46 protein-coding genes and 1 pseudogene are annotated in these 55,112 nt (G+C 37.6%); 33 read left to right on the top strand and 14 right to left on the bottom strand.

The features are described from left to right. Positions 1-555: 555 nt before the first annotated feature. The 5 genes and pseudogenes from ABD005_RS17530 to ABD005_RS18205 all read right to left on the bottom strand — a co-directional run. Positions 556-3,609, bottom strand: coding sequence for a PqiB family protein (locus ABD005_RS17530; RefSeq protein ID WP_343819024.1), 3,054 nt, complete (start codon positions 3,607-3,609; stop codon positions 556-558). Further along, the gene (locus ABD005_RS17525; RefSeq protein ID WP_252739045.1) at positions 3,590-4,135 is read right to left on the bottom strand and encodes a paraquat-inducible protein A; all 546 of its coding nucleotides are present in this window, start codon (positions 4,133-4,135) and stop codon (positions 3,590-3,592) included. Before ABD005_RS17525 ends, ABD005_RS17530 begins: the two co-directional genes overlap by 20 nt. 93 nt (positions 4,136-4,228) lie before the next feature. Beyond that, positions 4,229-4,879: a paraquat-inducible protein A gene (locus tag ABD005_RS17520; RefSeq protein ID WP_343819022.1), complete on the bottom strand. Its 651-nt coding sequence runs from the start codon at positions 4,877-4,879 to the stop codon at positions 4,229-4,231. Positions 4,880-4,978: 99 nt separating this feature from the next. Next, a complete protein-coding gene (locus ABD005_RS18210; protein ID WP_425544915.1) occupies positions 4,979-5,548 on the bottom strand; it encodes a c-type cytochrome in 570 nt (189 codons plus the stop codon). A 99-nt stretch (positions 5,549-5,647) separates the two neighbouring features. Further along, a pseudogene (locus tag ABD005_RS18205) lies at positions 5,648-5,923 on the bottom strand (c-type cytochrome); the annotation flags it as partial. Positions 5,924-6,181: 258 nt separating this feature from the next. On the opposite strand from ABD005_RS18205, the gene yihA reads away from it, so the two are divergent. From yihA to ubiB, 4 genes are all read left to right on the top strand, one after another. After that, positions 6,182-6,829, top strand: coding sequence for a ribosome biogenesis GTP-binding protein YihA/YsxC (gene yihA, locus ABD005_RS17510; protein ID WP_215981628.1), 648 nt, complete (start codon positions 6,182-6,184; stop codon positions 6,827-6,829). Positions 6,830-7,810: 981 nt separating this feature from the next. After that, positions 7,811-8,626, top strand: coding sequence for a bifunctional demethylmenaquinone methyltransferase/2-methoxy-6-polyprenyl-1,4-benzoquinol methylase UbiE (gene ubiE, locus ABD005_RS17505; protein ID WP_215981627.1), 816 nt, complete (start codon positions 7,811-7,813; stop codon positions 8,624-8,626). A gap of 11 nt (positions 8,627-8,637) precedes the next feature. Next, positions 8,638-9,318 (top strand): ubiquinone biosynthesis accessory factor UbiJ, encoded by a 681-nt coding sequence (locus tag ABD005_RS17500; RefSeq protein ID WP_343819020.1) that lies wholly within the window; start codon positions 8,638-8,640, stop codon positions 9,316-9,318. Between the two features lie 24 nt (positions 9,319-9,342). Beyond that, the gene (ubiB, locus tag ABD005_RS17495) at positions 9,343-10,911 is read left to right on the top strand and encodes a ubiquinone biosynthesis regulatory protein kinase UbiB (protein WP_343819019.1); all 1,569 of its coding nucleotides are present in this window, start codon (positions 9,343-9,345) and stop codon (positions 10,909-10,911) included. 204 nt (positions 10,912-11,115) lie between these two features. On the opposite strand, the gene ABD005_RS17490 is transcribed toward ubiB, so the two are convergent. Beyond that, on the bottom strand, positions 11,116-11,997 hold the full coding sequence (locus tag ABD005_RS17490) for a LysR family transcriptional regulator (protein ID WP_343819018.1): 882 nt from the start codon (positions 11,995-11,997) through the stop codon (positions 11,116-11,118). A 155-nt stretch (positions 11,998-12,152) separates the two neighbouring features. On the opposite strand from ABD005_RS17490, the gene ABD005_RS17485 reads away from it, so the two are divergent. Continuing rightward, positions 12,153-13,337 carry an MFS transporter gene (locus tag ABD005_RS17485; RefSeq protein ID WP_343819017.1) on the top strand — a complete coding sequence of 395 codons (1,185 nt, stop codon included), beginning with the start codon at positions 12,153-12,155 and terminating at the stop codon, positions 13,335-13,337. Between the two features lie 229 nt (positions 13,338-13,566). Here ABD005_RS17485 and rep read toward each other — a convergent pair whose 3' ends face one another. Next, a complete protein-coding gene (rep, locus tag ABD005_RS17480) occupies positions 13,567-15,582 on the bottom strand; it encodes a DNA helicase Rep (protein ID WP_215981620.1) in 2,016 nt (671 codons plus the stop codon). A 116-nt stretch (positions 15,583-15,698) separates the two neighbouring features. Here rep and ubiK point away from each other — a divergent pair, with 116 nt between their 5' ends. The 9 genes from ubiK (at position 15,699) to ABD005_RS17435 (ending at position 26,934) form a co-directional block, all read left to right on the top strand. Beyond that, the gene (gene ubiK, locus ABD005_RS17475; RefSeq protein ID WP_343819015.1) at positions 15,699-15,965 is read left to right on the top strand and encodes a ubiquinone biosynthesis accessory factor UbiK; all 267 of its coding nucleotides are present in this window, start codon (positions 15,699-15,701) and stop codon (positions 15,963-15,965) included. A 68-nt stretch (positions 15,966-16,033) separates the two neighbouring features. Next, a complete protein-coding gene (locus ABD005_RS17470; RefSeq protein WP_343819013.1) occupies positions 16,034-17,452 on the top strand; it encodes a phosphohexomutase domain-containing protein in 1,419 nt (472 codons plus the stop codon). Positions 17,453-17,462: 10 nt separating this feature from the next. After that, a complete protein-coding gene (locus ABD005_RS17465) occupies positions 17,463-18,548 on the top strand; it encodes a GNAT family N-acetyltransferase (protein ID WP_343819012.1) in 1,086 nt (361 codons plus the stop codon). 64 nt (positions 18,549-18,612) lie between these two features. After that, positions 18,613-18,870 (top strand): acyl carrier protein, encoded by a 258-nt coding sequence (locus tag ABD005_RS17460; protein ID WP_215981616.1) that lies wholly within the window; start codon positions 18,613-18,615, stop codon positions 18,868-18,870. A gap of 26 nt (positions 18,871-18,896) precedes the next feature. Next, positions 18,897-19,748: an alpha/beta hydrolase family protein gene (locus ABD005_RS17455; RefSeq protein ID WP_343819011.1), complete on the top strand. Its 852-nt coding sequence runs from the start codon at positions 18,897-18,899 to the stop codon at positions 19,746-19,748. Then, on the top strand, positions 19,742-20,581 hold the full coding sequence (locus tag ABD005_RS17450; RefSeq protein WP_343819009.1) for a hydrolase 1, exosortase A system-associated: 840 nt from the start codon (positions 19,742-19,744) through the stop codon (positions 20,579-20,581). Before ABD005_RS17455 ends, ABD005_RS17450 begins: the two co-directional genes overlap by 7 nt. 98 nt (positions 20,582-20,679) lie before the next feature. Next, positions 20,680-22,962, top strand: coding sequence for a non-hydrolyzing UDP-N-acetylglucosamine 2-epimerase (gene wecB, locus ABD005_RS17445; RefSeq protein WP_343819008.1), 2,283 nt, complete (start codon positions 20,680-20,682; stop codon positions 22,960-22,962). A 121-nt stretch (positions 22,963-23,083) separates the two neighbouring features. Continuing rightward, the gene (prsT, locus tag ABD005_RS17440; protein WP_343819006.1) at positions 23,084-25,840 is read left to right on the top strand and encodes an XrtA/PEP-CTERM system TPR-repeat protein PrsT; all 2,757 of its coding nucleotides are present in this window, start codon (positions 23,084-23,086) and stop codon (positions 25,838-25,840) included. Between the two features lie 326 nt (positions 25,841-26,166). Continuing rightward, entirely contained in the window at positions 26,167-26,934 is a 768-nt protein-coding gene (locus tag ABD005_RS17435; protein ID WP_343819004.1) for a PEP-CTERM sorting domain-containing protein, read from the top strand. A gap of 102 nt (positions 26,935-27,036) precedes the next feature. Here the strand turns inward: ABD005_RS17435 and ABD005_RS17430 are convergent, their stop codons facing one another. Continuing rightward, positions 27,037-27,336 carry a c-type cytochrome gene (locus tag ABD005_RS17430; RefSeq protein WP_215981610.1) on the bottom strand — a complete coding sequence of 100 codons (300 nt, stop codon included), beginning with the start codon at positions 27,334-27,336 and terminating at the stop codon, positions 27,037-27,039. A 286-nt stretch (positions 27,337-27,622) separates the two neighbouring features. On the opposite strand from ABD005_RS17430, the gene ABD005_RS17425 reads away from it, so the two are divergent. From ABD005_RS17425 to ABD005_RS17405, 5 genes are all read left to right on the top strand, one after another. Then, positions 27,623-27,937, top strand: a complete 315-nt coding sequence (locus ABD005_RS17425; RefSeq protein WP_343819003.1) for a DUF3630 family protein — start codon at positions 27,623-27,625, stop codon at positions 27,935-27,937. Between the two features lie 44 nt (positions 27,938-27,981). Next, positions 27,982-28,452: a 2-thiouracil desulfurase family protein gene (locus tag ABD005_RS17420; RefSeq protein ID WP_343819001.1), complete on the top strand. Its 471-nt coding sequence runs from the start codon at positions 27,982-27,984 to the stop codon at positions 28,450-28,452. 92 nt (positions 28,453-28,544) lie between these two features. Then, positions 28,545-31,364, top strand: coding sequence for a hypothetical protein (locus ABD005_RS17415; protein WP_343818999.1), 2,820 nt, complete (start codon positions 28,545-28,547; stop codon positions 31,362-31,364). Between the two features lie 33 nt (positions 31,365-31,397). Further along, entirely contained in the window at positions 31,398-31,586 is a 189-nt protein-coding gene (locus ABD005_RS17410) for a DUF1289 domain-containing protein (RefSeq protein ID WP_343818998.1), read from the top strand. 148 nt (positions 31,587-31,734) lie between these two features. Continuing rightward, the gene (locus ABD005_RS17405) at positions 31,735-32,259 is read left to right on the top strand and encodes a hypothetical protein (protein WP_343818996.1); all 525 of its coding nucleotides are present in this window, start codon (positions 31,735-31,737) and stop codon (positions 32,257-32,259) included. A 99-nt stretch (positions 32,260-32,358) separates the two neighbouring features. Here ABD005_RS17405 and queG read toward each other — a convergent pair whose 3' ends face one another. Beyond that, a complete protein-coding gene (queG, locus tag ABD005_RS17400; protein WP_343818994.1) occupies positions 32,359-33,561 on the bottom strand; it encodes a tRNA epoxyqueuosine(34) reductase QueG in 1,203 nt (400 codons plus the stop codon). A 320-nt stretch (positions 33,562-33,881) separates the two neighbouring features. On the opposite strand from queG, the gene tsaE reads away from it, so the two are divergent. The 12 genes from tsaE to ABD005_RS17340 all read left to right on the top strand — a co-directional run bounded on the left by tsaE (position 33,882) and on the right by ABD005_RS17340 (position 47,222). Then, positions 33,882-34,379 (top strand): tRNA (adenosine(37)-N6)-threonylcarbamoyltransferase complex ATPase subunit type 1 TsaE, encoded by a 498-nt coding sequence (gene tsaE / locus ABD005_RS17395; protein WP_215981604.1) that lies wholly within the window; start codon positions 33,882-33,884, stop codon positions 34,377-34,379. 16 nt (positions 34,380-34,395) lie between these two features. After that, entirely contained in the window at positions 34,396-35,721 is a 1,326-nt protein-coding gene (locus ABD005_RS17390) for an N-acetylmuramoyl-L-alanine amidase (protein WP_215981654.1), read from the top strand. A 24-nt stretch (positions 35,722-35,745) separates the two neighbouring features. Then, entirely contained in the window at positions 35,746-37,803 is a 2,058-nt protein-coding gene (mutL, locus tag ABD005_RS17385) for a DNA mismatch repair endonuclease MutL (protein WP_343818992.1), read from the top strand. Positions 37,804-37,921: 118 nt separating this feature from the next. Continuing rightward, positions 37,922-38,845 (top strand): tRNA (adenosine(37)-N6)-dimethylallyltransferase MiaA, encoded by a 924-nt coding sequence (miaA, locus tag ABD005_RS17380; RefSeq protein WP_215981653.1) that lies wholly within the window; start codon positions 37,922-37,924, stop codon positions 38,843-38,845. 144 nt (positions 38,846-38,989) lie between these two features. After that, positions 38,990-39,244, top strand: coding sequence for an RNA chaperone Hfq (gene hfq / locus ABD005_RS17375; protein ID WP_215981602.1), 255 nt, complete (start codon positions 38,990-38,992; stop codon positions 39,242-39,244). Between the two features lie 51 nt (positions 39,245-39,295). Next, entirely contained in the window at positions 39,296-40,582 is a 1,287-nt protein-coding gene (hflX, locus tag ABD005_RS17370) for a ribosome rescue GTPase HflX (protein WP_343818990.1), read from the top strand. Between the two features lie 55 nt (positions 40,583-40,637). After that, positions 40,638-41,780 carry an FtsH protease activity modulator HflK gene (hflK, locus tag ABD005_RS17365; protein ID WP_215981600.1) on the top strand — a complete coding sequence of 381 codons (1,143 nt, stop codon included), beginning with the start codon at positions 40,638-40,640 and terminating at the stop codon, positions 41,778-41,780. 3 nt (positions 41,781-41,783) lie between these two features. After that, a complete protein-coding gene (hflC, locus tag ABD005_RS17360; protein WP_215981599.1) occupies positions 41,784-42,668 on the top strand; it encodes a protease modulator HflC in 885 nt (294 codons plus the stop codon). Positions 42,669-42,753: 85 nt separating this feature from the next. Then, positions 42,754-43,353 carry a hypothetical protein gene (locus ABD005_RS17355; protein WP_343818987.1) on the top strand — a complete coding sequence of 200 codons (600 nt, stop codon included), beginning with the start codon at positions 42,754-42,756 and terminating at the stop codon, positions 43,351-43,353. A gap of 140 nt (positions 43,354-43,493) precedes the next feature. Then, positions 43,494-44,789 (top strand): adenylosuccinate synthase, encoded by a 1,296-nt coding sequence (locus ABD005_RS17350; protein WP_215981597.1) that lies wholly within the window; start codon positions 43,494-43,496, stop codon positions 44,787-44,789. A gap of 647 nt (positions 44,790-45,436) precedes the next feature. Beyond that, the gene (locus tag ABD005_RS17345; protein WP_215981596.1) at positions 45,437-46,678 is read left to right on the top strand and encodes a malic enzyme-like NAD(P)-binding protein; all 1,242 of its coding nucleotides are present in this window, start codon (positions 45,437-45,439) and stop codon (positions 46,676-46,678) included. 136 nt (positions 46,679-46,814) lie between these two features. Next, the gene (locus tag ABD005_RS17340) at positions 46,815-47,222 is read left to right on the top strand and encodes a hypothetical protein (RefSeq protein WP_343818985.1); all 408 of its coding nucleotides are present in this window, start codon (positions 46,815-46,817) and stop codon (positions 47,220-47,222) included. A gap of 33 nt (positions 47,223-47,255) precedes the next feature. Here ABD005_RS17340 and ABD005_RS17335 read toward each other — a convergent pair whose 3' ends face one another. From ABD005_RS17335 to ABD005_RS17325, 3 genes are all read right to left on the bottom strand, one after another. Next, on the bottom strand, positions 47,256-47,750 hold the full coding sequence (locus ABD005_RS17335; protein WP_343818984.1) for a SixA phosphatase family protein: 495 nt from the start codon (positions 47,748-47,750) through the stop codon (positions 47,256-47,258). 96 nt (positions 47,751-47,846) lie between these two features. Then, complete coding sequence (gene sthA / locus ABD005_RS17330; RefSeq protein ID WP_215981593.1) at positions 47,847-49,277, bottom strand: Si-specific NAD(P)(+) transhydrogenase; 1,431 nt, start codon at positions 49,275-49,277, stop codon at positions 47,847-47,849. 85 nt (positions 49,278-49,362) lie between these two features. Continuing rightward, positions 49,363-50,481, bottom strand: coding sequence for an acyl-CoA desaturase (locus tag ABD005_RS17325; protein ID WP_343818982.1), 1,119 nt, complete (start codon positions 50,479-50,481; stop codon positions 49,363-49,365). A 252-nt stretch (positions 50,482-50,733) separates the two neighbouring features. Here ABD005_RS17325 and fabR point away from each other — a divergent pair, with 252 nt between their 5' ends. Next, on the top strand, positions 50,734-51,360 hold the full coding sequence (gene fabR, locus ABD005_RS17320) for an HTH-type transcriptional repressor FabR (protein WP_215981591.1): 627 nt from the start codon (positions 50,734-50,736) through the stop codon (positions 51,358-51,360). Between the two features lie 43 nt (positions 51,361-51,403). Here the strand turns inward: fabR and trmA are convergent, their stop codons facing one another. Beyond that, positions 51,404-52,498, bottom strand: a complete 1,095-nt coding sequence (gene trmA, locus ABD005_RS17315) for a tRNA (uridine(54)-C5)-methyltransferase TrmA (RefSeq protein WP_343818980.1) — start codon at positions 52,496-52,498, stop codon at positions 51,404-51,406. A gap of 214 nt (positions 52,499-52,712) precedes the next feature. On the opposite strand from trmA, the gene ABD005_RS17310 reads away from it, so the two are divergent. Beyond that, positions 52,713-53,963 carry a DUF5610 domain-containing protein gene (locus ABD005_RS17310; RefSeq protein ID WP_343818979.1) on the top strand — a complete coding sequence of 417 codons (1,251 nt, stop codon included), beginning with the start codon at positions 52,713-52,715 and terminating at the stop codon, positions 53,961-53,963. 138 nt (positions 53,964-54,101) lie between these two features. Here ABD005_RS17310 and ABD005_RS17305 read toward each other — a convergent pair whose 3' ends face one another. Next, positions 54,102-54,566 (bottom strand): RNA recognition motif domain-containing protein, encoded by a 465-nt coding sequence (locus tag ABD005_RS17305; protein ID WP_215981588.1) that lies wholly within the window; start codon positions 54,564-54,566, stop codon positions 54,102-54,104. Positions 54,567-55,112: the final 546 nt, after the last annotated feature.

Below are 55,112 nucleotides of genomic sequence, written 5' to 3'. Positions count from 1 at the left end.
AAGTGTGGTCTGTAATGCTTGTTCAATATTCACAAAAAAAATCCGTAGTTAGTTTCCTAACTACGGATTTTGCATGATCGTTTGGATCGGTCAACCGATCATTCTCTTAACTGATCGGCATTGGGCTTAAATGCCCCATTTTTTTATTAAAATTTTCATGTGTGATTCAATGCGTAATGCAACACATGGCTAATTGCTCAATATATACAGGTATAACACGAGTAGTATCAAAAAAGTTTACTTTTAGACGCTGTAAATAACCTGAGCTCGGCTTAACAAATGTTTCTCTAGCAACTACTTTTCCTAACTTCTTCGTTAAATTTACTTGCAATAGGCCAGCTATTGACGCGAAATTTGCCTTGAATTAAGAAAAACTATCAAGCTAGAGACTCAGAAAAGTAATTTTTCTTATATTTCAATTTGTTAAATATCTCTTAAACCGAGTTCAGGTTAAATAATATGACAAGGACAGCGTTTCTCTACTAGCTAACTAACCTGATGCTCTCCAATATAGCAATATTTAATGTTTAGCCAGTAAAAAAATGTTCGAAGACGCTAAGGAGCCAAAGGCATTAATGGAATTTTAGTTTGCCATGATAACCATTCATTCTCGGGTTCTTGGTGTAAAATGAAAACAGGTAACTCATCATTATTACTCTGGCTTTGAGGAGTCGCAAAGGCAATACCTCCCGCAATTAATGTTTCAATTGATTCTGAGTCAATAGAAACACCAGAAAATAAACCCGCCTCTACGCTTAGCCCGCTTGCATTCCAAAATTTACTGGTATCGTTCACTAATGGAGCGTAGCGCTCTGCAATATTAATAAATACGTCAACACTATCGGCGTTATCAGACAAACCAATGCCAATGACCTTACCGACGGTAACTTGTCGATAAAGTACAGGGTTACCAATACGTACTGAGCCTAAACGTTTGCTGGTTAGTTTTACATTTAAGCCGTAAGGTAATGCGGTAACTGTTGGTGGTAAAGCGAGCGCATTAAAATGCTTTTGACTTTCATTGTCTGTATTAATGTTTGGCAATAACGCAATAAAAGCGCCATCGAGTAAAGCGCCGACATTTTTTGAACCCACTAGACCAAGCTCGGGCTCTACTTTCCAAAATTGCGTGCCTTGTTTGGCATATTGGCTACCGAGGTCATTTAATAAAACTTGTGCAATGACGCCTTGGTGATTTGGTTGAAAGCTTAAGCGTTCAATAACGCCAACTTCTTGTTCTTGATAAATAACTTTGCTATTTACTTTTAATCCGCTAGCGTCATCAAAATGAATGCTAATATTCAAGCCTGCGCTTTTAGCTTGTTCGATGTGCTTGAACAACTTGAACTGTGTTAGCTCATCAACTTGCACTTCACCTTTTTCACTTTGGCTTGGGTTATAAAAGCTTAGACCACCACGTAAAATACTATCGATAGATTCAGTTTTCACAACAAAGTCACTAATACCACCAGATACGGTTAAACCACTAGCGTTATAAAAACGACTATTTTGCTGGATGAGTTGCTGGTGTTCTTCATCAATACTCAGGTTGATATGAATTTTATCACTTGTTTTGTCTAGGCAGACATTATCAACTTGGCCAACAACAACGCCTCTATAGCTTACTGCGCTACCTGGGGTTGCAACGCTAGCGTGGTCGGCGATTAACGTTAGCTGTAAGCCTTGTGCGCTGGCATGCTTAGCAGGCGGATTAGTAAGTAGGTTAAATGCTGATGCATTATCGCCTTGACCGACATTAAAGGTAATATAAGTTCCACCTAGCAAAGCGTTAGTATCGGTGGCGCCCGATAAGCTTAAATTAGGCTTAACTAACCAAAATTGTGATTGGGCTTTCAAAATATAATCATATTCAGGCAACAAGCCCACTTGTAACTGTTTGTTGTTGCCATGATAGTCAATATTATGAATGGCACCAACCTCAACACCACGATATAAAATACGTGTATTAACATCTACTTCAGTGGATATTTTGGTTGTTAAGGTAAAGTTGGCTCGGTGTTTAGCTAACTTGTCGTTAGTAAATAACTTAAATTTATCACCATTATTTACTTGAGAGCTGTTGCTGTTAGTAGCTGTTTCTTGCTCATTGTTAGTAAATGAAATACCACCCGTTAATATACTTTGTAAAGACTGGGCTTGTATATTTACGCCTTGTAAACTGGCTTTTATTTGTAAACCTGAATTATTATAAAAATGACTAGTATTGGTAACGTAATGACTATGCTCAGGTTGTATATGAATATGAATTAAGTGCTTTGCCGGAGCTAAGGTTTCAATTGCTTGCACATTACCGACAACTTGTTGCTTATAATAAACTTCACTACCGACTTGTAGCGAGTTTCTGTCTATTGCATTAAGCATTAAATGCAAACCTGGCTCACTATATTTGTAAGGTGGTTGGCTATTGAATACACTAAACTTATTAGTGGGCTTGCCAGCAAGTGAAGGCCTTATACTTACGTAAGCCCCGGTCAGTAACGTTTTTGCATTAGACACACCTGTTAGACCTAGCTGTGGTGCAACAATATAAAATTGTGATTGCTCTGTTAAGTAAGGTGCAACTCTGGGGTTTACTTTCGCTTTAGCGGTTATCTTACGACTTACAGGGTCAATTTTACTAAATGACTCAATTACACCAATGGTTAAGCCTTGGTATAAAATTGCGGCGTTATGATCAATGCCTGAATTCCAATCTAAGGTTAACTCAATTTCGTGTCCCATTTCAGCAGACTGAAAATCAGGGTGTAACGGGTATACTCTACCATTTTTAGCTGGCGCTAAATCTGCTTGGTAACTTAAGGTGTCGACGGCAATTCCACCAGCCATGATAGAAGCGATAGAGTCGGTGTTTATTTTTAAACCAGCAGACAATGAAGCGGTAACTTGTACGCCACTGGTATTGTAAAATAGGGAGTTCTCTTTGATTAAGTGTGCGTGCTCAGGCTTAATAAAAACATTAATCGCAATTTTTTTACGACTTTCAATATAATGATAGCTAGTTACATGGCCAATAGGAATTTGTTTGAAGCTAATAGGAGAGTTCTCGCCTATTGAGCCTAAAACGTCGGTTTCTAAGGTTAAATGTAAACCTGGTGTGGTCATATCAAGCTCAGGTGGCTCGGTTAGCGCAATAAAGCTGTCTTGACTGTCGGCTGATTGGTTGGTGTCAGGTAAAATGTTAATGTAACTACCTGAAATTAAAGTATCTAAACCTGAAATACCTTGTAGGGAAATATCAGCACTGACCAACCAAAATTTTGTGTCGGTCGTTAAATAATCACTAAAGTCTCGTGAAATTTCTACTTCAGCAATTACTTGGCTTAAGTCGCTTGATGGTAATACCTTTTTTACTAAGCCGGTAACTAAGCCTTTGTACCGTACTTCGGTTTTATTAGGAACAATACCTGCACCATTATCAAATTTAATGGTGATAAATGTGCCTTGCTCTGAAATAACCTTAATGGTTAACCAAAGTCCAAAAATTAAGGCAATAAAAGGTACAAACCAAATAATAGAAACCCCTTTGCGTGGTACAACCTCGGCTTGGTTTTGAGGCGGAACTACTGGGTTATGTTGTTTTGAGTGCATTTTTTTCCTTTGATTGTATTTCTTTTTTATCCCATAACAGCCGAGGATCAAAACTATTGGCAGCAAACATGGTAAAAATAACGGTAATGGTAAAGTAGTTAATAGCAGGCCCAGCAGCAACGGAGGTAACAAAGCCTAGTTCAACAATGGTTACCATCAAAGCTACGACAAATACATCTAACATTGACCATGGCCCTAAAAATTCAAGTATATGATAAATTTTACTATGTTTGTTTGGTTTTAAGCGCATTCCAGTATGTACTTTATAAACCAGCACAAATAAGCCAATTATTTTCATCAGCGGTACAATAATACTGGCGGTAAATATAATAACGGCGATAGGGTATAAACCATGGTCAATAAACTCACCAATACCCGAGAGTATAGTTGCCTCTTTCGGCACACCTAGCTGATAAACTACCATTATCGGATATAGGTTTGCTGGAATAAAGGCGAGTAAGGCAGCTAAGTTCCATGCAAAAGTGTATTGCAGGCTGTTATATTTTCGTTGATAAAAAGACCCCATGCAACGACTACATTGTATAGGTTCACTCACAACCTTATTGACTTTATGGCACTTGGGGCACAACGCTAAGCCCTTGCTTTTAGCGGTTCTCATTTATGCTATTTCATCGGTAGTATTTGGTTCGAGAAATGCTTGTTCTAGTTCTTCCCAAATATAATCTTGATCGAGTGCTGCTGATGCCATGGTTGAACATACCAGCCATAAAATAAAAGATAATAAGCCTAAATTAACAGAAAGCTCTGTGTCATCAAGTAATTTATACATAGAGACAACAATCCCTAGCATAAAAACATTAAGCATAGCCCAGTGATCTAAATGATGATATGCCCGAAAAAAATTAAGTAATGATGGTTTTAAACGGTTAAATTTAAAACTGTACGATAAGTATAAAGCGCCGGAGAGCCTGACTATTGGCACGGCAATAGCAAATAAAAACAACAAGCTGGCAATCATAAAAAAGTCACGTTCTATCAGTACTAATACACAATCAAATAGTGAGGCTTGATGGTGTTGTCCGGCTAAAGTCACCCCCATTAAAGGTAGTAAAATAGCAGGTAACATTAATATTAAACTCGCTAGAGACCAGTGAAAGCTACGCTCAATAGAGTCGACTTTACGTTCAACTAAAACGCTGCCACAACGAGTACATTTAGCACTTTGTCCTTGTTTTAATGAAGGCTTGTCAAACAATGCATCACATTGCTGACATGCTACCCACTGTTTCGGTTGTTTTTTTTGTGTCATATCACAGCTGTTAATATCTGCTTTAATTAATTTTAAAGAAAAAAAAGCAGCGATAAACGCTGCTTTATATAGATTAGTTTATAAGTGAATATTGAGCACTTATTTTAAAGATGACATATATTGAGTTACTTCTTCAATATCAGCATCAGATAATTTAATAGCAATGTTGCGCATAATGCCGTTGTTGTCATTGGCACGACTACCATCACGGAAAGTCGCTAATTGCTTCTTCAAGTAATCTTTACTTTGACCTGCGATTGCAGGGAAGCCAGCTTGTTGCATGCCTTTACCATTAACACCATGACAGGCGATACAAGCGGTAATACCTTTAGCGGCATCACCACTGAAGTATAGTTTTTTACCTAAGTCACTACCTTCACCAGTACCCGCTTTAGGTGCTTGAACGGCAAAGAAAGCGGCTAAGTCATGCATATCTTCTTCGCTTAATGCCGCAACCATACCAGCCATAACCGGGTCGTTACGATCACCCGATTTAAAATCGTGTAATTGTTTCGCAATATAGTTAGCACTTTGACCGGCTAAACTTGGGTACATAGGAACTAAGCTATTACCGTCAGCACCATGACACGCAGCACACGTTGCCGCTTTTGTTTTACCAGCACTCACATCGCCTTTATAAATTGCTGAAGCAGGTGTTGAGGCAACTATTTCAACATTACCAGCAACTGGCGCTGCGCCCGCTGGAGCATCGCCTGTTGCCGCTACCACTTCGCCTGAACGAGGAATGCCTGAGAAATATGCTGCCACGTCGGCCATATCTTGCTCAGATAAATTAGCTGCCATTGGTGACATTAGAGGGTCTGAACGAGTGCCTGCTTTAAAGTCGGTTAACTGCTTAATAATATAAGCGCTGTTTTGTCCGGCAAGGTTAGGGTAGTTTGGAATAGCACTAATACCAGTCGCACCATGACAAGCCGCACATGTTGCAGCTTTTGTTTTACCAGCGGCGGCATCGCCTTCTAGTGCTTGTGCAGCACTTATTGAACCTATAGCTAAAAATAGCGAAAAGATAATTTTTTTCATTGAGTTGCTCTCTGCTTGTCATTAATTACACAGCTTATTTGAGTAGTATAGTCGCTATCTAATTAAAAAATGATAAAAAAGTACTAAGTAATTATTTTAAAAAAGTGACCGCATTTTACACTAATATTTGTACGGTGTAAGAGCGACAGAGTAAAAATCCTGATAAAATCTACGTATTTTAACTTTTTATGTGTTTTTTAATAATAAAAGTACAAGAAAAACGCTATAATGCGGAAAATTTTTTAACGAGTTAAGCTCTTGTCTTCTACAAAGATCCATTTAAGCAAAGCCACTTTTACTTTAAGTGCACCTGATATTCGTCGTTTACCTGAAGATACAGGTATTGAAGTTGCTTTTGCTGGTCGTTCAAATGCCGGTAAATCGAGTGCATTAAATACATTAACTAACCAAAATGGGTTAGCTCGTATCAGTAAAACCCCAGGACGTACCCAACTTATTAACGTTTTTGAAGTTGCCGAGAATAAACGTTTGATTGATTTACCGGGTTACGGTTTTGCTAAAGTGCCGTTAGAAATGAAAAAGAAATGGCAAAAAGCACTAGGCGAATATTTAGAAAAGCGCGATAGCCTTAAAGGGTTAGTGGTATTAATGGATATTCGTCACCCATTAAAAGATTTAGATATGGATCTTATTCAATGGGCAGCCGATAGTGATCTACCTGTACTGGCTTTATTAACTAAGTGTGACAAATTATCTCAAGGTAAGCGAAGCGCAGAAGTCTTAAAGGTGAAAAAAGCCCTAGCAACATTAAATGCTGATATTCGAGTACAAGCCTTCTCATCATTAAAGCGCACCGGTGCCGAGCAAGCTGATGTTGTTATTTGTGATTGGTTAGCACAAGACGACTTTATTCAAGATGAAGCAGACAACCTCGAACTATCATAGGTACTGTCATACTTTCTCGTAGCTATAAAAAAGCCGATGACATAAATGGCATCGGCACATTAGCTTATGGGGAAGCTAGAAAAATTATTACAATAAGTGTTCGCTTAAGAACTAAATAATTATAGAGTGATAACTCTATTGTTGTAAAGCACTTGTTTGTAGTAATTTTGTACCACTTCTCTCCAACTCAAGCTATTTAATTCTAACCTCGATTAAGATATTTCTGTACTACCCTTTGTCGTACTACTACATCTGATTGTTTCTTCTCCAAGGTGGTAAATATTATTTACCCCGACATAAACGCCCGATACCACACCTGATATTGGTAATAAAATAATACCACTAATGGAATAGTAGCTATTTGAGCCTTTAGCGATATCTACCACTTTTAGATATTTTCGGTCGCTAGAAATTTCGCACTGATTGATGTAGCCGCTATCCGTTACTGGTAACACTACACACCCAGATAATGCGAGATAACAACTTAATAAAAGGAGCACAGGTTTTCTCACGATAAACTTCCCTATAATTGCAATGATGTTGGTGCTTGCATTGAGTGTATATGTTGTTGTTAACAATTAATAGGCTGAGATAACAAGGTACTGTTGAAATAAAAGTGCTTGAGAGGAGAGCGTGGTAAATTTTAGGCAAAAAAAACCGGTAGCAATTGCCACCGGTGAGTTAGCTATGAGGAAAGCTAGAATATTCAATTATTACAACAAGCGTCCGTATAAGGGAACGAAGAGAATTATAGAGTACTAGCTCTAATGGTGCAAGCAAATAATGTAATTTTATTTCATGTTTGTTGTTTTGTTACAGAATTATTGCAGGTTTCTAATGATTAAAGCGATTTTATGTGTGAATTTATTGTATTAAACGCTATTAATATTGGTATAGATCAAGAAAAAACCAGATGGGTATTTGGTGATTTAGCATGCATACAGTAAACTATCGCTAATTATCGTTTTAAGTGAAATAATCATGTCAACATTAGATAAAAATACAGAGCAAAATAACTCTGCTATTGATCAACAATCCCCTTCTAATGGTGCTAACGACAGCACTACTCATTTTGGTTATAAAACTATAGAAAAAGAAGACAAAGTTTCTATGGTTGCTGGGGTTTTCCATTCTGTTGCTAAGCAATATGATGTTATGAATGATTTGATGTCATTTGGTATCCACCGTTTATGGAAGCGCTTTACGATTGATGCCAGTGGCGTAAGACCAGGAAACAAAGTACTTGATTTAGCAGGTGGAACTGGCGACTTAACGGCAAAATTCTCACAGTTAGTGGGTCGTAATGGTCAAGTGGTTTTAGCTGATATCAATAGTTCAATGTTAAATGTGGGTCGCGATAAATTACGTGATAAAGGTTTAGTGCAAAATATTGAATATGTGCAAGCCAATGCTGAATACCTACCATTTGAAGAAAATACCTTTGATATTGTTACCATCGCCTTTGGTTTACGTAATGTTACCGACAAAGATAAAGCATTACGTTCTATTTATTCAGTGTTAAAACCTGGTGGTCGTTTATTAGTTTTAGAATTTTCTAAACCAGAACATGATGTTGTTAGCAAAGCTTACGATTTTTATTCATTTAACGTATTACCTAAAATGGGTGAATTAGTAGCTAAAGATGGCGATAGTTACCAATATTTAGCTGAGTCTATTCGTATGCACCCGGATCAAGAAACCTTAAAAACAATGATGGATGAGGCTGGGTTTGAGCAAACCAGTTATAAAAACCTAACCGGTGGTGTTGTTGCGTTGCATAAAGGTTATAAATTTTAGTCATGAGCCTTATGTCGCAAATATCACAGCAGCTATTATTACCTCAGGTATTAAGTGCTGTAATTGAATATATTGTTAATAAAGCATTGAGCTTAAGTACAAACAAAGTAGCGCTAAACACATTAAATGAAAGTACGTTAACAGTACACTTAGCTGAATTAAAATTTCCGTTAAGTTTTAGTGTTTGTAGCAACTTACAGGCTAGTCAAAGCGAACATAAGTCAATTATTGTTGGCAGTACGACAGAGCGCAGTGATTGTACTATTTATACGAGTATTCAAACGTTAAAAAAAATTAACGCCGAACAGCAAATCACTCAACTGATTAAAGCGGGTGAATTAGATGTTGAAGGCGATATTAAAATTGCTCAGCAATTTGCGACGATAGCGCAGCAGCTTGATATTGACTGGCAAAGTGAAATAGCGAAACACATTGGTGATGTACCAACACATAAAGCGGTACAGTTTGGTAATAAAATTACCAAAAAAATGAAGGCAACGAACAAAAGTGTCGAGAGTGATATTGTTGAATACTTAGTTCATGAAAAAAGACTAATTGTTACTAAAGGGCAGTTAAGTCAATTTAATCAATCTGTTATTGCGACTGCACAGCAGGTAAATACTTTATCTGAACGCATGGAAAAATTAGAAAAAACCTTAGCTTCAGCAAATAACGATGCCCCCGTTAAGTAACCTAATAGGAAGATCAAACCTCTCGTGAGTAGTTTACGCCTTTATCACATAGTGAAAACCTTTTTACACTTTGGTGTAGATGACATGGTGCCTAAGCACTTACTCCCTTGGTATGCTAAATTGGCAAGGGCTTGCATTTTTTGGCTGCGTAACAAGCATAAAGACAAAAGCCCAGAGCAACGCTTTAGACTTGCGATTGAAAGTTTAGGCCCAGTGTTTATTAAATTTGGGCAAATGCTTTCTACGCGTCGTGATTTATTACCACCTGAACTCGCAGATGAACTCGCGTTATTACAAGATCAAGTAAAACCCTTTTCGGGTGAGCAAGCTAAGCAGCTAATTATTGATTCTTTAGGTAAAGACGCGTTTGAGCAACATATTCATGATTTTGAGCTGCTACCTTTAGCCTCTGCTTCTATTGCGCAAGTACACACAGCGACATTAACTGAAGAGGGCGTACAAGAAAAAATCGTCATTAAAGTACTGCGTCCCAATATTGATAAAACTATTTTAGCTGACATTAAGGTGATGACCTTATTTGCTGGTATTGTCGCGCGTTGGTTACCCGATGGAAAGCGCTTACGCCCGAAAGAAGTGGTTAACGAATACCGAAAAACCATTCTCGATGAGCTTGATTTAAATCGCGAAGCGGCTAATGCCATTCAATTAAAGCGTAACTTTACGCAAGGCAGTGAGTTTGACAAAGCACTGTATGTGCCGAAAATTTACAGTGAGTATTCATCAAAAAACGTTTTAGTGATGGAACGAATTTACGGCATAGGTGTCGGTGAGGTTGATAAACTAAACGCCCTTGGCGTTAATATGAAACTGCTAGCAGAGCGTGGCGTAGAAACCTTTTTCACCCAAGTTTTTCGCGATAGCTTCTTTCATGCAGATATGCACCCAGGTAATGTTTTTGTTGATGCAACTACACCAGAAGATCCAACGTGGATTGCCATTGATTGCGGTATTGTTGGTACGTTAAACCGAGAAGATAAACGCTATTTAGCGGAGAATTTTGTCGCCTTTTTTAATCGCGATTATCGTAAAGTCGCGCAGTTACATGTTGATTCGGGCTGGGTGCCACATAATACCAGCGTTGATGAGTTTGAATTTGCTATTCGTACAGTTTGCGAGCCTATTTTTAATAAGCCGTTATCAGAAATTTCTTTTGGGCAGGTATTGGTTAATCTTTTTAATACCGCACGCCGCTTTAATATGGAAGTGCAGCCACAATTGGTATTGTTACAAAAAACCTTACTCTATATTGAAGGCTTAGGTCGTCAGTTATATCCTCAGTTAGACTTATGGCAAACCGCTAAGCCATTTTTAGAAAACTGGGTAAAAGAGCAAATGGGCGTAAAAGCAGTATTTGCTAAAGTGAAAGAAAACCTTCCATTCTGGAATGAAAAACTACCTGAAATACCTGATTTAATTTATGATTATTTAAAATCAGGCAAAGAAAACCAACACCAGCAAGCACAATTAATGCGTGAAATGTTAGCGGCGCAAAAGAAGCAAAATCAACATCTGGTTTATAGCGTAATAGCCGCAGCGTTAATTATTGCTGCAGCAGTTGTTTATAGTGCTTAGTCGTAGTTACCTATATTTCAACTTCATATAATGTTTAATTTTGGGGTTGAGCAAACCGTAAAGTTAAGTAGGTCAACAGAGAGTCTAAATAGCTAGTAAGCGAGGAAGGGAGATCATCTTAGTTAAAGCTCCTTTGATACGTTAGCTGACATTAGCATTTATTTATCTAACGCCAAGCGGCAAAACAGACACAAACATAAATCATTACAATGTTAATCTCGGCCTAATAAATTCAATAAATGCAGTAACCCTTTCTGCAACCGCTGAAGATTTATAGTAAACAGCATTTACTAACTCACGATCAGTACCAAATAGCCTATATGGCTCCAGAAGCGATATTAGCCGACCTGATGCAATATCGGTATTAACCATAAAACCAGATAAACAAGTGATACCGCTTCCAGATAAAGCTAGCTGGCGAATGGTTTCTCCATTACTCGCTGTCATAGTCGGATTTACGCTATTCAAGCCTTTTACAGGCCATTGGTTGAGTGATTTGATATTTGAGAAACCGATTAATTTATGACTTTTAAGGTCATCAGGCGTTTTTGGTAAGCCATTTTGTGCAATATATTCAGGTGATGCGACAATAAAAATCGGGCTTTTTCCTAAGGCGCTAGCATGTAGAGTTGAATCTTCTAGTTTGCCAATTCTTATTGCTACATCAGTGCGTTTTTCAATTAAATCAACGATCCCTTCGTTAGAGTTCAGTTCAATCTCTATTTCAGGGTAAGCCTTAGTAAACGCACTCATATGGGGTGTTAATTGGTGAAATACAAAAGGACTCACAGCATCGACACGTAATTTACCTTGCGGCACTTTCCCTTTAACAATAAGGTCTGATTCCGCACTTTGGATTTGTTGTAAACCTATGCTCACCGCATCGATAAATTTTTTCCCTTCATCTGTCAGCATCACTCGCCTAGTTGTTCTAATTAAAATAGCTGTGTTAAGTGCTTTTTCAATTTTAGTCACTGAGCGGGATATGCGAGCTACTTGAATATTAAGTGCATCAGCTGCGGCAGAGAAGCCACCAAATTCAATGACAGCTAATAAAATCTCTAAGTCATCAGATCGTGTTTTCAAACTCAAATTAACCTCATTTATTACAAAAGTAATTTGCAAATAGTGCTATTTATCACAAAAGTTTATCAGTTAATAATGGCGTCAACAAATAAAGGAAGCGATTTAATTTAACGCCTTACTTTATATCTATTAAATAAACTTATTTGGAGATTATCATGCCACTCGCATTGATAGCATTAGCGCTTAGCGCCTTTGCTATAGGAACAACAGAATTCGTAATTGTTGGATTATTGCCAACAATGGCACAAGACCTTAATGTATCAATACCGTCAGCGGGTTTATTGGTAAGTCTTTATGCTTTAGGCGTAGCTATTGGCGCACCTGTGTTAACAGCGCTAACCAGTAGATGGAACAGAAAACATGTGTTGCTATCGGTTATGGGTTTGTTTGTTATTGGTAACTTAGTGGCTTGGCAAGCACCAAGTTTTGATGCGCTGATAATAGCCCGAATTCTAACAGGGTTAGCACATGGTGTTTTCTTTTCAATAGGCTCGACCATTGCGACAGGTTTAGTGCCTAAAGAAAAAGGTGCAAGTGCTATTGCAATTATGTTTACAGGATTAACAGTGGCCTTAGTCACAGGAGTTCCTCTAGGCACTTATATTGGTCAAATTTTTGGCTGGGAAGCGACCTTTTTAACTGTATCTATTTTAGGTTTATTAGCCATGATTGGTAGTGCGATATTAGTGCCTAATAATTTAAAACAAGCTAAGCCAACTAACATTACAGCACAGTTAAGAGTATTAACTCACCCTCGATTACTATTAGTTTATGCGATTACGGCTATTGGTTACGGTGGAACTTTCATCGCATTTACTTACTTAGCTCCTATCCTAAATGAAGTGAGTGGTTTTGATTCAAGCTCTGTTGCTTTGATACTTTTAGTTTATGGTGTGTCAGTTGCTGTCGGCAATATCTGGGGCGGTAAAATGGCTGATAATTATGGCCCAATTAAAGTCTTAACAATCATTTTTGCAGGTCTTGCAGGCATATTATTTATGTTGAGCTTTACCGCTTACAACCCAATTACAGCTGTGGTAACTATTTTGGTTTGGGGAGCATTTGCTTTTGGAAACGTACCCGGCTTACAGGTTTACGTAGTTAAATTAGCCGAAACGCACACGCCAGATGCCGTAGATGTAGCATCAGGGTTAAATATCGCCGCTTTTAATGTTGGTATTGCAATTGGTGCATGGGGAGGAGGCAATATTGTTGCTGCACATGGCTTAATGAATACACCTTGGGTAGGCGCAATTGTTGTTTTAGTTGCACTTGTATTAACACGTTATAGTGGGATGCTTGATAGGAAAGGAACAAGTTTAAATTTAGTTAAGGATTGAACCCATATAGGCTTTCCTTCTAGATAAAAAACACTTTTATAAAAGCAGGCTTAATGAGTAAATTAAGTCTGCTTTAGGTTCTGAACAGCCTTTAGTAACTCAAGAACTAATGTCCGCAATTGGCTAATTTAAGACATAAGGCAATGTCTTAAATTACGAGAATCAGCCTAATCCAACTTAGTACTATGAGTTAGTAGCCTACCTCATTTCGACTATTGGCAACATTGTACTATTTTTTAAACAGAGACCGTAAGTTAGCCACACCTTGTTTATTCGATTGTTCAACATGCGCTTCGGTTTTCTTCTTCACTTGACCTAATTCCCAGTTTAAATCATCTTGCGGTAGTTCATGTAAAAAGCGACTGGCTTCGGTTCTAGCTACTTCACCAAATTGACGGCGCTCTCTCGCATAAGTGAATATTAACTCACGTTGAGCGCGAGTAATACCAACGTAAGCGAGGCGACGCTCTTCTTCAACCGAGCCCTCATCAATACTTGTTTGATGGGGTAATAAACCTTCTTCCATGCCAATAAGGAATACATACGGAAACTCTAAACCTTTAGAAGCATGCAGTGTCATTAATTGTACTTGATCACTGCTGTCTTCTTCTTCATTGCGCTCCATCATATCGCGTAAGGTTAAGCGAGTGACAATTTCAGGCAAGGTCATCGGCTCGTCATCTTCATTGCCTTCTAGCATTTGTGTGACCCAGCTGAATAGCTCAGTGATGTTTTTCATGCGCATTTCTGCAGCTTTAGCGCTTGGTGAGGTGTCGTATAAAAAGTCTTCGTAATTGATTTCACGAATCATTGAGCGTAAAACAGCAGCGGTGTCGCCACGCATTGCGTTATCACCGGTTTCTACTAGCCATTGAGTAAAAGCCTGTAGCTTCATTAGTCCACGACCTGAAAGCGTTTGTTCTAAGCCAAGTTCAAAACTTGCGGCAAACATACTAATTTGACGCATATTGGCATAAGTACCGAGTTTTTCTAATGTTGCCGGACCTAATTCGCGTTTGGGGACATTAACAATACGTAAAAAGGCATTATCATCGTCAGGGTTTACCAATACGCGTAAATACGCCATTACATCTTTTACTTCTGAACGAGAGAAAAATGATGTGCCACCACTGATTTTGTATGGAATTCTGTTTTGCATCAGTGCTTTTTCAAGTAAGCGAGATTGGTGGTTGCCACGATATAACACTGCGTAATCTTTATATTGACTGCGGTTCATAAAGCGGTGACCAATCAACTCACCAATAACACGCTCTATTTCGTTTTCTTCATTTTTGGCCTGCACCACTCTTAGCTCAACACCGTAAGCAAGCTCACTAAATAAAGCTTTATCATAAACATGCGGGTTATTAGCAATGAGCACGTTAGCGCATTTTAAAATACGACCACTTGAGCGGTAGTTTTGTTCTAATTTGATCAGCTTTAAATTAGGAAAATCTTTACCCAGTAAAACTAAATTTTCTGGTTTTGCACCACGCCACGAATAGATTGACTGATCGTCGTCGCCTACTACGGTTAAACGCGCACGTTCACCAGCAATATGGCGAACTAATTCATATTGACTAGCGTTAGTATCTTGGTATTCGTCCACTAATAAGTATTGAATTTTTTGCTGCCAACGCGCTCTAACCTCAGGATAGTTTTTGAGTAATAACGTGGGAATAAGAATTAAGTCATCAAAGTCGAGTGCGTTATAGGCAATCATATGCTTGTAGTAGCGCTGATAAAATTCAGCATTTTCAACCTCATCGGCACCGTTAGCTCTTTTTATAGCAGCATCGGGCAATAGTAAGTCGTTTTTCCAGTTGGAAATCATACTTTGCAATTTACTGAGTAGGTCTTTATCACCATCAAGTTCATCAATGGTTAATTCTTTTAATAAGGCGAGGGTATCTTGGTCATCAAATAAGGTAAAACCGGGTTTGTAACCTAAGGTTTTTATTTCACGGCGTACAATATCAAGGCCTAATGAGTGGAAGGTTGATACCGTTAAACCACGTGTTAATTCACGGCCGAGCATTTTTTGAATACGCTCTTTCATTTCTCGAGCGGCTTTATTGGTAAAAGTTACCGCAGCAATATTTCGTGCTTTATAACCACATTTTTGAATTAAATACGCTATTTTCTGACAAATAACCCCAGTTTTACCTGAGCCAGCGCCTGCCAGCACTAAGCAAGGTCCGCTGATATATTTAACTGCTTCATTTTGTCCGGGGTTAAGTTTCATAGCTACTCAATAGAAAAATTGTCTCGGGTTAATTTTACCTGTTTTTCCTTGGCGGCAAAACAGTTACAATGCAGCTAAGAGCAAAAAGTTCACAAAGTACTCATGTAGGAAAAATAATGATCAACGCTAAAAAAATTGAAGAAATTGCAAAACAAGTTTCAGAGTCTATTCCTCCAGGCTTAAAAAGCATGGCGAATGAGTTTGAAGATAAAGCTAAAACAGTATTGCAAAGTAAATTAGCACAATTAGATGTTGTTACCCGTGAAGAGTTTGATGTACAAACACAAGTACTTATTAAAACACGTGCTAAGTTAAGTGAACTTGAAGCTAAATTTACTGAGTTGGAAGCTAAGATTACTGAAAATAATCATTCAGTAGATTAATATCACCGCAACCATCTTTTAATCACACCACTAAATTTCAATAACATAACTAAGGACGAGTTTGCTTAATGACCTCATTAACTAATGCCGCTGCTAATAATACCCCGAGTAAAATCACTTGTTTTAAAGCGTACGATATTCGTGGCAAATTAGGCACAGAATTAAACGTTGATGTTGCTTATCGCGTCGGCCGTGCTTTTGCTCAGCATACTAAAGCAAAAAAAGTGGTTGTTGGTGGCGATATTCGCTTAACCAGTAATGAGTTAAAACAAGCGCTAGCGCAAGGTTTAATGGCGGGTGGTAGTGATGTTATTGACTTAGGTTTAGCGGGCACTGAACATATTTATTTTGCGACTAGTCACTTACAGTGCGATGGCGGCATAGTGGTTACTGCAAGCCATAACCCTATTGACTACAACGGTATGAAGTTGGTCAGGGAGAACTCAAAACCTATTAGTGGTGATACGGGGTTATTTGATATTCAAGCCTTAGCTGAAAGTAATGTTTTTGAGGAAGTTACCGCTACTGGAAAATTAAGTACTCATGATATTAGCGCTGCCTATACTGAGCATCTACTTAGTTATATTGATACAAAAAATATTACGCCATTAAAGTTAGTGGTTAACGCGGGCAATGGCGCAGCAGGTCCTGCACTTGACGCGATTGAAGCGGCTTTTAACTTATTAAACCTGCCAGTGGAATTTATTAAAGTTAACCATGAACCTGACGGTAATTTCCCTAATGGTATTCCTAATCCGCTATTAGTTGAAAACCGTAGTGCGACAGCTGATGCCGTTATAAAACACGGCGCTGATATGGGCATAGCGTGGGATGGTGACTTTGATCGCTGTTTCTTATTTGATGAACAGGGCGAATTTATTGAAGGCTATTATATAGTTGGTTTGTTAGCAGAAAACTTTTTAGCGAAAAAATCAGCGACCAGCGTCAGCAAAGATAAAATTATTCACGACCCAAGATTAACGTGGAATACCATTGATATTGTTGAACAATCGGGCGGCCAAGCCATTCAAAGTAAAACGGGTCATGCTTTTATTAAAGAGCGTATGCGCAGTGAAGATGCTGTATATGGCGGTGAAATGAGTGCGCATCATTATTTTAGAGATTTTTTCTATTGTGATAGCGGTATGATCCCGTGGTTACTGATTGCAGAGTTAGTGTGTTTACGTAAACAACCCTTATCTTCTTTAGTGAAAGCTCGTATTGCTGCTTATCCATCATCAGGTGAAATTAATAATAAAATAGCAGATCCCAAAGCGGCTATTGCACGTGTTTTTAATCATTACCAACAGCAAGCGCAGGTGATTGATGAGACTGATGGTATTAGCATGGAATTTGGTGACTGGCGCTTTAATTTACGTAGTAGTAATACCGAGCCAGTCGTGAGGTTAAATGTAGAAAGTAAAGGTGATGAAGCGCTAATGCAAGCCAAAACAGAGCAAATACTCGCTCTATTACTTGCTGAGTAAATTAGGCTAAATGACTAACATGGAAGCTAGTTGTCATATATCGTATCAAACATTGACCTTCGATGACTTTGTCAGTCGTTATCGAGAGCAGCTTCCTACTGTTAAATTATTTGAATTAACACTGCCATGGTTAACGGCAACGCGTGATTTTATGATGGCCACTAATGATAAATTAGTGGTGCATTGCCTTTACTCAAATGATGAAACAGCGCTTCAGTTATTGATCGCTTGGCCGTTAATTCATCGCGGTAAGCATAATAAGTTACAGCTACATTCACTCAGTAGTTTTTATTCTGCAATCGCTGAGCCGTATTATACAAGTGACGACGGTAAGGCTCATCTATCTAGTTTATTAAAATATATAGATAAAAATACTACTTGGCACAGTATGAATCTTGGTGGCTTTGCTGAAAATACTAATCTACCTTATGCGCTAACTAAGTACTTCAAAGCTTGTAAGCTATTTAATGAAACGGCTAATTTCTATCAAGATAACTTGGTTGACTTTAATAGTTATTATCAACAATTACCTAGCCAATTGCGTAATACCGTTAAACGACGTCGTAAAAAACTAGCGGCTGCACACCCATATAATATCCGCATTATTAATACTCTCGATGATTTTATTACTGCCTTTGAGGGCTATAAAAGTATTTATCAGCAAAGTTGGAAAGGCGAAGAGTTCAGCTTTGCGTTTATTGAACAAGTTTGTCGCGCGGCCATAGCAGGAAATAAATTGCGTTTTGGTTTGTTATACGTTGATAACAAACCTGCTGCGGCGCAGTTATGGTTTTTACAATCAGGCACAGCATCAATTTTCAAGTTGGCTTATGACCAGCAATATAAAAATTTTTCAGTGGGCTCTATTTTATCAATGGCACTGTCAGAGCACGTACTTGAGTATGATAAAGTCACCTGTATTGAGTTTGGTATGGGCAGTGAGCCTTATAAAAAAGATTGGTTAGCAAAACAGCGGCAGCGTGTTAGTTATCAAATTTTTAATCAACAACGCTTTTTAGGAAAAATAGCCTCGTTTCGTTATATTACCTTACCGTATTATAAAAATTTATGGTTTAGTAAAAACAACGAGCAATAGCGCACTTATTTTAATTTTTACGTTAATTTTCATAGTTATTGTCAATGGAGTAAGCAGGAAAAACATGAACCTATCACAAATATCACAACAGCTTATTACGCTGCTCAGCGGCATTATTCCAAGCTATGAAAAGAGCTTTTGGCATGAGCAGACTGAACTATTTGGAGCCATCGCCGAATTTGACTCTATGGTGATAGTAACCTTAATTGGAGAAATAGAAGAGCAATTTGATGTGGTATTAGATGACGATGATATTAGCGCTGAAAATTTTGAATCAGTCGCCAGCTTGAGCCAATTGATTTATGACAATATTGATGGTTAATTATCACGATTTTTCGTGGGCTTGATATGATGATTAATATGACAGCTGAATTCTATTCAGGTAATGCTGGACCGTTATTTCAATTGAAACGCAGCCCTGAAAATATTTGTGCATACATTATTTATGTTACGCCATTATTTGAGCAAGCTAATCAGACTCGTCATATGCAGACAAGATTAGCGTTGAACGCCTATCAATTAGGTGTTGAAAGTCTTATTTACGATCACTACGGCTGTGGTGATAGTGGCGGTGAATTATCGCAAGCCAGCCTTTCTCTTTGGCAGCAAGACCTTATTGCGCAAATTAACGCGATTAAAGCAAAAATGGCGCAAGATGCATCTTTCAATGCTAACCCCAGCTCTAAACCTATTTACCTTTCTTGTTTGCTATCCTCAGCGTTAGTTTTGAATAGCGATATAATCGCGTTGATTGATGGCTTGTTATTAGCGCAACCTGAATTTAATGGTAAGCGCTTTGTTCAACAATTCAAACGCTTAGCATTAGCGAGTAATTTAACCAAAACCAATAATATTGAGCAAAACTCAACCGAGATTGAAATTGCGGGTTACGTGATGCAACCATCATTACTCGACGAGTTAAGCCAGCAAACTTTAACGCAATATGAAAGTATTGATAAACACTGTCATTGGCTAGAATGGAGTGATAGCGATCAATTACCTATGGCGCGAGCTAAACAGCAGCAGCTATTTTCAACTAAAAGCTCAGATAGCTCATTAACTGTTTCAGCTATTAACGATGTAAAGTTTTGGCAAAGCACAGAGTTGACCTTATCAGAAAAAATGCTCTCCTTTGAAGAGCAAACCTTGCGTAATTTACTCAAAGAAGCCGGTTCAACTGAGCAGGGGGGATCATGTTAGAAACGCCTCTGATTTTTACCTGCAAAGAAAAGCAACTTGTCGCTATTGAGCACAGCCCAGATAAACTTAATCAAAAAAGTACCCAAGGTGTACTTATTGTTGTTGGTGGGCCGCAAACTCGAGTAGGTAGTCATCGTTTATTTGTACAACTGGCTCGTGCTTTAGCTGAACAAGGTTATTATGCTTTACGATTCGATTATAGCGGCGCAGGGGATAGTGAAGGTGCTATTAGTCAATTTACCGATATTCAAGATGATATTGCTGCCGCGCTTGCTTTATTTCGTCAACAACAACCGCAGTTAACAGAAATATATTTATGGGGTTTATGTGATGCCGCTTCGGCGATTTTATTGCATTTAGCCGAAAATAAACAAAATACCGTTAGTGGTTTAGTACTGGTAAACCCTTGGGTGAGGCAAGCATCGACCCAAGCCAAGACATATTTGAAATCGTATTATGTTAAGCGTTTGCTAAGTAAAAGTTTCTGGGGAAAGTTAATACGTGGGAATGTAAAGCCGACTAAAGCCTTGAGCGATATTCGTACTTTTCAACAGCAGAGCAAAACGAGTCCTGTAGCAGGAAGCTTTGTTGATAATATGTATATAGGCTTACGTCATTTTGCTGGAAACGTAACCGTTTTATTGAGTGAATGTGATTTAACCGCAGAAGAATTTAAGCTGTTAATGGTTGAAAACACTTTATGGCGAACAATTAGCAAACAAGAAAATATTAAAATTCATACAATAGCTCAAGCGAACCATACATTTTCAGAGGTAAAATGTAAGGATCGACTAATCACGGAAACCTTGAATGCTATTAAATCGTTAAAATAGTTAAAAATACATTAAATAAATTACATCATTGCAAAATTGTTTTACAATTGAGCATATATATAGCATTAACTACAATTCGACACCTTTAAGGACGTAAAATGAAAATAGGGATTATCGTTGGCACTCGCCCCGAAATAATCAAAATGGCTCCCGTAATTCGTGAATGTAAAAAACGAGGTATTGCCCACTTTATTATTCACTCGAATCAACATTACTCTCAAGAAATGGATAGCATCTTCTTTAAAGAATTAGAATTACCGGCACCTGATTATAATTTAGGTGTTGGCTCTGGCTTACATAGCAATCAAACAGGTAATATTTTAATTAAAATGGAACCTATATTATTGCAAGAAAAGCCTGATATTGTGTTAGTGCAAGGCGATACCAATACAGTTCTTGCTGGCGCTTTAGCGGCATCAAAGTTAGATATTAAAGTAGGACATATTGAAGCAGGCTTACGTAGTTATGACCGCAGTATGCCTGAAGAAACTAACCGTATTTTAACGGATCACATGAGTGAGTATTTATTCGCTGTTGGTCCTAATCAACATGCTATTTTGGCTAAAGAAGGTTTAGAAAGCGATAAAATATTTACCGTTGGTAATACCGTATCAGATTCTCTTTTTCAACATTTAGAAATTTCAGCCAACACCAGTACAATTCTTGCGGACTTAGGTGTTAGTTCTAAAGCTTTCTTCCTTGTTACCGCGCATCGCGCTTCTAATGTTGATGTTTCAGCGAATTTATTAGAACTACTAGCGTTATTCGATAAGTTGCATGCTAAATATAGCCAAACAATTGTTTGGCCTATTCATCCGCGAACTCAAGCAAAATTAAAAGAGTTTGACATTGAATTGCCAAGCTACTTAAAACTCATTCCGCCAATTGGCTATTTAGATTTTATTCAATTACAAAAACACGCTCAGCTTATTTTAACTGACTCAGGCGGTATTCAAGAAGAAGCCTGTCTATTAGGTGTTCCTTGTATTACCTTACGTGACAATACTGAACGCCCAGAGTCTATTGAGGTTGGTGCTAACGTTTTAGTGGGTAGAAATGCAGATAAAGCATTAGCCGCAGCAGACAAATGGTTATCAGCTGAAGCGTCAGGCGAAAGCTTTAACTGGAAAAATCCATTTGGTGATGGTCATGTTGCTGAATTGATTTTAGATATTATTACTAATAATACGCCTAATACCTTAGATCAAGACATTGTCGCTAAAAATGAAACATTAAGCGTTATTGGTATGGGCTATATGGGTTTACCTATCGCAAGTTTATTAGCCGAAGCGGGTTACAGTGTTACCGGTGTTGATTTGAACAGTGAAAAAGTTGCTGCGATTAATAATGCCCAATGTCCATTTGACGAAGCAGGTTTACCTGAGCTTATTAATAAAGTGGTTTCTCAAGGCTTCTTAAAGGCGAGCACTGAAATTCCATCAAGCGAAACTTATTTAGTCGCGGTACCAACGCCACATAAAAATAACAGCTGTGATAGAAGTTATGTTTTTAGTGCTGCAGATGCTATTGCTAAAGTCGCTCAAAATGGTCAAACCGTTATTGTTGAGTCAACCATTTCACCACAAACCAGTTTAGCGGTTGCGCAGCGTTTCGCCGATGCAGGTTTAGATATTAATGTAGTGCATTGTCCTGAGCGCGCTATTCCTGGTCAAACTTTATATGAGTTAGTGCACAACGACCGCATTATCGGTGCAACAAACGAATTAGCACAGCTAAAAGTTAAAGCGATTTATCAAAGTTTTGTTAAAGGAGAAGTATTCTTAACAGACTTAACCACAGCAGAATGTATCAAGCTTGTTGAAAATACATCGCGTGATGTCGGTATTGCTTTTGCGAATGAGTTATCTGAAATATGTCAGGAACTTGAAGTTGATGTCTATGAAGTGATTCGTTTAGCTAATCGCCATCCTCGAGTGAATGTATTAACACCAGGACCTGGAGTTGGCGGTCACTGTATTCCAATTGATCCATGGTTCTTAGTTGAAAATACCAAAGCGGGTGAGTTTGTGCGTTTGGCACGTTCTATTAACGATACTCGTCCAAGTATTGTTGCTCAACAGGCATTAAATTTACTGGGTAGTGGCGATCTTAAAGGTAAGAAAGTTGGAATTTTAGGCGTCGCTTATAAGGCTAATGTTGACGATTGTCGTGAATCACCAGCAGATGCAATTTTAGAGCACTTTCTTAAAGCTGGCGTGACCGTTAGCTACCATGACCCGTTTGTACCTAGTTGGCAATGTGCGCGTTTAGAAACATTAAACGAAATAGATAGCTGGGCTGACGTGCTCATTTTGGTCACAGACCATGAGTGTTACGCTAATCTATCGTTAGCTAGCCCGTTACTTAATACGCGAGCTTAACTCAAAAGCCCATTTGCTTCACAGTTGATGGGCTTTGTTCTAATTAGTATGTTTAGAATTCATAGCGACAGAATTAAAAACGAGCCAGTAAGAAGAATAATCGATAATAAAGGATAATAAAATGAGATTAATTAAAACTACACTTTGTGTAAGCATTATGTTGGCGTTGAGCGCCTGTGGTGAAAAAGAAACGGTTGAATCGCATATTAATAGCGCTAAAACGTATATTGATGCCAATCAAGTTAATGAATCGATTATTTCTCTAAAAAATGCTATCCGTTTAGATAGTAAAAACGCTCAAGCCCGCTTTTTATTAGGTGAAATTTATTTACAATTAGGTGATGGTCCTGCTGCGGTAAAAGAGCTTGAGCGATCTAAAAAGCTTGGCTCTAATAATAAACACCTTATTCCTCTTTTAGCTCGAGCTTATCTGTTAACAGAAAGCGACAATGACGTAATTGCCTTAAGTGAAGCGGCTACACAGCTTGCTAGTGAACAACAAAGTCATTACTTAGCGTATCAAACATTATCCGCATTACGCTTAGAAAATACTGAACTCGCTAAAGAGAGTGTCACAACAGCGCAAAACATTGCAGCGCAAAGTATGTATAGCATGCTAGCTAATGCCTATTTACAGTTATCTGAAAACAATAATGAAGAAGCGAAAACGCTTGTCGACCGAGTTTTAGCAATTGATAGCAAACAAGTTGATGCATTAATGCTGCAAGGTCAAATTGCAACAGTAATGAAAGACTATAAACAAGCCAGTGATAGTTATGAACAGTACTTAGCCTTACAACCTCGCTCAGGCATTATAAAATTGCTATTAGCGGATTCACTATTAAAGGCTGAAAAATATGTTGAGGCAGAAAAATATGCAGATGCTATTTTAGCGAGTATTAGTACACAGCCTTTTGCTCATTATATCAAAGCAATGGTAAAGTTTGAGGATAAGGATTTCGCAAAATCTAGTGAACATGCGGAGTCAGCTCTTGCTGCAGACTTTAACCAAATGAACTTAAAATTGGTTGCGGGGGCTAGTGCTTTTTACTTAAAAAACTGGGAGCAAGCGACTTATCATTTACGTAGTGTGGTTAAGTATTTGCCAAAAGATCATTTAGCAAACAGAATGTTGGCAGTGAGCCAATTAGAGCTTGGGTTAGTGAGTGATATTAGCGATACACTGGATGGTTTTACAGATGTTGATAGCCCAGCAGCCAATGCTGATTTTTTAGCTTCGGTAAGCTTTAAGCTATTAGAGTTAGGCGCCGTTAATGAGGCAAAAAAACTTGTTGTACAAAGTGAAAGCCTTAACTCAGATAATGCCGAGGTTAACGCTCGCCAAGGTATTTTAAAATTAATGATGAACGACCCTTCGGGAATCGATGACTTGAAAGATGCTGTCAAACTTGATCCTGAGCTGGTTGAAGCAGAGTTGGCTTTAGCGTTTGCAGCGCTACAATCAGGTGATATTGACCAAGCCAAGTCGATTGCCACATCATGGCAAGAAAAATACCCAGAAAAAGCGGGTGGTAGCAACTTAATGGCTAGTATTGCGATTCAACAAGAGCAATATGATGAAGCTGAAAGGTTGTTAGAGCAGAGCTTACAATTAGAGCCCGATAATTTATTTGCCTTAACACAACAGCTACGTATTGCACGTCAGCAAAACAATGAAGAGTTAAGTCATAGCCGAGCAGATTATATCATTACCGTTTACCCAGCTAACACGCATGTATTGAAGTTATATTTTTCAGCTTACCGTAATGACGCTGCTTTAGAAAAGCTAATCGCAGCTTATAAACTGGATAGTGAAGACATCAATAAAGTCACTTTACTAGCCGAAGCCTACTTAAGTTTAGGTAAAGATAAAGAAGCAGAATCTGTATTAAATACCATTGAAAATCAAAAGAATTTACCTAAACGATACTGGCAGTTGGTGGTTTTAATTGCAAAGCAACAGCAAGACTTAGACCAAATGCTAGTAGCGCTTGAAAAATGGCAGCAAGCTAACCCTTACCATTTAGAGCCTGTTGTTTTATTGGCTGATTTATATGCTAAACAACGAAACTATGATCGTGCTCTAATCACTGTAAAACGAGGTTTAGAGCAACATCAAGATAATTTAATCTTACAGTTAGTAAATATGCAGTTATTACTTAACGCTAACAAGTTATTAGAAGCAAAAGAACAGTATAAAGTCTTAGCCGTTAAAGATATTGATGCTAATTTAAAAGATGGCATGCAAGGACGTATTTTCTTACTTGAGAAGAATTTTGTTCAAGCAGTGCCTAAGCTAGAGAGCTTTTATAAAGCGTATAGTAATACACAGAATGCTTTTTATTTAGCAGGTGCCTATATTAGCAATAATGAGGGAGAGAAGGCTCTCTCATTATTGGAAGATTATTTAGCTGCTAATCCTGATGATATACGTGTTAAAGCAACATTGGCAGGGCTTTACCTTGAAAACGAAAGTAGCAAGGAAAAAGCAATCAGTTATTATGCGGATATTGTACAGCAGCAACCTAAAGACGTTATTATCAATAATAACTTGGCTTGGCTATACTTAGAAAAAGGGAATGTCGAGCAAGGGCTTAAGCATGCAAAAACTGCGTTCGATTTAGCTCCGAATGTTCCTAATGTTGCAGATACTTATGGACAAGCGTTGTTAAAGTCTGGCGATAAAGCAGCAGCATTAAAATTTTCAGGTCAAGCCATGGAGCTTGCTCAAGGAAAAGATGCTGATATAGCCCTTAATTATGTTGAAATATTGATGGCTAATGGTCACCCAAATAAAGCGGAAGAAGTACTTGATACCGTGGTAGTAAAAACCAAACAACAAGAAAAAAGAAAATTGATGTTATCTACGCAACTTTAATACAAGGCTCATTTCTGGTTTAGTTAAACCAAAAAGTAATTGATGTTTTTATAAGCGACTATTATATAGTCGCTTTTTTATTTTTTCTGTTAATTAATATCCAATTCATCACTTTTTAGGTTAATTAATGACCTGTCAAGATTTTTTACAAAAATAAAACTCACCTTATACCAGAATTAATTAGCTGTATGTTTTATAAGATTTTATTGCTTATGGTCTGATAATTGCTAATTATTTATACTATTAGCCATACGCTAATATAGGCAGTTACTATTAAGATGTTAGTTTTACTGGATTATAACGGAATATATAAAGGGTAAAAAACAATGAATAAATTTAAAAAAATTATTGCAGCCTCAGCGATCATGCTAGCAAGCGCCAGCGCTTCAGCATCAGTAATCAATGTTGGTGGTGTAACTTGGGACCCAGATTATAACAATGGTGCTCCTAACCCATTTAATACCGCTGATTTTCTAGGTAAGGGCGAGTTCTTTCAGTCATTTCAAGATAGCTTGGGTAACTATGTAAGTAATGCTCTTGCGGTAAATGGCGATATACTAAGTGGTTTTGGTGAATTTAATCTATTTAATGGCGCTTCTTCTCAAGGAGCAGGTGATTTTTGTGTTGGTTGCTCATTAACATTAGAGTTCGGTGGCTTCACACTAGCTGGTATTGGTCCTAACCCTCTAAAAAATGGTGTTGTTGGCCCATTATTCACTGGCGGTTGGGCGAAAGTATTTGTTGATACTAATGGTGTTAGTAATGGTCAATTAAATACTTATAATGACGGAGTTGAATGGTTAACGCTTTCAGCGATGCCTCAATTTGGTAATAGCACCATGACCCTAGATGGCTCTGTAGCTGGTGGTGGTTCAGCAGAAATATTTTGGAATGTGACTGGCGGTATAGCTGCTGGAAACTTCGATACTAATGGCGCATTCCAAGGCTCTGATATACACTATACTGCTTCTGCTCAAGGCAATGATGGTACATTTGAAGCTAATGGTAATACTATTCCTGAACCAACAACTTTAGCAATGTTTGGTTTAGCATTATTAGGTTTAGCTGGTACGGCTCGTCGTAAAAGCAAGTAAATTGAACGAATAGTTCTAATAAAATAATCTATGTTTAACATAGTGAAATAAAAAAGGCCTTAAAAGGCCTTTTTTATTGGTTTAAAATAATACTAATAGATATTATTTTAAACTTGAGTAATATGCTGCAAGATCTGCAATATCAGTATCGCTTAATGGTGCAGCCATACCAGCCATAACAGGATCTTTACGAGTACCCGCTTTAAAATCTTTTAATTGTTTTACTAGGTAAGCTTCTTTTTGCCCTGCTAAGTTTGGGTACATTGGAATTGCTGCAATACCGTCCGCGCCATGACAAGCAGCGCATGTTGCTGCTTTACTTTTACCGGCTGCTGCATCACCAGCAAATGCTGATGTTGATAATAGTGCTGTAGTTGCAACAGCAATCATAAGTTTATTCATAGTAATTACTCTCTTATATTTTTGACAAATAATAATAATATTTATAACTAAAATACGAGCAAGACAGGCTTAGTTATAAAAAGAATATTTCTAGTTTGAGTATATGAAAAATAAACTAATTTGTCGTGTTTTTTTTAGAGAAGAAGTGAGTAAGGCTTGATTAATATCAAGCTTTTATTTCGATTATATTAGCCTTCATGATTAAATAAAATTTTGTATAGTTACTTAAACATTACAGGGTATAGTTATAGTTAACGTAACCTCATAGCTGGTAGAAATATTTAGTATGTCAAAAAATAACCCATTCATTATTACAAAAGCTGAACTTTTTGATAACCAGTTACTCTTTAGCTATCAAAAACAGTGGTTTCAAGAAGATATCGAAACTTTATCTACTGATGTATTTTCGAAGTTAGCTGAGTTCACGATAATAGAAAAAATACAAGGCGCTGATCGTGAAAATATTCGCTTTTCTTGGGAGAAGCGTCATTTTATTTTGAATTTTGATTGTTATAGTCAATCTTGTTGGATCGAAGGGGAAGATCAGCAAAGTACAGAGTTAATACCAGACTTAGTCAAAAGCTTTGAGCTTGTTGATTAAAATGATCAAATGTACTTAAAATAATTGATAATAGTGAGAGTTTCATGCAAGACAAAATATTGGTTAGCGCATGCTTTTTAGGGAAAAAAGTTCGATATAACGGAGAAGTAAAGTCATTGTCTAATCAATTGATTACTCAATGGCAGCAAGAAGGTCGCTTAATGGCTATTTGCCCAGAAGTTGAAGGAGGGTTGCCTGTACCAAGATCACCTGCAGAAATAAATCGCAATAGTGGCAAGGTGTTTACCTGCGATGGGACTGATGTTAGTGAAGCATTTTATTTAGGTGCTCAAAGAGCGTTGGCGTTATGTCAGCAGTTTAATATTCGCTTTGCGCTATTGAAAGAGTCTAGTCCCTCATGCGGTAGTGCAACAATTTATGATGGCTCTTTTAATGGATCTAAGGTTGAAGGGGCGGGAGTAACAACAACGTTACTAAGAAAACACGGCATCCATGTATTCTCGGAAAAAAACCTATCAGAATTAGCTAACTTAATCGATTCTCCTGCTCTATGACTGGATAAGGATGCCTATCCTTAATCAATGGTATAAAATACCAGGAAAGGAATTAATGATAATAAAACGTAGCTATGATAAGCCATGATAATATGAACAAGAAAGATATTCAGGTAGAACAGCCAGTAAATAATTTATCGAGTAGTGTTTCACTTCAACAAACGTTAATTGATAAAGTTAAGCCATATTCATTTTTATATTTAGCCACTATAGGGTTAATTATTTGTAGTCTTTTTATTGTGACTGGTGGTGCTTACTATTTTAAATACAAGAAAGATATTGTTCTTATTTCTGATGATTTAACTCAAGTAGAAAATAAACTCTCCGAGCAAAAGCTATTGCTATCAGCATTACGTATAACAAATAGTATGCTCGCTAGTGATAATTTAGATAGTTACCTTCTGCTAGAGAAGGAATTAGCGATAATTAATAAGAAATTATCTTTACTTAAATCAAGCCATCAATCTATTTATCATGATTGGAAAACCAAGCGACAAGCTGCATTTAACGCACTTCGTCATATGAAATCAAATGCTGATAGGCTGCAAAATCATAAACAAGAAGTATTAGTTAAAGTCGCAGCGCTTAAAACTGCTGTCGAGAATACTCAAATACAAGTTAGTGATAGTGAAGAGCAAGCAAAATGGTTACAGTTTTCACAAACAATTAGTCAGTTTTCGTTTTTATTGAATAAATTAAACATCGCAACATCACCTATAGTTTTTAAGCAACTTAAAGAGTCATTTAATAGCCTTAACGAGTATTCTACGCCTATGATTAACCTAGACATTGAAGCTGCGTTAGCACAATTTAATGACGCTTTTTATGTCAGTGATAAAAACACTAATAATCAAAGTGAGACTATTGTAAGCCACTGGCAGGAAAATCTGCAGACTATTGTTGATTATAACCAACTGTTGAAAAAGCAAGTATTGGTATTTACGGGGATTCTTTACGATAACTCAAGTAAAGCAGAGCAGAATATTTCGAAACGCCAGCTAAATTATTCATGGGATATTAATCATGCGCTTATAACGCATATGGCAATGGTTTTTGCTGCACTTTTAAGTGTAATTATCTTATTGTTTTGGTTGTTATCTCGTCACTTAAAGCAACACTTACGACAATATCAAGCACTCGAATTAACGTTATATAATCGAGAGGATACACATCAATCATTAGGTTTTGAGGAGCGAGAGCAACAGCATAACCTTGAGGTTGATGCTCTAACTTTAAAAGCTGAGCAGTTAGCCGCTGAAAAGGAGTTAGCCGAGTTGACAGCAATATCTCAGCGGAAAACGAATGCTCTTATTGAGAAAGAGAATTATGGTCAATTTTATAATCTTGCACTTAAACTGTTAGAGCGCATTACACTTGTTAGTTCTAGCCATCAAAAAATAACCTCTAATCAGCATTTATTTCAGAGTTATCAATTTAGTAAAAAATTAGTTCGTTTGATAAAGCAAGCGAGTTTCCATCGCTATATGCAAGCAGAAGGTATGAGGTTAACGCTAAGTGATATCAATATAATTTCAACAACAGAAGCTGTGTTACTGAATCAGGCTGCAGCCATTAATAAACAAAATAATTTACTTAAATTACATGTTGATGGAAATATATGCCCTGAGGTAAAAGTTGATGTAAATATTTTTACGGAGATGTTGCAAGTTTTTGTTCAGTTATTAGGTGATGATTTAAGTGCTGGACAGTTAGACGTTTCATTTAAGCTACAAGATCAAAATAATGGTCAACAGACTGTACTTATTATGGGGCAAGTTTTTTCTAGTAAGGAGGTGCGAAAATTACCTAAACTTTTGCAAGAGCTACAGGAAAAGTCAGAGCACTATATTAGCAGCGAATTAAATAGTTACTTCATTGCTTTATTAAAGTGTTTGCATGGTGAAAATATTACCGCAGCTCTTACTGAAAAAGGCTATCAATTAAGCTTCACTTTACCGTTAGCGGTCATGTTAAATCGTAACTTAGGTGAAAATACGACAGCACAATTAACTGAATACCTTCTAGATAAGACACAAACTAACAACACACCGTTAGCGGCTAAAGCTATTGATGTGTTGATTGGCGTAAAATCACCAATACAGTACCAGAAATTACAGCAGCAATTACAACAACTAGGATTACAAGTTACTTTTGTTGCACAAGCAGCCCAACAGAAAGAATATTGGCAAAGTGGCTGTTACGCAATTCTATTCTCAGAGTTTTCTACTTCCCCTTTTATTCATTTTATTGATAAAGGAAATGACTGCATTAGTGGCAGTGAAGTAATACAACGAGGTATTTTTGGTCTAGATATAACCTATATAAAAGATGAAGATGTAATATTCTCCCATTGGATTGTTGATAGGTTATCAAATGCAGTCTCAATTGAGCAGTTAATGACTTTATTGTCACCTTGGTTAGCCGAGGAAAAAACAATAGAGCAAAAAGCAGAAAGTAACGTTGATCTATTAACTGTTGATAACAATAAGGCCATTCATCAGTATAAAAGTACAAAGAGTTCACTACAAAATAGACAAGCTCAATTGACAGAATTACCGGTTAAAGAGTTAACAGAGCCAAAAGTTAATCTGGAACTATATATTAAAAATCAAGGTTCACCTGAGCTGGCATTTTTCATGATTAATGAATATGTTAATAATATTAATCAGTTAGCTCTTAAACTCAACCGTGCGCTAAAGAGCAACAACTTAGTGCGAGCTAAACAAGCTATAGTTATATTGCAATCTGTCAGTAGTATTTTATCCGCACCAAACCTACAGCAATTATGTAAAGACTGGCAAAAATTATTGATAGACCCCGTATTAAATCAAAACAGGGCTTTTATTGATAAGTTATTAGCCAAAACTCAACAAGAAATAACGGATATTACTGCTTATGTTAAATCGATGTAGTTTATATTGTGTGTCACCTCACTTGAGATAAATATGAAGTATCAGAATGAAAACCCTCTCGAAATCACTAGCCCCTGTGTTGGAAGTTGTTGCCTGAATGAGTGTGATATTTGCTTAGGTTGTTTTAGACATATAGAAGAAATAAAGGCATGGCGGGAAAGTAGTAATGAAGAAAAGAAAACCATATTAAAGCACTGCCAAGAGCGAAAATATGAAAAATGAAGCTAATTATGTTGAACAGATCTTATACTTCTGCTTTTTAATAACTCCTTGTCAGTCTTATTAGTTTACTTGATAAGGGGCTGTGCATGATTATCTTTAGCTTATAAAAGTGCATGCTTACTTTGGACACTGAAATAAAGGATATATTGTGTTAAAAAAGAAAACCTTAAAATCGCTACTTGTATTTACCGAAAATCAACACCCAGCACCCAGTTTTATTCTTATATATCTTTTTACTTGGTTGGCGTGGCATAACCAAGTTATTAGTCATTTTTTTGGGGCGACAGGCGATTTCTGGTCACGTATCCATATCGCTTTTAGTTCACTTGAAAAAAATCAATATTTAGTTGTACTCCTACTAACGTGCGTCATCTTTATATTGCGTTTAGCTTATAGTTTTTTACGTTTTAAGTCGGCAGAATTGCTTAATGCAAGTGATGATGACTATGCTAGCGATAAAGAAGGTAAAGACTTCGAGAAAAATGAAGATATTGCTCAATTAATGACGACTTTAACTGCAGTACAAAAGCAGCTCGCTGCGGCTAAAGAGCGCGAGAAAAAAGCAATCAGTGAACGTAATGAGCAGGTAAAAAAAGTATTAGCAATGCAAGTGGCGTTAGAAGAAGCTCGTGCCGATATTGCAATACTTAGCGCTAATAGACAAAGTGGCTAAGCTAAATATAACGAATTTGAACTCGAGTTAACTAGCTTTGTAATTGCTTTTTAACTTGAAGTCGGCTTAATAAATATCTCTTAACCGAGCTCAGGTTATTTAGGCATCTCTTGTTAAGCCTTTTTCAATAGAACGAACTAAGCGCATTGTTAAACGATGGTTTTTTTGTGTCGTTTCTGCGTTCGTAACGGTGAGTTGCTGTTTCTCTTGCTGTTGTGCTAAAGCCCAATGAATGTGCTCAGCAACTAACTCATTAGCTGAATTTAATGCCTGTTCAAGTGCTGTTGTTATATCGCTAGAGTAAGGTGCATTACCCAAGGCAACCGCAATATTTCTTTGCCAGCTTTGAAAGCCAATACGTCGAATAGGCGAACCTTGTAAAGTATTTAAGAAGTACTCTTCTGTCCAAGAAAACAGCTCAAGTAAGCCAACATCATCTAGTTGATTTCTAGCTTGAAAGTCATCTACAACACTCAGTTTGGCAAACTTATTCCAAGGGCAAATTAGCTGACAATCATCACAGCCATAAATTCGATTACCCATCAGCGGACGTAACTCTACTGGGATAGGATCGGGTGACTCAATAGTGAAATAAGAAATACAGCGGCGAGCATCAACAACATAAGGCTCAACAATCGCTTTTGTCGGACATATTTTTATACAAGCGACACAAGTGCCGCAGTCGTTAACTTTTTCATCTAAAACGATAGAGTTAAGCGCGTTATCACTGTATTCGTTGTGAGTAATAGGTAATGGAATATCAACAAAAAGCTCCCCTAAAAAAAACCAAGAACCGGCGGCTTTATTAATAAGTAAGGTGTGTTTCCCTGTCCAACCTAAGCCTGCCTTTTCGGCTAATGGTCTTTCTAATACAGGAGCAGAATCAACAAAAGGGCGACAATTAAACTGTTCACAATGCTGAGCAATTTTTTGTCCTAATTGCTGTAAACGCTTACGCATTAACTTATGATAATCTCGCCCTAAAGCATAGCGACTAATATAGGCTTTATTTTTATCATTTAAGATGCGTGCAAACTTCGCATTTTGAGGTAAGTAATCTAAACGAACACTAATAACACGCACTGTGCCAGGGACTAACTCTTCGGGTCGAGCACGCATCATACCGTGGCGTTCCATGTAATCCATATTGCCATGATAATTATTTGCCAACCATCGTTTTAGGGCCGCTTCATGAGCTTTTAAGTCAATATCACAAATACCGAGCTGTGAAAAACCTAACTCTTCACCCCAGCATTTAATGTTATCGGCTAATTCTTGATAGTTTATTGAAGTTTCTGTCATGAAAGAAGTCAGCTAATGTTCAGTAATAAGGTGTAGAGTAAATATTACTGAATTAATATTTTAATGGTGCAATTTATGATTAGTTTAACACAATATGAGTGATGAATATCAGCCTTTAATAGCTCTTCAATACAAAGCTATAAGGACACTTGCTCAGGTGAATTATTCAATGGCATAATTATCAAACTATATTCACGGCGCAGCAGCTGATATTATTAACGTTACTATAGGCTCCACTAACTACCTTCATTACGATTGCGGTAAACATACTAGATAATACGAGTAAAGTTTGTAACTGCTATTACATATAGATTGAGAAAATGAAACAAATTGAATATTTTTTAAAAGATGAGCAGGCAACATTAACGGTTGGCGCGCAATTAGCGCAAGCGCTGCAAAGTTTCGAGCACCAGCAATCGCTAGTCGTTTATCTTAATGGTGATTTAGGTGCTGGGAAAACTACCTTAACCCGTGGTTTTGTTTGTGGAATGGGGCATAACGGTAACGTTAAAAGTCCTACTTACACTATTGTTGAGCCTTATGAGCTTGCTCAGTGGCGTGTATTTCATTTTGATCTTTATCGATTAAGTGATCCTGAAGAATTAGAGTATATGGGAATTCGAGATTATTTTAATGATGATTGTTGCTGCTTTATTGAATGGCCAGAAAAAGGCACTGGGCTATTGGCTAAAGCCGATTTAATCATTAATATGGCTTATCAAAATGAACAACGCACAATTAACTTACAGGCAGAGACGCCTCGTGGTGAAGCTATTTTAACGGTATTAAATAGTGAAGTAGCCAGCAGTTTATCATGAAGTAATGAGAATATTGATGTATCTAACGCGAAACCGTTTTACTAAAAAATGTATCCAGTTTATCACCGTTATCGGGTGCTTATTTTTTGCCGCTAGTGTTTGGGCAACTAATAGCATTAACGGGATTCGTGTTTGGCCGGCACCTGAAAATACACGTATTGTCTTTGATGTTAAAAATAAACCAGATTATAAATATTTTACCTTACAAAACCCACACCGATTAGTGGTAGATTTTGCGAATACAAAGAATACCGTAGCGTTAGAAAAGTTAGCCGAGGGTGATCCCAGAATAAAGCTATTCCGTGGTAGCCAAAGTAAAAGTAAAGCCCGCTTAGTATTAGAGCTAAACCAATCTTATCAATTAACTGTATTTCCATTGGCGCCTGCAGGACAGTATGGTAATCGATTAGTTATCGATTTATATGATAAAAATCGCAATAGTGTTGTTATGGATAAGCCAACAGCTAACTTAGGTGATATTGTTATTGGTATTGATGCTGGTCATGGCGGTGAAGACCCCGGCTCTATTGGCGGTAAAGGTACTTATGAAAAACGTGTTACCTTAGCTATTGCTAAAAAACTTCAAACGCTAATTAATAATGAAAAAGGCATGAAAGCGGTCTTGATACGTAGCGGAGATTACTATGTTGATATTAACCGCCGGACGAGCTTAGCGAGACAGAAAAACGTTGATTTCTTTGTTTCTATTCACGCTGATGCTTTTCATACTCCTGGGCCAAGTGGTGCTTCAGTTTGGGTGGTAACTAAAAAGCGTGCAGATTCTGAGCTAGCTAGGTGGTTGGCTAATCGAGAAGAAAAGTCTGAGTTATTAGGCGGCGGTGGCGGTGTTATTAAGCATACTGCAGATAGCCATTTAGCATTAGCATTAGCAGATATGAGCAAAGAGCACTCTTTGGGAGTGAGCTTTGGGGTTGCTAATAATGTAATTCGTGAGTTAAAAAAGATCACTAAAATGCATAAGAGCACACCGCAAAATGGTAATTTCGGTGTGTTAAAGTCATCAGACATCCCCTCTATTTTGGTGGAAACTGGCTTCATCTCTAATCATAAAGAAGAAAAGAATTTAACGTGGCCAAAACACCAGCAACGACTAGCCAATGCAATTCATTTAGGGATTAAAAATCACTTTATGGATCATCCGCTTACCGGCTCTTATTTTGCGTCTATTGGTTATAAAAAGCATAAAGTACGTAGTGGCGAGTCGCTATCGGTACTCGCTAAGCGTTACAATATTTCAATGAATAAACTTAAAGCGATTAACAATTTGAAATCTAATTCGTTACAAATTGGTCAAACCTTAAAAATTCCCCGTACGGGATAACTTACTTTAGTTGATGCTATTACTATGACCATTGCCATATTACCCGCACGTTTAGCTAACCAAATTGCGGCGGGTGAAGTTGTTGAACGTCCTGCCTCTGTTATTAAAGAGTTGATTGAAAATAGCTTAGACGCTGGCGCTACTGCGATCCAAATTACGGTGGATAAGGGTGGCGTAAAAAAAATTAAAATTACTGATAATGGCAGTGGTATTGCCAAAGATGAGCTAGCCTTAGCACTAAGTAGGCATGCTACCAGTAAAATTAAAGACTTATCTGATCTTGAAGCCATTGATAGCTTAGGTTTTAGGGGCGAGGCTCTAGCCAGTATAAGTTCAGTGGCACGTCTCACGCTAACATCTAAACCACAACATCAAGATACTGCATGGCAAGCAACTGCTGCAGGGCGTGATATGGCCGTTAATATTCAACCAGCTGCACATCCCGATGGCACTACCATTGAAGTGCTCGATTTATTTTTTAATACTCCAGCACGACGTAAGTTTTTACGCACTGAAAAAACTGAATTTAACCATATTGATGAAATTGTAAGACGTATCGCCTTAGCGCGTTTTGATGTGAGTTTTACGCTTACTCATAACGGTAAAGTTGTGCGTCAATATCGTATTGCCAATACCCAAGCACAAAATGCGAAACGGGTTGCTATGGTGTGCGGACAAAAGTTTATTGAACATGCCATTGAAGTCAATTGTGAACACGACAACATGAAATTATCAGGCTGGGTGGCTAAGCCAAGCTTTGCTCGTAATCAAAATGATTTATGCTATAGCTATGTTAATGGACGTATGATGCGTGATAAGTTAATTAACCACGCTATTAGGCAGGCATACAGTACATTACTACCTGCTGATACTTACCCTGCTTTTGTTTTATTTTTACAAGTAGATTGCCGCGAGGTTGATGTAAATGTTCATCCAGCCAAGCATGAAGTGCGCTTTCATCAAAGCCGCTATGTACATGACTTTATTTATTCGGTATGCCATAAAGCCTTATTATCGATAAACAATACTGATAATTTGTTTAACGAAGAAAATAATACCGAGGAATATACCCTTGGAGTCGATAATATCCGTGATGAAAATAGCTTAATTAGTCCATTACAGCCTGAGCAGTCGTATCAGACTCATGAAAACTCATACAGTCATACTTCTCAAGCTGGTTCTAGGTTAGATTCATCAGGTGCCAGCTCAGTAAGCCACTCTGTTGATTATCAACGCCCTAGTTATGTTACGCCGTTACAGCATGTTAATGACAACAGTAGCCGCTACGCTAATCAAAGTGGCTATCAATCGAAACAAGTATCCCCCGCTGCAGTCAGTCATTATGAGCAATTGTTAAATACAACTAATGCTCATGAAACAACAAGTATTGATGCAGAGAATGAAAACCATAACCACAAGCAATTAAACCCTGACGCAAACAGTAGTACGCAAGCCTATGAAAAACCAATGAGCGAATCATTGTTTATTCACTATGCAGCTCCAGGTTACGGCTTATATAAGCATGACGGTGCTTTGCGATTACTTTCACTGTTTAAGTTTGCTCAACAGCTCAATAGTAAAGTAGTAGCAAGCCGTTGGTTATCTACGACACAAACGAGTTTTGATTATAACAACACTAATAATAATCAAGAACAGGGATTAGTGAGCCAGCCCTTATTGTTGCCAGTGATGATCACATTATCTGTAGCACAAGAAAGTTTGCTAAGAGCGTGTGAGGATCTTTTAACGAAAGCTGGTATTGTTTTTGTTATTAAAACTCATCATAAAGTACAAATTAGGCAGTTTCCTGCACTATTACGCGATAAAGATGTTAGTAGCAGTTTTATTACTATTATTGATGCTTTGCAGGAAGTCACTGCGCAGCAGGCTGATACACTTATTGCTGAAAGTGATATTTTTCAAGCGATTGGTCAGGCAATGCTGCATAAAGAATATACTCAAAATCAAGCTGATAACCTTATCAAACAAGCCATAACTGTGCTCGGAGATAAGTTTAGTACAAACTTGCTCTTGAATTCTGTACCCGTTGACCTTACATCCTCTATAAAGCAGCTACACTAATCATATAAAGCGTCTTATTTTAGTCCTTTATTTAGTACGACTTAAATTATCAATCGTTAAGGGCAAAGTTTTCGTGTCTACTCAATCTTCACCTATAGAGCTACCTGTTATTTGTTTAATGGGGCCAACGGCTTCAGGAAAAACAGCATTAGCCATGGAGCTATACGATACTTTGCCATGTGAAATTATCAGCGTCGATTCTGCGCTCATATATCGTGATATGAATATTGGTACAGCAAAACCTACAGCGGATGAATTAAAAAAGTACCCTCACCATTTAATTAATTTACGTGATGCCAGTGAAAGCTACTCTGCAGCTGATTTTTGTCGTGATGCGCTCCTTAAAATTGATGAGATTAAAGCTAACAATCGTATTCCAATATTAGTTGGCGGAACTATGATGTACTTTAAAAGCCTAATTGAGGGCATTTCACCATTACCAACCGCAAATGAAGCAATTAGGGCAGAAATTGAAGCACAAGCTAATAATATTGGTTGGCAAGCGCTACACGATCAGTTAGCTGAAATAGACCCAGTGTCGGCAAAGCGTATTCACCCTAATGACCCACAACGCTTAACCAGAGCGCTTGAGGTCTACCGCATAACAGGTAACACTTTAACACAACTGACCGAAATTAAAGGTGATAAGCTCGCTGGCAATATTTTACAATTAGCTATTACTCCCAAAGAGCGTAGTACATTACATCAACGTATAGAGTTACGTTACCAACAAATGGTTGAGCAAGGCTTTGAAGAAGAAGTTAACAAGCTTCAAGCCCGTGGGGATTTACACGAAGATTTACCATCAATCCGTTGTGTTGGTTATCGACAAATGTGGCAATACCTCAATGGTGAGTGCAATCATGATGAAATGATTTTTCGTGGTGTTTGTGCAACACGACAACTTGCGAAAAGACAACTAACATGGTTACGTAGTTGGCCAGATTTACATTGGCTTAATAGCGACGACGAGACAAATTTAGCGCAAGTGTTAACGCTACTAAAACAAAGCGATAAAGAACAAGCAAATATAAAGCAATAGTTAAAAATTGATGTATAATTAATTTGTTAGTTTTTTATACATAGCTACAAAAGGGATTTTCAGCGTATTTTGTATAATTTAATGCGTTTTAGGTTAATCATAAACAAACAGTAATTTATTAATAATAATAAAAGGGACCATATAATGGCAAAAGGGCAATCTTTACAAGACCCATTTTTGAATGCTTTACGTCGTGATCGCATTCCAGTTGCAATTTACTTAGTAAACGGTATTAAGCTGCAAGGACAAGTTGAGTCGTTTGATCAATTTGTTATTTTGCTGAAAAACACCGTAAGCCAAATGGTATACAAGCACGCAATTTCTACTGTTGTACCTTCACGCGCAGTGAATACAACTCCCACATCAGATCAAGATGGTGATCAATCGTCAGATGCGTAAATTGCATATCGATTTTTATACCACTAAACATATCGTTAAGGTTTAATTCAGTTGTTTGATCGTTACCAAGCTGGTGAACAAGCAGTACTTGTTCACCTCGACTTTCCCGATGAAAGTACTCGTGAAGATTTAACCGAATTTAAAATGTTAGTTTCTTCTGCTGGCATTGAGGCGTTAACCGTTGTTTCAGGCAAGCGTAATACACCACACCCACGTTTTTTTGTTGGTAGTGGTAAAGCTGATGAAGTTGCCGAAGCGGTTAGGCTTTTCGGAGCTAACGTGATTTTATTTAATCACAGCCTAACGCCATCTCAAGAAAAAAATATGGAAGCACTTTGTCAGTGCCGTGTTGTTGATCGTACGACATTAATTTTAGATATTTTTGCACAACGTGCTCGTACTCACGAAGGTAAACTACAAGTTGAGCTGGCGCAGCTACGACATTTAAGCAGCCGCTTAATTCGTGGTTGGACCCATCTTGAGCGACAAAAAGGTGGTATTGGACTTCGTGGTCCAGGTGAAACCCAATTAGAAACCGATAGACGTTTATTACGTGAACGCATGATCAATATACGTAAGCGTTTAGAGAAAGTTGAAGTGCAACGACAGCAAGGGCGTCGAGCTCGTGCCCGTGCAGAATTGCCAACATTATCACTTGTTGGTTATACAAACGCGGGTAAGTCAACATTATTTAATGTGATAACACAGGCTGAGGTTTACGCAGCTGACCAGTTGTTTGCTACTTTAGACCCTACCTTAAGACGTATTTCTTTACCAAGTGTTGGACGAGTAATTTTAGCCGATACCGTTGGCTTTATTCGACATTTACCTCACGATTTAGTCGCGGCATTTAAAGCTACACTGACAGAAACTCGAGAAGCTGAGCTTTTACTGCATGTTGTTGATATAGCAGACGACAGACGTACAGAAAACATTGAACAAGTTGAGTATGTTTTAAAAGAAATTGAAGCGGATGAAGTACCACAGTTAATTATTTGTAACAAAATAGATAATCTAGATGATATAGAGCCACGTATTGATAGAGATATCGATGGCATGCCAATCAGAGTATGGCTGTCGGCACAGGCAAATATAGGGATAGACTTGTTATTTATCGCATTAGCTGAGCGTTTGGGAACGCACGTGGTAAAACATCAGTTAAATATTCCGCCGCGAGCAGGTAAATTACGTGGAGAATTGTATAAACTGAATTGTATTACTAGTGAAAGTTACGATGAAGAAGGTTATTGCCATCTTGAAGTTAAATTACCATCAAGAGAATGGCAGCGATTAGTAAAAAGCGAACATAGTGAGATAGCAGAGTTTATCGAGCATTAATTTTTTAATTGTACGGATGGTTATGATGATAACCATTGAATAAGTGGAGAAAAGTATGGCTTGGAACGAACCGGGGAATAATGATAAAGACCCCTGGAAAAATAAAGGTGGTAAAAATCAAGGCCCACCTGATTTAGATGAGTTATTAAATGACCTAGGTAAAAAGGTTACCGGCATTTTTGGTGGTAAAACAACCAAAGGCGGCCCGGGCAAAAGCTTTTCAAGTATCGGTGTTAGTATTTTACTTATTATTGGCCTAGTTGTTTATGCATTTAGTGGTTTTTATACCATTAAAGAAGCTGAGCAAGGGCTAGTTTTACGTTTTGGTCAATACTCAGGTACCGTTGAACCGGGCTTACGTTGGAAGTGGACTTTTATTGACCGCGTTATTCCTGTTGATATGCAAAGTACGCGCGAAATGCCTTCTTCAGGCTTTATGCTGACACAAGATGAAAATGTTGTGAATGTTGAAATGCAAATTCAATATCGTGTTGTTGATGCGCGTAACTATATATTCAGTGTTACTAATGCTGATGATAGCTTAAAGCAATCACTTGATAGTGCTTTACGTTACGTTGTTGGTCACGCGAAAATGGATGACATTTTAACCAGTGGCCGTGAAATTATTCGTCAATCAGTTTGGGAAGAACTTGATAAAATAATTGAACCTTACCAATTAGGCTTAATTATTGTTGATGTTAACTTTAAAGATGCACGTCCACCAAACGAAGTAAAAGATGCGTTTGATGATGCCATTGCAGCGCAAGAAGATGAAGTGCGCTTTTTACGTGAAGCAGAAGCCTATGCACGTGGTATTGAACCACAAGCACGCGGTCGAGTTAAGCGTATAGAGCAAGAAGCTTTAGCTTATAAATCTCAAATAGTATTAGATGCGCAAGGTGAAGTTGCTAAGTTCGAAAAGCTTTTACCTGAATACTTAGCTGCTCCAGAAGTAACACGTCAACGTTTATACATTGCCACTATGGAAAATGTCTATAGCAATACCAGTAAAGTAATGGTTGATGTTGAAGGCGGTAATAACATGATGTACTTGCCACTTGATAAAATAATTCAACAGCAGTCAACTAATACTCGTGCAAACTCACCTCAGTCTTATGTACCAGTTAGTCAACCGAGTCAGAACAGCGCACCATCGACATCAGATCGTGCTGATAGATTTAACAGTGGGAGAAACTAACACATGAAGAACTTTTCCATTGCTATTGTAGCGTTAGTATTTATCTTAGTTGTTTCGTCTGTTTTTGTTATTTATGAAGGTCAACGCGGTATCGTGTTTGAATTCAACAAAATTAAACGTGACAGTGCTACCGGTGAAATGATGATATTTGAGCCTGGCTTAAACTTCAAAATACCTTTCATTCAATCGGTTAAAAAACTTGATGCGCGTATTCAAACTCTTGATGAAGCAGCAGATAGGTTTGTAACCGCTGAGAAAAAAGACTTAATAGTCGACTCTTTTGTAAAATGGCGCATTGTAGATTTTTCTACTTATTATTTAAGAACGTCAGGTTCAATTGATAATGCCCGTGCGTTACTAAAACAAAAAGTAAATAACGGCTTACGTACTGAGTTTGGTCACCGTACTATTAAAGAGATTGTTTCGGGTGATCGCGATGCGATTATGGCTCAAGCGCTAGAAAGTGCTAAAAGTAGTCGCGAAGACTTAGGTATTGAAGTTGTTGATGTTCGTATTAAGGCAATTAACTTACCGACTGAAATCAGTAACTCTATTTATGATCGTATGCGTGCTGAGCGTACTGCAGTAGCTAAAGAGCATAGATCACAAGGTCAAGAGCAGGCTGAAATTATTCGAGCAACTATTGATGCCAAAGTAACCATTATGTTAGCTGAAGCGCAAAAGAACTCTTTTACTACACGTGGTGAAGGAGATGCATTAGCAGCTAAAATATATTCAGATGCTTATAATAAAGACGCTGAGTTTTATGGGTTTATTCGTAGCTTAGAAGCTTATGAAAAAAGCTTTAGCAGTAAAAATGATATTATGGTTGTTAAACCAGACAGTGACTTTTTCCGTTATTTAAAAGATGGCGTAAAGGGTAAATAGTTTAACGGTTATATAACAATCAAAAGCCAGCTTTATTGCTGGCTTTTTTATAGCAAAAATACACATTCTTTTTTCGAGGTAGCAAATGAAAAATACAATAATAGCGTTAGGTTTGGTTTTTTCGAGTTTAAGTGCGTCAGCTGTGGTGCTTGAAGCGCCACTGGTATCAATTCCGAGCCACGATGCTTTCTTTAATAACATTAGTCAACATTGTGGCAAGTCATATCAAGGTGAAGTGACTATTGATAATGCAAAGGGCAGTAGCTTTGCTAATAAGCCATTGGTTATGTATGTGAGAAAATGTACTGATAATGAATTACAGGTACCTTTTTATGTTGGTGATGACGCATCACGTACCTGGATTATTACTAAAACAGGAGCGGGGTTATCATTAAAGCATGATCACAGAAAGGTAGATGGATCTTATGACGAGTCAACTATGTATGGTGGCCATACTATAGATGCGGGTTGGTCTAACGTGCAATCATTCCCTGCTGATCAATATTCAAAAGAGCTCTTCGTTACTCAAGGTATCCCTCAGTCGGCCACCAATATTTGGCAGATGTATATTTACCCAACTAAGTTTACTTATCGCTTAGTGAGAGAAGGAAGAGAGTTTAGGGTTGACTTTGACTTAACCAAACCGATTAAAAACCCGAAAGCGCCATGGGGTTATCAGGAGTAGTTGTCTACTCTATAACCTATTAATATATATAGTTAATAATTATTAAAAAGCTGTCCAAGGAAAAAATGTCGCTTTTTCCCTTGGACTAGGCTGCTATATTTGATAAAATCCCCGCCTAATTTTCTTACGAAATAGTAAACATGGGCAAAAATGTAGTTGTTCTCGGCACTCAATGGGGTGACGAAGGTAAAGGTAAGATCGTAGACTTACTAACAGATAAAGCTAAATATGTAGTTCGTTATCAAGGTGGTCACAATGCTGGTCACACTTTAGTGATCAACGGTGAAAAAACCGTATTACATTTAATTCCATCAGGCGTATTACGTGATAACGTAAAATGTTTGATTGGTAATGGTGTAGTGTTGTGTCCTAAAGCCTTAATGACCGAAATCACTATGTTGGAAGCGAAAGGCGTACCAGTACGCGAACGTTTGCTTATTAGTGATGCATGTCCTCTAATACTTCCTTATCACAATGCCTTAGATGCGGCTCGTGAAGTTGCTCGTGGCAATAAAGCTATTGGTACAACAGGTCGTGGTATTGGTCCAGCATATGAAGATAAAGTTGCACGTCGCGGTTTGCGTGTTGGCGACTTATTCTGCGCAGAAACATTTGCAGCTAAGTTAAAAGAAATCGTTGAATATCACAATTTCTCTCTGGTTAATTATTATAAAGTTGAACCAGTAAGCTATGAAGAAGTACTAGCTGATGCGTTAGCTGTTGCAGATATTATCAAAAACATGACAGCCGATATCTCTGAAATTCTTGATCAAGCACGTAAAAACGGTGATTCTATCATGTTTGAAGGTGCTCAAGGTACTTTACTTGATATCGATCACGGTACATACCCATACGTAACTTCGTCCAACACTACTGCTGGTGGTGTTGCGACAGGTTGTGGTGTTGGTCCTCGTCATCTTGATTATATCTTAGGTATTACCAAAGCTTACACAACTCGTGTTGGCTCAGGCCCTTTCCCAACAGAGTTAAATGATGAAATTGGTAATCATTTAGGTACTGTAGGTCATGAGTTTGGCGCTACTACTGGTCGTGAACGTCGTTGTGGTTGGTTTGATGCTGTTGCTATGCACCGTGCAATTCAAGTTAATAGCGTAACAGGTTTTTGTTTAACTAAGCTTGATGTACTTGACGGCTTAGAAACATTAAAGATCTGTACTGGCTATAAAACACCAGAAGGCGACATTATTACTGTGCCGCCAACAGCTGCTGAAGGTTATGAGAAAATAACTCCAGTATATGAAGAGCTTCCAGGATGGTCAGAAAGCACTGTTGGTGCTACATCAGTTGATGCCCTTCCTGCCAATGCACTTGCTTATATTAAACGTATTGAAGAAGTTACTGGTATTCCTGTTGATATAATTTCTACTGGACCAGATCGTGTTGAAACAATTATTAAAGTAAACCCTTTCCTTTAATAGACGTTATCAATGCTATAAAAATCCGACCTAGTGTCGGATTTTTTTTGTCTTAAAATTTGTTCATAAATAACCTGAACTCGGTTTAAGAGATATTTAACAAATTGAAATATAATAAAAAATTATTTTTCTAAATCGCTAGCTTGATAGTTTTTCTTAATTCAAGGCAAATTTCGCGTCAATAGCTGGGCTATTGCAAGTAAATTTAACGAAGAAGTTAGGAAAAGTAGCTGCTAGAGAAACATTTGTTAAGCCGAGCTCAGGTTAAATAACCACCCGAGATAATAAATTCATCAGAGTGTTTATTTATTCACTTACCTTTTAAAGTCAAAGCGTTAAAAAGTCTCACCATTTATTTCACTTATCTGAGTAAGTTATTGCTTATTCCTACCGTTCTAAACACAAGAGGTAATATTCCTCCTTTACTGACGGAATATTTAGCCGGAAATAGTCAATATTTATAATATTAATGTGTGTTTAAGTCTTAATAAGCTTACATTCTATATAGCCGCTAGCAATTTTATATAGTTAAACAACCTTGTATTTCCTTAGTTGATTGCAATACCATTGATTTTGTAGAAATAAATAACAATAAAAATACGTCTATACTTTTATCCACAACAAAACTAACGCATTAGGAAACATTTATGACTGATTTTCGTCAGCAAGCACTTGATTATCACGCTTTACCCACACCAGGAAAAATTTGTGTTGCGCTTACTACCGCAGCTGAAACAAGTGAAGATTTGTCACTGGCATATAGTCCAGGTGTTGCTGAGCCTGTAAGAGAAATAGCGGCTAACCCTGATGATGTTTATAAATATACTGCAAAAGGTAATACCGTTGCGGTTATTTCAAATGGTACTGCAATTTTAGGTTTAGGTAATTTGGGGCCAATGGCCTCTAAACCAGTGATGGAAGGTAAAGCACTATTATTTAAACGCTTTGCCAACATTGACTCGTTTGATATCCAAGTTAAACATAAAACAGTTGAAGATTTTGTTAACACTGTTGCTAATATTGCAGATAGTTTTGGTGGTATCAATTTAGAAGATATTAAAGCCCCAGAATGTTTTGCGATAGAAAAGGCACTTATTGAGCGTTGTAAGATTCCTGTATTTCATGATGACCAGCATGGCACCGCTATTGTAACTGCTGCAGGCATGATGAATGCGTTAGATATTCAAGGCAAAGATATAAAGCAAGCAAATATTGTTTGTTTAGGAGCTGGGGCAGCAGCAATTGCTTGTATGGAGCTGTTAATTAAGTGTGGTGCACAACGTGAAAAAATCTATATGCTAGATACTAAAGGTATTGTGCATACGCGTCGAGATGATTTAAACGAATATAAAAAGCTCTTTGCTAATAATACCGATAAGCGTACTTTAGATGATGCCATCACTGGAGCTGACGTTTTTGTTGGGGTTTCAGGACCTAACTTATTAAGTGCAGAACAAGTTAAATTAATGGCGGATAATCCTGTTATTTTTGCTTGTTCAAACCCTGACCCTGAAATCACACCAGAATTGGCGCTCGCCGCACGAGATGATGTCATTATTGCAACGGGTCGTTCTGATTATCCTAATCAGGTAAATAATGTTTTATGCTTTCCGTTCATTTTCCGTGGCGCACTAGATGTACGTGCGCGTACTATTAATGATGAAATGAAAATTGCAGCAGTCCATGCGATAAGAGCATTGGCAAAAGAGCCTGTACCGCAAGAGGTTTTACAAGCCAGTGGTACAACTGAGTTAACTTTTGGTAAAAATTATATTATTCCTAAACCAATGGACTCTAGGTTATGTGCTGCTGTTGCAAAAGCGGTAGCACAAGCAGCCGTTGATTCAGGTGTTGCAGCACTCGAAATGCCTGAAAATTATATGAGCTAATCATGTAAACTAATTTGATTAGTGCGTTATAAACCAAGTTTTAATATGAGTTATAGTGCTTATTATTAGAATTAACCTTAAGACCATGCTTTAATAAAGCGTGGTCTTTTTATAGGTAAACTACTCGGTGTTAACTATGGATAAAAAACGTTATTGGTTGGCTGCTGTAATGGTACCAGTACTTTTATCTTCATGCTCCAATGAGGAAAGTACAACAATGAATAATCAAAATACTGCTCAGCTTAAAGCCGACCAGCATCAAGCGTTAATAAATGAGGATGCCAAGGATGAATGGCAGCAAGTTACTGTTATATTTAATGACTTTGAAGGTGGCTTTTACGGTTTAGTAACATTAAATGGAGATAATTTATTACCACTTAATTTACCTAAAGAGTATCAAGTTAAAGGAACTAAATTAAAAGTTAAAGGCAAACCCATCGAAGATATGATGACAACCGTGCAGTGGGGTACAGTGTTTAATATTACTGATTTTGAAGTTGTTACATTAGGCAAGGATACTCAAAATAAAGGTATTGTAGAGTAACTGTTGTAAGTATCTGTACTTTATTTATAAAAGCTATTTACATTGCAGTGGCTGTTTTAATACGGTCAATATAACTTCATTGTTAATAAACTGAATTTGGTAAAGCATCTGGTAATTATCTTCACTTAATTTAGTCACTTTTTTACCCGTCAATAACTCAACCAGTTTAGGTGTGGTATTACTATGACCAACAATAAGACTACTTTGTTGCTGCTGTTTTAGTTGAAAAGCAAAGTCGGCTAAATTTTTCGGACTGTAGTGCTTAACGCTAAGGCTGCTTTGCATTGCGAATGGAGTAGCTGTTTGTAAAGTACGCTGGTAGGAAGTGCTGTAAACTTTGTTAATACCAGTTTCGCTGAGCATAGTGGCTAATTGTTTTGCTCGAAATAGGCCGCATGAGGTTAGCGAAGGATTATCTTTATCACTTTGTTTTTCCGCGTGCCGAACTAAATATAATGAAAAGTCGTTATCACTATAAGCACTTAAGCTAAAAGATAGGCTCACAAATAATAATATCAATTTCATCATAATGTTAAGTCGTTAGTAGCTGGATATACGTTGCTTATTATGAAAAGAGCTTCTATCACATTAAGCAACGTCGAAATTTTTACTATTATTTAACGGTTAGAAAAGGCGATTTAAACCATTTAATGCCGCTACCCTAAATGCTTCAGCCATTGTTGGGTAGTTAAAAGTGGTTTCAACAAAGTACTCGATGGTATTTCCGCCATTTTTTTGCTGCATAATCGCTTGTCCAATATGAATGATTTCAGCAGCGTTCTCGCCAAAACAATGAATTCCTAAAATTTCTTTGGTTTCTCTATGGAAAAGAATTTTTAAAGAGCCAACTAAGTTATTGGATATTTGTGCTCTTGCTAAATGCTTGAATTGAGCGCGGCCAACTTCGTAAGGAATTTTTGCTTCGGTGAGCTCTTGTTCCGTTTTACCTACTGAACTAATTTCTGGAATAGTATAAATACCTGTCGGTATGTCGACAATTAATTGCGCGTTACTAGTATTGTCGAGCATAGACAAAGCAGCAATACGCCCTTGATCAAAGGCTGCACTTGCTAAACTAGGGTAGCCAATAACATCACCAACGGCATATATATTATCAACTTCTGTTTGGTAACCACTATTAACTTTCAGCTGTCCTCGACCATCGGCTTTTAATCCAGCTGCGGGCAAATTTAAATCCGCAGTATTACCCGTTCTACCATTAGCGAATAACAGTAAATCAGCGCGCATTTTTTTGCCTGAATCTAAATGCACAACCACAGCATCGTCGGTCGCTTCCACACTTTCTATTTGTTCACCATGACGAATAACAACCCCGTTATTCCATAAGTGATAACTTAAAGAGTCGGACATTTCAGCATCTAAAAATGAAAGTAAGCGATCGCGGGTGTTAATTAAATCCACCTTAACCCCTAAGCCTCTAAAAATTGAAGCGTATTCACTCCCTATAACCCCAGCACCATAAATAATGACGTGGTTAGGCGCATGACTTAGCGATAAAATACTATCTGAGTCGTACACTCTTGGGTGTTTAAAGTCGATATCGGCTGGACGATAAGGTCTTGAACCTGTGGCAATAACAATTTTTTCGGCAGTTATGATTTCAGTTGAACCGTCAGGGCGTAAAATATTAATTGTATTTTTATCTATAAACGATGCTTCACCTGAAATGTGTTCAACGTGATTGCGATGATAAAAGCCACTACGTAAATTAACTTGTTTGCGAATAACCGCAGAGGCATGACTAAGAATATCTTGAAAAGTAAGTTGTTTGCTTTGGTTATTCTGACTAAATAACGGGTTTGCATTGTATTCAATGAGTCGGCTAACCGATTGACGAAGCGCTTTAGAAGGAATTGTGCCCCAATGAGTACAACCACCACCTACTTCATGGTAGCGCTCAATAATCGCGACCTTTTTTTGATGCTTGGCTAGGTTCATTGCTGCCCCTTCACCGCCAGGGCCTGTGCCAATGATAATTACGTCGTAGTCAAAAGTGATCGGCGTATTATTTTTCTTAGAATTAGTTTTTGCCAAAAGATATACCTCAAGTCCTGCATGATACAAAAATTTTAGCAGGAATTGAGGGAAATGGTAATAGAGTTAATCTATTCTGTTGATGTTAAGCAAGTTTCTGCGTTAATAAGTGCCAACTTTTACGTTGCTCAATTAAACGATCTTTTAACTCTTGGTATTGAGTCATCAGCTCTGACTTTTCAACATCGGCAATCACTTGCTCACGTTTAGCAGCAATAAGTGCCTTTCTAACTTGATAATAAGCATTTAATTTTTTAATTAATACATCATACTCTTGTTGTAAGTACGCAATACTTTGCTCAGCATTAGGACAAGTAATTAATTTTGCTTTTGTTTGCTTTAATGTCATCGCTAGTCGCGATTTTTCTATTTTGTCTTCTGAAACTGTACGTAGCTTAGTTGTTAGCCCTAGCCATTGGCAGCTTTTTATTAGCCACTTAGTTGGGTCGAAATGCCACCAACGAATACCGTTGCGGTAATCGTTTTCAAAAATATGGTGGTAATTATGATAACCCTCACCAAAGGTTAACAAAGCTAAAAAGCCATTATCGCGTGCCGTGTTTTTATCGGTGTAAGTTTGCTTACCCCAAATGTGTGCTAGCGAGTTAATGAAAAAAGTGGTGTGATGGTTCATAACAAGTCTAAATACGCCCAGTAATAACAAGCTATTAATCATATTGCCATGCCATAAACCAAAAGCGATAGGAATACCAAAATTCATCAGTAACGCGAGTGGTACATAGTACTTGTGCTGCCACATAACAATACCATCTTTTTTAAGGTCGCGAACGTTAGTGTAATCACTGTAGCGATCTTCTTGGTATCTTCTGCACATCCAACCGATATGAGAAAACCAAAAACCTCTTTTAGCCGAGTAGGGGTCTTTATCATTATTATCGACATGCTTGTGATGAACACGATGATCAGATGACCAATGTAATATGCTATTTTGCAAGGCGAATGCACCACCTAAAGCAAAAATGAGTCGTAAACTCCAATGTGCTTGGTAGGCTTTGTGAGCCCAAAGACGGTGATAACCTGCGGTAATTGACATGCCGCAATAGATAAAACAAACAATAGCAGCGGTTATTTCTGTTATATCAAAACCATGTGTTATAGCTCTGTAAGGTACAACAATAGCGGCAAATAAAAAGGTTACAGCAAAAATAGTAACATTCAGCCAGATAATAGCGGGTTTTTTCATTAGGTTCTCTTTTAATAAATTAACGACAGCTATTGTGGTTAAATTTCACTGTGCAATTTGAGTTTTACGAATTTTAATAAATCTTCACATTTAAGCGTACACTTGTACGCTGTTTATGGTAGTTTAGCTTTCTTGTCGGTCCAGTCAAGTATCTTCTGTAAATTTCTTTAGAAAAGAGCCAACTGACAAGTTGTCATTATTACAGTATGATAATTGCTATTAATTCGATATTTTGTAAACAGAGTAATCACTATGAGTGGTGTTAGAGCACAACAAAAAGAAAAAACTCGCAGGCTATTAATTGATGCGGCTTTAAACCAACTCAGTGCAGAGCGCAGTTTTTCTAATTTAAGTTTACGAGAAGTAGCGAAAGAGGCTGGCTTAGCGCCAACGTCTTTTTATCGACATTTTTCTGATATGGATGAATTAGGGCTAACATTAGTTGATGAAGCAGGATTAACGTTACGACAACTTATGCGCCAAGCCAGACAGCGTATTGCTAAAGGTGGCTCGGTTATTCAAATATCGGTACAAACATTTATGGAACTTATTGAAAGTAACGGAAATATTTTTCGTTTATTATTGCGTGAACGTTCAGGAACTTCTGCGGCATTTCGTGCTGCGGTAATTCGTGAAATTCGTTACTTTACTATGGAGTTGCGTGACTATTTACAACAAGCGAACCAACTTGATGCCGAAGTTGCCTACATGCAAGCGAATGCTGCGGTAACTATTGTTTTTAGCGCGGGGTCTGACGCATTAGATATTGATGATAAGAATGAGCGTGAACAATTAGCTCAACAAACCATTCAGCAATTAAGATTTATTGCTCGTGGCGCCGCGGAGTTAAGTGATAGACGTAAAGCAGGTAAGAAATAACCTGCTTTATTTTTGCAAAAATTACTTTTGTATCTGCTGATAGTTATTTTTTAGTTAGTATTACACCAACCTCAATATGGTGGGTATAAGGGAACTGATCAAATAACGCGTATTTATCTACCTTGTGCGTAGTTGTTAATAAAGCTAAATTTTCTTTGAGTGTTTCAGGGTTACATGAAATGTAAATTACTTTTTCAAAGCGTCTAACGAGCTCGACACTATCTTTATCTAAACCCGCTCTTGGTGGATCAACTAATACGGTATCGTAATTATAAGCGGTTAGGTCAAACCCCTCTAAACGTCTAAATTGACGTTCACCATTCATTGCCTGACTAAACTCTTCACTCGACATTCTTACAATATCGATATTATCGATGCCGTTTTTCTCAATATTAATTTGCGCTGAGCGAACTGATGTTTTTGATATTTCAGTCCCTAATACACGTGTGAAGTTTTCAGCAAGTGCAATACTAAAGTTACCATTACCGCAATACAGCTCAATTAAGTCACCTGTTGAGTCTTTAGTTGCTTGTTGTGCCCACAATAACATTTGTTCATTTACCTGCGCATTAGGCTGTGTGAAGCTATTTTCTACTTGCTGGTAAATGAATGTTTTATTGCCAACGTTAAGTGATTCCATAACGTAATCTTTATCAACAATAATTTTTTGCTTTTTAGCTCTTCCAATAATATCCACAGGAGCAATTGCAGAGAGCTCTACTTTAAGTGCTTTCGCAGCTTGCTCCCAACTTTCTTCTAAAGGCTTGTGGTAAAGTAAACTAATTAATAGCTCGCCACTTAAAGTCGATAAAAAATCTACTTGAAACAGTTTATATCTCAGGTCTTGATTATCTTTAATTGCAGTAATTAAACCTTTCATTGCTTTATTAATTAATTCGCTAGCAACGGGAAAGTCATCAACACGAAACTTTTCTTTAGTTTCACTGTTAAACATAATGTAATAAAGATCATCACCTTGATGCCACACTCTAAATTCAGCACGTTGACGGTAATTAAGCGGCTGTGATGGATAAACTTCGGCAACAGGCATAGTAAAGTGACTAAACAGTTCGGCCATATCTTGTTGTTTGCTTGATAACTGCTCAGGGTAATTATCGGGGTGGATATGACTAAACATAGTATTGCCTTTTGAAATAGAGTGATAAAGAAATAACAGCGCGAATTCTACTATCGCGATGATTTTTGTCTAGCCTTAATGTGCATTGAACACTAATCAAGTAATGTATAACAATATAGCCAACTTTTATTGCTTAACTTTTGTACATTGTTGCCGATAAGCTAATATAGACTGAGCTATTAACTTTAGGGTTAATTCACATTAAGGCAGCATTATGACAAAGTTAAACGATCTACTACACTCTATTAATCAGCGAACTATACCTAATCGAGCTGACAGCCTTAAGAGTAAAAACCAAACTAGTATAGCAGAGCAAGGCAACGAACCTATTCGCCACACTGGAAAAGGTCGGCCAATATTTGATCTGCAAGCGATTAAAAGTTTAGGCAAAAGTGGCTTTGCCGCAAAAGTAATGTATCAATCAATTTTCTCTCATTTTTCTTCATCAACCAATGATACCGCTATTACTCGTAATCAAAACCTCGCAGATATAGATTTAGCGAAAGCAGAGCAAGAAAGTGCAGGCTCGTTATTTGACTTTGAAGAAGTGGCTAAAAATGTCATGGCTTTTATTGGTTCGACAATTCTCTCCGCTAAATCAAGAGATGTCGGTGATGAAAAGCTCACTGAGTTATTTGATCAAGCGCGATCTGGCGTGGAACAAGGAATTGGCGATGCACTTGAAGTGCTAAAAGATAGTGAATCGTTAACAGAAGATATAGAAACAGGTATCGAGAAAAGCAGAGATCTTATTAATACAAAAATTGATGAGTTACATCAGCAGGTATTTGCGCCAGAAGAAGCAATAGAAAATATTTTATCTACTAACGAGTCATCTATTTCTAAGTCTCAAACCAGTAGCGTAAGTATTGTCACTGCAGAAGGGGATCGTATCAATATTGACTTTAGTGCTTCCCAAGGAAAAAACATTAATGAGCAATCATCATCAAATAGTTACCAAGTCGAACAAACTTTTTACAGCGAACGTAATTTTTCGTATAGCGTAGAAGGAGATTTAAATGATGATGAAAAAGCAGCGCTTGGCCAATTAATTGAAGAGGTTAGGGAGGTTCAACATCAATTCTTTACAGGAGATATTGAAAAGGCCTTTGAAAAGGCTACTGAGCTTAATGTTGAGTCTTCACAAATTGCTAGCTTTAGCATGAACCTAACTCAGCAAACATCAGTAAGTCAAAAGTATTCCGAAGTTGCGAATAATCAGAGTGAAGCAAGTGCAGATAATACGGATAAGCGTAAAGGGTTAGCCCAACAACTTAAACCTGCTATCGACTTTATGAAACAGTTCCAGCAGTTGCAACAGCAAGCAGAGCAATTACTCTCTCCAGCTGAAAGTAATATTAATAAATTTTATGATGCCATTATTAAGGCTGACTTTATAGCTCAACCTAGTCATACATTAGAAGGGCAATTAACACGTTGGCACAATATACTTGAGCAGTTATAGGTTTTTCAGCAAAGCTAAGTAGTCAGCTCATATAATGTATAAAGCAATATTCAGAGCGAGACAAAATAAAAAGAAAGGCCGTTAATATTACTATTAACGGCCTTTTATATAATGACAACCTTATGGTTGTGTTTAAACTTACTCGCTACGTTCAGGACGCTCTTTCGCTTCACGTACCTTCAAAGTGCGTTGTTGAAATTCAGTATCATTCAATGCTGAAATCGCAACATCTAAATCTTTAGTTGCCATTTCAACAAAACCAAAACCACGACGCTTACCGGTATGTTTATCTTTCATTAAACGTACTGATAGCACAGTACCGTAGTCAGCAAATAATTCTCTTACAGTGGTTTCATTTGCGCGGTAAGGTAAATTACCTACATAAAGAGTTTTCACATCTTCATTAGCAGGGAGACCAGTATTCCCGGTCGAAGAAGTGCTTGATGATGTTGCACCACCAATTAAAGGAGCAACAAAAGCACTAACAAAGGCAATGGCTGCGATTAACACAGGCGTTACGGGAGATAAAGCAATTGTAAGGACATAAGCGATAACTGCAAAAGCTGCAGCAATGATCACTGTGATTAGTTGAGGAGATTTCATAAATGGATACCTAATTATTATTGTAGAAATACGATTTGTATATTTTTATATAGTTGGATAACTCTAAATAGCAATTCTATGTTACCGAGCTTTTTCTAATGTGCAACTATTCAAGCGTAAAAATTATGCAATTTATACACTATATAAGTAAAAGGTAGACCAAAAAGAAATAAATGGCTGGTTAAATGCTCAATTCGTGGTAATTATCAGCGAACAGTCATTAAAATGAAAATAACCCTTGCGCATTCAAGTTAGCTCTCTATAATGCGCTCCAGTTCCAAGGGGTTCAGCTAAAAAGAAGCCTGAAAGAACTGTTTTGATAGCTTATCTACTCGTTTTATCGAATAAACAAGCCACTTAACGTTTACTTTTAAATGATTCTAAAATTAATTTGAAATTAAAGGTTGACATCAAAACTTGGAGGCGTATGATACGCATCCTGCTTCGGGGCTACGGCAACAAGCACGCTACTTACCAGTAGCGATGATAATGAGCGAATGTGACTCTTATCTTCTTCTTTAACAATTAGTTATCATGCAATTTGTG

The sequence above is a fragment of the Colwellia asteriadis genome, assembly GCF_039523295.1.
GTDB classification, from domain to species: Bacteria; Pseudomonadota; Gammaproteobacteria; order Enterobacterales; family Alteromonadaceae; genus Colwellia; species Colwellia asteriadis.
This window is presented reverse-complemented; position numbering and strand designations above follow the sequence as displayed.

Bases quoted from the DNA above. Each gene is read 5' to 3' on its own strand.
- ABD005_RS17530 (WP_343819024.1), bottom strand. From the start codon at position 3,609: ATGCACTCAAAACAACATAACCCAGTAGTTCCGCCTCAAAACCAAGCC.
- ABD005_RS17525 (WP_252739045.1), bottom strand. From the start codon at position 4,135: ATGGGGTCTTTTTATCAACGAAAATATAACAGCCTGCAATACACTTTT.
- ABD005_RS17520 (WP_343819022.1), bottom strand. From the start codon at position 4,879: ATGACACAAAAAAAACAACCGAAACAGTGGGTAGCATGTCAGCAATGT.
- ubiE (WP_215981627.1), top strand. From the start codon at position 7,811: ATGTCAACATTAGATAAAAATACAGAGCAAAATAACTCTGCTATTGAT.
- ABD005_RS17500 (WP_343819020.1), top strand. From the start codon at position 8,638: ATGTCGCAAATATCACAGCAGCTATTATTACCTCAGGTATTAAGTGCT.
- ABD005_RS17485 (WP_343819017.1), top strand. From the start codon at position 12,153: ATGCCACTCGCATTGATAGCATTAGCGCTTAGCGCCTTTGCTATAGGA.
- rep (WP_215981620.1), bottom strand. From the start codon at position 15,582: ATGAAACTTAACCCCGGACAAAATGAAGCAGTTAAATATATCAGCGGA.
- ubiK (WP_343819015.1), top strand. From the start codon at position 15,699: ATGATCAACGCTAAAAAAATTGAAGAAATTGCAAAACAAGTTTCAGAG.
- ABD005_RS17470 (WP_343819013.1), top strand. From the start codon at position 16,034: ATGACCTCATTAACTAATGCCGCTGCTAATAATACCCCGAGTAAAATC.
- ABD005_RS17465 (WP_343819012.1), top strand. From the start codon at position 17,463: ATGACTAACATGGAAGCTAGTTGTCATATATCGTATCAAACATTGACC.
- ABD005_RS17460 (WP_215981616.1), top strand. From the start codon at position 18,613: ATGAACCTATCACAAATATCACAACAGCTTATTACGCTGCTCAGCGGC.
- ABD005_RS17455 (WP_343819011.1), top strand. From the start codon at position 18,897: ATGATGATTAATATGACAGCTGAATTCTATTCAGGTAATGCTGGACCG.
- ABD005_RS17450 (WP_343819009.1), top strand. From the start codon at position 19,742: ATGTTAGAAACGCCTCTGATTTTTACCTGCAAAGAAAAGCAACTTGTC.
- wecB (WP_343819008.1), top strand. From the start codon at position 20,680: ATGAAAATAGGGATTATCGTTGGCACTCGCCCCGAAATAATCAAAATG.
- prsT (WP_343819006.1), top strand. From the start codon at position 23,084: ATGAGATTAATTAAAACTACACTTTGTGTAAGCATTATGTTGGCGTTG.
- ABD005_RS17435 (WP_343819004.1), top strand. From the start codon at position 26,167: ATGAATAAATTTAAAAAAATTATTGCAGCCTCAGCGATCATGCTAGCA.
- ABD005_RS17430 (WP_215981610.1), bottom strand. From the start codon at position 27,336: ATGAATAAACTTATGATTGCTGTTGCAACTACAGCACTATTATCAACA.
- ABD005_RS17425 (WP_343819003.1), top strand. From the start codon at position 27,623: ATGTCAAAAAATAACCCATTCATTATTACAAAAGCTGAACTTTTTGAT.
- ABD005_RS17420 (WP_343819001.1), top strand. From the start codon at position 27,982: ATGCAAGACAAAATATTGGTTAGCGCATGCTTTTTAGGGAAAAAAGTT.
- ABD005_RS17415 (WP_343818999.1), top strand. From the start codon at position 28,545: ATGAACAAGAAAGATATTCAGGTAGAACAGCCAGTAAATAATTTATCG.
- ABD005_RS17410 (WP_343818998.1), top strand. From the start codon at position 31,398: ATGAAGTATCAGAATGAAAACCCTCTCGAAATCACTAGCCCCTGTGTT.
- queG (WP_343818994.1), bottom strand. From the start codon at position 33,561: ATGACAGAAACTTCAATAAACTATCAAGAATTAGCCGATAACATTAAA.
- tsaE (WP_215981604.1), top strand. From the start codon at position 33,882: ATGAAACAAATTGAATATTTTTTAAAAGATGAGCAGGCAACATTAACG.
- ABD005_RS17390 (WP_215981654.1), top strand. From the start codon at position 34,396: ATGTATCTAACGCGAAACCGTTTTACTAAAAAATGTATCCAGTTTATC.
- mutL (WP_343818992.1), top strand. From the start codon at position 35,746: ATGACCATTGCCATATTACCCGCACGTTTAGCTAACCAAATTGCGGCG.
- miaA (WP_215981653.1), top strand. From the start codon at position 37,922: ATGGGGCCAACGGCTTCAGGAAAAACAGCATTAGCCATGGAGCTATAC.
- hfq (WP_215981602.1), top strand. From the start codon at position 38,990: ATGGCAAAAGGGCAATCTTTACAAGACCCATTTTTGAATGCTTTACGT.
- hflK (WP_215981600.1), top strand. From the start codon at position 40,638: ATGGCTTGGAACGAACCGGGGAATAATGATAAAGACCCCTGGAAAAAT.
- hflC (WP_215981599.1), top strand. From the start codon at position 41,784: ATGAAGAACTTTTCCATTGCTATTGTAGCGTTAGTATTTATCTTAGTT.
- ABD005_RS17355 (WP_343818987.1), top strand. From the start codon at position 42,754: ATGAAAAATACAATAATAGCGTTAGGTTTGGTTTTTTCGAGTTTAAGT.
- ABD005_RS17350 (WP_215981597.1), top strand. From the start codon at position 43,494: ATGGGCAAAAATGTAGTTGTTCTCGGCACTCAATGGGGTGACGAAGGT.
- ABD005_RS17345 (WP_215981596.1), top strand. From the start codon at position 45,437: ATGACTGATTTTCGTCAGCAAGCACTTGATTATCACGCTTTACCCACA.
- ABD005_RS17340 (WP_343818985.1), top strand. From the start codon at position 46,815: ATGGATAAAAAACGTTATTGGTTGGCTGCTGTAATGGTACCAGTACTT.
- ABD005_RS17335 (WP_343818984.1), bottom strand. From the start codon at position 47,750: ATGATGAAATTGATATTATTATTTGTGAGCCTATCTTTTAGCTTAAGT.
- ABD005_RS17325 (WP_343818982.1), bottom strand. From the start codon at position 50,481: ATGAAAAAACCCGCTATTATCTGGCTGAATGTTACTATTTTTGCTGTA.
- fabR (WP_215981591.1), top strand. From the start codon at position 50,734: ATGAGTGGTGTTAGAGCACAACAAAAAGAAAAAACTCGCAGGCTATTA.
- trmA (WP_343818980.1), bottom strand. From the start codon at position 52,498: ATGTTTAGTCATATCCACCCCGATAATTACCCTGAGCAGTTATCAAGC.
- ABD005_RS17310 (WP_343818979.1), top strand. From the start codon at position 52,713: ATGACAAAGTTAAACGATCTACTACACTCTATTAATCAGCGAACTATA.
- ABD005_RS17305 (WP_215981588.1), bottom strand. From the start codon at position 54,566: ATGAAATCTCCTCAACTAATCACAGTGATCATTGCTGCAGCTTTTGCA.